This is a genomic window from Isoptericola sp. BMS4 (genome assembly GCF_011634835.1).
Classification (GTDB): Bacteria; Actinomycetota; Actinomycetes; order Actinomycetales; family Cellulomonadaceae; genus Isoptericola.
Genome location: NZ_SIRP01000001.1, coordinates 3,667,365 through 3,723,036, shown reverse-complemented (window position 1 = coordinate 3,723,036; position 55,672 = coordinate 3,667,365). Strand labels below are relative to the sequence as shown.

Sequence of the window (55,672 nt, the reverse complement as noted above, 5' to 3'; positions counted from 1 at the left end):
CATCAGGGCGCCGTGGAGCCGGGTGAACTCGCCCCTGGCGCCTTCCACGGCGCGGCGCGCGCTGCCCAGACTGATCGGGAGCCGCACCCGTGCGGACCGCCTCATGAGCAGCTCGTGAGCAGCGCTGAGCAAGGAGCATCCGATGGCGCAGACGACGACCACGGGGACCCCCCGCAGGGCCACGACCACCGGGCGCTCCTACGCCGCCTCGGCGGCGGCGCAGCGCCGGCTGCACGCCCTCGTCCCCGGCGGGGCCCACACGTACGCCCGGGGCTCCGACCAGTACCCGGAGGGCATGGCGCCCGTGCTGGTGCGAGGGGAGGGGGCACGGGTCCTCGACGCCGACGGCCACTGGTACGTCGAGTACGGCATGGGGATGCGCGCGGTGACGCTCGGGCACGCCTACCCGCCCGTCGTGGAGGCCGTGACGCGCGCGGTGCGGGACGGCGTGAGCTTCACCCGCCCCACGCTGCGCGAGCTGGAGGCCGCCGAGCGCCTGTGCGCGCAGGTGCCGGGCGCCGAGATGGTGAAGTTCGCCAAGAACGGCTCGGACGTCACGACGGCGGCGGTCAAGCTGGCGAGGGCGGCCACGGGCCGCGACCTCGTCGCCGTCTGCGCCACGCAGCCGTTCTTCTCCACGGACGACTGGTTCGTGGGCACGACGGCGATGTCCGCCGGGATCCCGGAGTCGGCCCAGGCGCTCACGGTCGGGTTCCGGTACGGCGACCTCGACTCGGTCCGCGCCGTCCTGGACGCCCACCCGGGGCAGGTCGCGGCGCTCGTCCTCGAGCCGGCGACCGCGACCGCCGAGCCGCCGAACGGCTTCCTCGAGGGGCTGCGTCGGCTCGCCGACCGCGACGGCTGCGTGCTGATCTTCGACGAGATGATCACGGGGATGCGGTGGGCGACCGCCGGCGCCCAGTCCGTGTACGGGGTGGTGCCTGACCTGTCCACGTGGGGCAAGGCCCTGGGCAACGGCTTCGCCGTGTCCGCGCTGGTGGGGCGCGCCGACCTCATGGAGGCCGGCGGGCTGAACACCGACGGGCCGCGGGCGTTCCTGCTGTCCACCACGCACGGCGCCGAGGCGACCGGCCTGGCCGCCTACCTGGCCGTCGCCGACGCCTACCGGACCACGGACGTGGTCGGGCGGATGGAGGCCCAGGGCGAGAAGCTGCGCCGCGGGGTCGCCGAGGCGGCCGCGGACGAGGGCCTCGCCGACCTGGTGACCGTCATGGGGCGCCCGTCGTGCCTCGTGTTCGGCACCCGCGGCCCCGACGGGAAGCCGTCCCAGGAGTACCGCACCCTGTTCCTGCAGGAGCTCCTGGCCCGCGGCGTCCTCGGGCAGTCGTTCGTCATCTCGGCCGCGCACACCGACGCCGACGTCGAGCAGACCGTCGAGGCGGTGCGCGGTGCCCTGGCGGTGTACCGGCGTGCCGTCGCCGCCGGCACCACCGTCGGGCTGCTGCGCGGCCGGCCCGTGGCCCCCGCGATGCGGGAGCGGGCCGCGCCCCGACGGCTGCCCGACCAGCCGCCCCTCCCGGCGACCCGGCAGGAGGAGCAGCGATGAAGGTCGTGCTGTTCTGCGGCGGGCTGGGGATGCGGATGCGCTCCGGCCCGGACTCGCTGCCCAAGCCGATGATGCCGATCGGGTCGCGGCCCGTCCTGTGGCACATCATGAAGTACTACGCGCACTTCGGGCACACGGAGTTCGTGCTGGCGCTGGGCTACGGCGCCACGGCGGTCAAGGACTACTTCCTCGACTACCGCGAGACCCACTCCAACGACTTCGTCCTGTCCGAGGGCGGCGCCCGGGTGGAGCTGCTGTCCAGCGACATCAGCGACTGGCGCATCACCTTCGTCGACACGGGTGCGGACACCGCGATCGGCGAGCGGCTGCGGCGGGTCCGCCCGTACCTCGACGGCGACGACGTGTTCCTCGCCAACTACGGCGACGTGCTGACCGACGCGCCGCTGGACCGCATCGTCGACGACTTCGTGGCGACGTCCGCCGTCACCGGCGACGTCGGCACGCTGCTCGCCGTCGACCCGCAGGACTCGTTCCACGTGGTGAAGATCGACCCCGCGGGGCACCTCACCGGCATCGAGCCCGTCGCCGACATGGAGATGCGCATCAACGGCGGCTACTTCGTGCTGCGCCAGGGCATCTTCGACTACCTGGACGCCGGCGACGACCTGGTGATGGACGGCTGCGTGCGGGCCGCCCACGACGGGCGGTTCCGGGCCGTGCGCTACGACGGCTTCTGGGCGCCCATGGACACCCTCAAGGAACGCTCCGCGCTGGAGGAGCTGTACCGCACCGGCCGCTGCCCCTGGGCGGTGTGGCGCGACGACGGCCGCCCGGCCGCGGCGGGGCGGCGGGTGCCCGTGGTCGACCTGCCCGACGTCGCGGACCGGGGGGCGGCCGTCACCCGCCTGCCCGCGCCGAGGGCGGTGCGAGCATGAGCGCCACCCTCGCGCTGGACGTGCCGGACCACGACCTGGAGCTGCTGTGCCTCGGCGCGCACCCGGACGACATCGAGATCGGCTGCGGCGGCACCCTGCTCGAGCTCGCCGGGCGGCGCGCCCTGCGCGCCACGTTCGCGACGCTCACCGGCACCCCCGAGCGGCGGGCCGAGGCCCGTGCGGCCGCCGAGGCGTTCGTCCCCGGCGCGCGCGTGCACGCCGAGGACCTGCCCGACGGCCGGCTGCCCGCCCGCTGGGGCGACGCCAAGGCCGCGCTGGAGCGGCTCGCCGCGCACGTCCGGCCTGATCTCGTGCTCTGCCCCCGCCGCGACGACGCCCACCAGGACCACCGCACCGTCGCCGAGCTCGTCACGACGGTGTGGCGGGACGCGCTCGTGTGGGAGTACGAGATCCCCAAGTGGGACGGCGACATGGCGGGCGCCACCCACTACGTGCCCGTGTCCCCGGAGAACGCCCGGCGCAAGGTCGAGCTGCTCACCAAGAGCTACCCCTCCCAGGTGGGCAGGGACTGGTGGGACGACGAGACGTTCACGTCGCTGATGCGGCTGCGCGGCGTCGAGTGCCGCGCCCGCTATGCCGAGGCGTTCGTGGTGCGCAAGGCGGTGCTGGCGCCGTGAGGGTCGGGCTGCTGGGCGGGTTCGGCACCGGCAACACGGGCAACGACGCCACGGCGCGGGCGTTCGCCACGCACCTCGCCGGGCGCCACGACGTCGTCCTGCTGACGTACGCCGGGACCCCCGACCAGGTACCGGGTCTGGAGGGACTGCCGGTGGTGACGCTCGGCCCGGACGACGACGTGCCACTCTCGGGCGGGCGCGTGCGGAGGGCGCTGCGCCGGGGGACGAGCGCGTGGCGCAGGCTGCACAAGGCCCGCCGGACGGCTCGTGGGCTCGACGTGCTGGTGGTCGCCGGCGGCGGCGCCTTCGAGGCCGAGGCGACCGCCGGGGTCGGCCCGGTGGGCGCCCTGAGCCTGCTCACCCTCGCGCGGGCCGCCAGCACCGGCGGCCGGCGATTCCTGGCCGTCGCCGTCGGCGGCACCCCGATGCCGCCCGGCTGGGGAAGGCGCACGTTCGTGCGCGCCATGCGGCGGGCCGAGTACCGCTCGTTCCGGGACCTGGCGAGCCGCTCCGCCCTGGTGCGCATGCTCGGGGCGTGGCCCGACGACCCCGTGAGCACCGACGTCGTCCTTGCCGCCGCCCCCGCCGACACGCCCGCCCCCCCGGCCCCCGTGGCGGGTCGCCCTCCGCTCGTCGCGCTGGGCGTGATGCGGTTCGCCTGGCTGGGGCCCGGCGCCCACACGGAGCTGTCCCGCACCCCGTACGTGCAGGCGCTCGCGGACGTCGTCGTGCGGCGGGTGGGCGCGGGCGACCGCGTGGCGCTGCTCGGCGGCGACGTCGCCGACCTGGCGGTCCTCGACGCCGTGGCGGAGGAGGCCGGGCACCGGCTCGGCACGGCGGAGGCCGCGCGGTCGCTCGAACGGTGGGGCACGCCGGGCTTCGACGAGGCGGTGCGTCGGCTCGCCGCGTGCGACGTCGTCGTCGCGTCCCGTTTCCACAACGTCGTGGCGGCGTTCGTGGCCGGGACGCCCGTGGTGGCCGTGGCCGACCGCGTCAAGGTCCGCACCCTGATGATGGACGCCGGGCTCGCCGGCCTCGTGCTGGACGCGGGCGACGTCACCGCGGGCGAGGTCGACAAGCTGCTCGACGACGTGGCCGACCGGTCGCGGGAGGTCCGCGCCGCCGTGACCGCCACCGCCCGCCGCCTGGGCGAGGTGGCGCGCGCCCAGCTCACCGAGCTGGACCGCCTGCTGGACGCGACGGAGCGGTAGCGGCGGCTCCGTGTGGTGGCACGTCGGCGAAGCTGATGCGCATCAGCCGACTGTCGGCCCAGTCGGCGAGCCGGGTCGGCCGGATGGTGCCGGGGTCGTGGGGCTGGTTGAGGTCCGCGACGATCTCGGCCAGCACGGCCTGGCGTTCAGCGGGGTCGGTGACGGGCGTGGCCCGTGCGGCCAGGTCCGCGCGGATCCCGTTCTTGAGGTGGAAGGTGAAGCGGGGGTCGGTGAGAAGGTTCGCGTGCCAGTCGGTCGGGCCACCGCCGGCGCCGCTGCACAGGTAGGTGGCGCCCGCGGCTCGGTAGAAGAAGATCTCGATGCGGTGTGGCCTGCCGGTGCGGCGACCCAGCGTCGTGACGTCGATGATCCGTTCGCTCGTTCCCGCGGCGGGGGTGATCTCGATGGCTCGCCGGACGCGGTCGGGCAGGTGGGACAAGGACGTGTCGCGCACGGGGTCGTTCCTTCCGGTCGCGTCCGGGGCGCTCATGCGGCCTCGGACCGGAGGGCGGGGCCGAGGTGGAGTCCACCGTCGATGACGTACTCCGCCCCCGTGATGAAGGACGCGTCCGACGACGTGAGGAACATCAGGAGCTGGGTGACGTCGGCCGGCTCTCCGAGCCGGGGGACGGCGAACGGCTCGGGCGAGTAGAAGTCGGCGATCGGCGCTGTGGCGCCGGCGGCCGGTTCGTGGATGAAGGGTGTCGCGATGACGCCGGGGTGGATGGTGTTCACCCGGACGTGGTCCCGGCCGAGCTCGAGCGCCGCCGTTCGGGTGAGGCCTCGCAGGGCCCACTTGCTGGCGACGTACGGCGCGTAGTGCGCCGTGCCGCCGAGGGCCATGGTCGAACCGATGTTCACGACGGCTCCACCTCCCGCGCGACGCAGAGCGGGGGCGGCGGCCTTGATGCCGAGGAAGGCGCCTGTGAGGTTGACGTCGAGGATGCGCGACCACGTGGCCGGGTCCGTGCTGTCGATCGTCGCGGGCGGGTTCTGGATCCCCGCGTTGTTGACGAGCACGTCCAGGGTGCCGAACGTGCTCTCGGCGGCCAGCACGGCGGCGGACCACGAGCTCTCGTCGGTGACGTCGAGGCGGGTGAAGCAGGCACGGGTCCCGAGCTCGTCGACAAGAGCGGCGCCGCGTCCCGTGTCGATGCCGCCGATCACCACGTTCGCCCCCTCCGCGTGAAAGGCGCGAACGTGGCTCGATCCCTGGCCGCCGGTCCCACCGGTCACGAGCACGGTCTGGTCGTCGAAGCGAGGCATGGGGCGTTCCTCCGGTACGTGGGCGACTGACCGAGGTCGGTGATCGACGGCGGCCAGTGGTGAGTCGTTCGACTCGCCATCTCCGCCGACACTAGGTGGGGTGTAGAGGTGAGTCAAGCCACTCACCTCGTATCATCGGCGCATGAGCAGGGCTGTCCCCACGTACCACCAGCGCGTCGCCGAGGAGAAGCGCGCGCTGATCGTGACAGCCGCGACCGCGCTGTTCCTCGAGCTGGGCTACGACCGGACGTCGCTGGCGCGGATCGCGGAGCGTTCGGGTGTCTCGCGGGCCACCCTGTTCAAGCAGTTCCCGAGCAAGGCCGCCCTGTTCGACGCCATCGTCACCGAGTCCTGGTCGGCCGCCGACGAGGAGGACCCTCCGCCGACAGGCGACGTCGTCGACGGGCTCACCGCTGTCGGCCGCCGCTACGCCGCCCTGCTGAGCCGCCCGCAGATGACCGACCTCTTCCGGATCGTCATCGCCGAGCTGCCGCGCTTCCCCGAGCTCGCCGATGCGCAGTTCGCGCACGGGAAGATGCCCTACTTCGAGTCCGTGCGCGGCTACCTCCTGGCCGAGCACGAGGCGGGGACGGTGCGGGTCGACGACGCGGACCTCGCAGCCACGCAGTTCCTGGGCATGATCTCCAACCACCTCTTCTGGCCGGCCCTCCTGCTGCCTGGCTGGCAGGTGAGCCCCGAACGCGCCGTCCAGGTGGTCGACGAGGCCGTCCGCACCTTCGCCGCCCGGTATGCCGTCACCGGACCGGGGTCGGTCACCGACGACTGAGTCCCGCCGCCACCACACGATCCGACGCGTCGGTCGAGGCCGTCGGGGCGGTCAGGCGCCCAGCCGCCGCCGCAGCCACGACACGGGGGCGCCGGGCGCGAACCGGAGCGCCCATGCCAGCTCCCCGACGGCGGCGCCGACGGCGACCGCTCCCACCGGGCCGGCGAGCCGCCGCCGGGCCGCGCGGGCCGCGCTCCACGCCGCGAACCGCCCGTTGGCGGCCAGGCTCACGGTGTGGTCGGCCACGAGGTCGGTGCGCCCGCGCTCGCGGGCATTCCAGCGGTGCAGGCGCACGACGTGGTCGATGCTGCGGGCCAGCTCGCGGTGCCGGCGGGTGTTGTTGCCCGGGTGGTGGCGGTAGTCGACGAGCGTCTCGGGCACGAACGCGAACGGGCCCTCCAGGGCGGCCTTGAGCACGAGGTCGAGGTCCTGGGCCCGGCGGAACGCGGGGTGGAACCCGCCGACGCGCAGGAAGGTGGCGCGGCGGATCATCACGTTGGGCAGGATGATCCCGGTGCCGCGGCGCAGCACGTCGTGTGCGTCGCGCACGGGTCGCTGGTCGGCGGGCACGAGCTCGTGGCCGAGCTCGTCCACGGTGCGCATGCCGCAGTAGGCGACGACGGCGTCGGGCCGCGCGGCGAGCGCCGCCACCTGCCGGGCGACGCGCTCGGGGTGCCACCGGTCGTCGTCGTCGAGGAAGACCAGCAACTCGCCGGACGTGTGCCGCACGCCCTCGTTGCGCGCCACGGACACGCCGGCGTTCGACTGCCGGTGCACGACGACGCCGTCGAAGGCGTCCGTGATCGCGCGCAGGGCCGCCGGGTCGGCGGACCCGTCGTCCACCAGCACGCACTCGATCCGCGGGTACGTCTGGTCGCGCACGGACGCCAGCGCCTCGGCCAGGTGCGGGCCGCCGCGGTCGGTCGCGACGACGACCGACACCAGCGGGGCCGGCGACGCGGGGGCGGGCGGAGGCGCGGACATGCTCCGATCGTCCCGCCGCCGGGCCCGCACGACGAGGGTCCGGGCGCGATCTCACCCCGCTCCCGGGCGATATCACCCGGGTGCGGGTGACCGCCCCGAGACCGGCCCGGCCTACGCTCGAAACCGGCTCGTCGCCGACGAAGGAGGACGCCATGGGCGTGCCCGACAGCCCGCTGCTCACCGTGGGGGTGCCCGTCTACCAGGGCGCACGGTTCCTGGAGCGGACGCTCGCGGCGCTGCGCGACCAGGAGCTGGACGACGTCGAGGTGCTCGTCGCGGACAACGCCTCCACCGACGCCACCGTCGCGATCGCGGAGCGCTTCGTCGCCGCCGACGCCCGGTTCCGGCTGCTGCGCAGCGACCGCAACCGCGGCGTCCCGTGGAACTGGAACCGCGTGCTCGCGGCCGCGCGGGCGCCGTACTTCATGTGGAACGGGGCCGACGACGTCGTGCGGCCGGGGCACCTGGCCGCCTGCCGGGTGGCCCTGGCGGAGCGGCCCGAGGCGACGATCGCGTTCTCGGGCGTCGACCTCGTGGACGCAGAGGACCGGCCCGTGGGCCGCATGGACGACACCGCCCTGGACCTCGACGGGGTGTCCCCGGCGGAGCGGGTGCGGACGTTCCTCGCCCGGCACGCCTACCAGGTCATCGGGTTCGGCGGCGTGCACCGCACGGCCACGCTGCGCCGGATGGGCGGCCTGCCCGGCTACTACGGCGGCGACATCGCCCTGGGTGTGAAGATGGCGATGCGCGCCCCCTGGGTGCAGGTGCCCGAGCGGTTGTTCGTCTCCCGCCGCCACGACGCCCAGACGAACAAGGTCCAGGGCGGCGACGTCCTCGACCAGGTGCGCACCTACGACCCGGGCTTCCGCCGCCCGGTCGCGTTCCCGCAGTGGTCCCTGCTGCGGCACATGCTCGCCGAGTGCCTGACGGCGCCCGTCGACGCCGCGGAGCGGGCGCGGGCCGCGGACGCCGTCGTGCGCGAGTGGGCCCTGCCCAACTGGCGCTTCTACCCGTACGACGTCAAGCGCAACGTGGTGCGGCTCGCCCGCGGCCGCTACGTGGGGGCGTACGCGCCGTCCACGGCGGGTGAGGTGTAGCCGATCGTCTGCCTCACCGGTCCTGCCGCTGCCAGGCTCCGGCGGTGGCGCTCCACGCGGCGCTGGCGGTAGTAGGTGGTCTCGGTCGCGCACACCTTGTCCGCGACGTGGTCGACCACCGGGTAGAGCAGGACGACCGATGGTGACACGTCGGGCACGACGACGTCGGGCCGACGGACACTCGTCTCAGGATCGCTGGTCATCATCGATCCGGTGACGAGGTCGATATGAGACTGCTCGGCACGCTTGGTGCCCGCGTACACCTCGACCGAGACCCGGAGGGTGCGCACGTTCGGCTGGAGCTCGGAGCCCACCTCGACGAAGTTCCTGACCAGGGCCTGGGTCGGCCTGCCTGTCTGCTTGTGGATGCGGCGCGCGAGGTCGCTGACGGCGCGGCGTGGAGGATCGGTCTCGTGGGTTCGGGGCGCCGTGGTGTGTCCGGCCCGCACCGCGTCACGCAGGACGTTGGCGATGTGGCTCAGGTCGTGCCCGTCGCGCACGAGATCGGCGATCGTGCGTTCGACCGTCGTGGCGGGCAGCCCTTCGACGAGCGTCACGTGAGCAGGGTCGAGTGCGGTGACGTGGATCCGCAGGCCGGCCCGGCGGGTCTGCCGGCGGGCCGGGACGTCATCTCGTAGACGTCGTCGGGGAGGTCGCCGATGTCGTGAAGGCGTGCGGCCGTGGTGTGCGACGCCACGCCCGCTGTGTGTGGGTCGGAGAGGCGTTCCTCGGCCGTCCGGCCGGGGTCCCGAGCGAGCCACTGCGCCCGGAGGCCGGCGTACTCGGCCGTCGCTCCCGTGGGTGTGGCATAGACGCCGTGCTCGACCCGATCGAGCTCCCTGTTGTGGACCATTCTGCTGAGCTGCATCTTGCTCACTCCGGCGGCGGTGGCCTGGGCAGTGGTGAGCAGCCCCCACTGATCGCCCGCGAGCTGTGCGAGGTCCGAAAGTCACCCGATCGGCACAGCGCGGCTCACGATGCGTGTGACTCCCCGCCGGCCGGTCACGGAGCGACGGAGGCGTGGGCGCAGGCGTCGAGCCACCGCGTCGTCCCGTCACCGGCGTGCTGCGGGAAGACGCCGCGCAGCACGCCCTCGACCGCCAGACCGCCGGCCCGGGCGACGAAGCAGGCGGCGTCGTGCCCGACGACGTGGTGCGCCTCGACCCGCTGCACGCCCTGGGCGTGCAGCCACGGCACGACCGCGGCCCCGGTGGCGAGCACCCACCGCAGGTTCCGCGCGTCCGGGAGCATGGCCACGCCGAGCTCGACGCTGTTCCACCGGTCGCGCAGCCGCCAGAAGGTGAGATCGCCCAGGAGGTCGGGGGCGCCCGGGGCGCAGACGGCGAGCGAGCAGGGGCCGCGCGCCGCGGCGTAGCGGCGCTGCTGCTCCGCGAGCCAGGCGTCGAACTCCGCCCGCGTGGTCGCCGACCGGCAGCGGGCGTCCCAGCGGTCCAGGCCGGGCGAGGACTCGAGCCGCAGGCGGGAATCGGCGTCCTCCGGTCGGTAGCGGCGGAGGACCACGTCGGGCGCCACGACACCCTCGGCGGGGATCCGGGGCAGACGTGCGTCGTCGTGCACGCCGAGGCGGTCCCGGAGCCGTTCGGCCACGAGGCGCCGCAGGCGGGCGGTGACGGCGCTCACCGGGCGCCGGACCTGCTCGCGGACGCGAGCCCGCGCACACCCCGCGAGAGCCGGCCCGCCTCGCGCCGCCCGTGGACGAGCGCGCGCACCGGACCGCCGGCCAGCCCCAGGGTGAACGACGAGGTACGGACCCGGTCGGGATAGTGCGCCGTCTGGTCGGGGTAGCGGCACGGGTCCATGCAGGTGTCCAGGAGCCGGACGCCGGGCTCGTGGCCGACCTGCTCGGCGGCGAGGAGCCGGCCGACGGTACCGGGCGACGACCGGGCGTAGTCGCCGTGGTACGCGTCGTACCAACCGAAGACGGTGCCCCCGGAGCGCAGGACCACGCCCGCGTACGCCACCCCGCGCGGCCCCGAGATCTCGTGCTGCCACGCCCGACCGTCCGCGGCGAACCCGCGCAGCACGTCGGCGAACCACCGCGCTCCGCCCGCCCGTCGGCGGAACGCCGGCCCGTCGGGACCGCCCTTCCAGGTCGTCGCCTCGAAGTCCAGGTAGGCCTCGGGGTCGCAGGGCACCGGGCGAGGCGTGGCGTCCGGGGCGCCGAGGTCGCGTGCGAGCCTCCGGACCTTGCGGCGGTGCTCCGCCGCGCGCGAGCCCGTCGCCCCGGCCTCCCAGGACCACCCCGGGCGGGCGGCGAGGTCCACCGCCGCCCGCTCGTCGCCGCCCCACACGTGCGCGCCCAGCCCCCGTGCCCGGGCGCGTGCGCGCAGGCCGTCGAGGACGGGCCCACCGGCGCCCACCAGGTGCAGCACCACCGCGAGGCCCAGGGTGCGCCGCGCGGCCGCGAGCGCGTCCACGAGCAGCCCCGCGGCCACGCCGGGCGCGTCCCCGTCGACGAGAGGCGTGCCCAGGGACGTGTACTCGAACAGGGCAGGGCCCGCGTTCGACGCGTGCGGCAGCGGCCACCACCGGTCGGCGGGCACGTGCTCGAACGGCAGCACCGCCTGCCAGCGGCCGGCGTCGCGCACCACGAGCAGCCGGATGCCGCGCCCGACGCCGAACCAGCGCTGCGTGGGCACGAGGAACTCGGGCTCGTAGAAGACGTTGGGCTCGGCGGCCCGTCCGGCGAGGTCGCGCCAGGCGGCCAGGTCACCGGGCCCGATCCCGGCGACGTCCACGATCCTTCGAACCACGGGTCCTCCTGAGCGTCAGGGCACGAACGAGGCGAGCTCGTGGTCGAGCTCGGTGCGGACCACGGCCCAGTCGCGAGCGGCGGCATGGTCGCGGGCGGCGAGCTGGCGGCGGCGCAGCAGCGCGGTGTCGTCGGCCAGGGCGGCGAGCACGCCGGTGAGGGTGTCGACGTCGCCGGCCGGGACGAGCGTGCCCGCCCGGCCGGCGGTCTCGGGGATGCCGCCGACGGCGGAGGCGACGAGGGCGGCGCCGGAGGCCATGCCTTCCAGCACGGTGAGCGGGCAGGGGTCGGGCCAGCGGGAGGGCACGACGGCGACGTCTGCGGCGGCGAGGAGGGCGGGGACGACGTCGCGCGGCACGAACCGGCGGAAGCGGATCCGGTCCGCGGCGGGGACGGCGCGGCGGCGCAGGTCGCGCTCGTAGGGGGTCAGGGGGGCGCGGGGCGCGAAGCCGGCGCCGCCCACGACCTCCAGCCGCACGTCCCGGCGGGCGAGCCGCACCACGGCGTCCACCAGCACGTCCGCCCCCTTGTCGGGCACGGCGCGGCCGACGAACACCACGGACAGCACGCCGTCGTCGGGGCGCTCGGGGGCGGCGAACGCGGCGGTGTCGACGCCGTTGCGCACCACGACGACGCGGTCGGCGAGGCCGGCGGGCAGCCGGGGGGCGAGCACGCCGGCGAGGTGGTCGCTGACGGCGACGATCGCGGCCGCGGGGCCGAGCGTGCGGGCGGCCTCGCGCCTCGTGTAGGTGCGCAGCAGCTGGTTGTGCGCGTACAGCACGGGGGCGTGCCGGGCGGTGTCGACGAGGGCGACCGCCTGCGGCAGGTTGTGGGCGAGCAGCACCCCCGGCTCCCACGCGCGCTGCCCGGCGAGGGCGGGCCGCAGGGTGCGCCGGGCGCGGGGGCGCACGCCCGCCGCCCGTCCGAGGACGCCGTCGACCAGCCGGTCCGACCGGCGGGCGGTGAGCGGGTACTCGACCGTGTCGGCGCTCGCGTACCGCTCGGGGTACGTGCCCGCCGCGACGAGGACCGCGGGCCGCGGGGCGTCGTCGGGCGTCGTCGCGGACAGCCCGTGCACGACCGTCGCGACGGCGCTGCCCGTCCGGGGCGAGAAGTGGTCGCCGGGGGTGATCAGGTGCACGAGGCGGGCGGTCCCCGCCGTCGCGCGGGGAGCGGGCACCGTCTCAGATGACATCGGCGAACGCCCGTTCCATGCGGGAGAACACGAGGGTGCCTCCGAGGAAGACGAGCACGCTCACGCCGACGGCCCCGGCGATCTGCCACAGGGGCGGGGCGGCGAACCCGAGCAGCGACCACCGGTAGCCCTCGAGCAGCCACGTGAGCGGGTTGACGAGGAACAGCCACCGCAGGTCGTCGGGGACGGACGTCAGGGAGTACGCGACCGGGGTGCCGTACAGGGCGAGCTGCAGCACCCACGGCAGCGCGTAGTTGACGTCGCGGTACCGCACGGTGACGGCGGCGCCCGCCAGGCCGAGGCCGCTGGCGACGAGGATCGTGAGCAGCACCCACAGCGGCGTCGCGAGCACGCCCCAGCCGGGCGAGACGCCGAACACGACGAGCAGCACCACGAGCAGCCCCAGGCCGACGAGGAAGTCCAGCAGGACGGCCAGCACCACCGACAGCGGCACGAGCATCCGGGGGAAGAACACCTTGGAGACGAGGGCCTGGTTCGCCACGAGCGACGGCGCGGCCCGTGACACGACCCCGTTGAACAGGTTCCACGCGAGCATGCCGACGAGGCTGAAGACGATGTACGGCACCCCGTCGCTGGACAGGCCCGCCACCGCGCCGAACACGAGCGCGAACACGCCCGCCGACGCGAGCGGCTGCAGCACCACCCAGGCGACGCCGACCGCCGTCTGCCGGTAGCGCAGCACGACGTCGCGCGCCCCGAACCGGTACAGCACCTCGCGCGCCTCCCACAGCTCGCGCCACGCGGGCAGGTGGAGCCGGCCGGGCGGGGTGATGACCGTGCGGTGCTCGGCCGTGGGTGCCGGTGTGGCCGGTGTGGCCTGTGTCGTCATGCGCGTTCACCACGCCTCGTAGTCGAAGTCGGCGAGCACGGCGCCGTGGGACATGGCCTCGTCGGACGTCAGCTCGGGGTACGGGGTCACGGGCAGCACCTCGAACGCCGCCGCGCCCTCCCACGCGTCGAGGATCCCGGCGGCGCACAGGTACAGGTCGACGGTGTACCGGCCGGGGCGCAACCACAGCCCCTTGATCCGCAGCGAACCCTTGTGCTCCTCGGCGGGGTCGAACCAGGTGCCGACGAGCCGGGAGTCGCACTGCACGACGACGTTGCCGTTCACGTCGTTGACGTGGCACGACACGAAGTACTTGCCCACCAGGGCGGGATTGGCGCCGACGGCGAACTCGACGACCTTGTCCTCGACGGGCTCGGGCGTCGTCGAGCCCAGCTCCGCGTGCGTGAAGCGCAACGCCCCGGTGCCGGGCCGCCGCGCCGCGTCCTGCTGCGCGGCCTGGAAGTCGTCGAAGCTGTCGCGGTAGGCGGCCATCGCCTCGTCGACGGTGCCGTGGTGCACCAGCCGGCCGCGGTCCAGGTACATGGCCGACGTGCACAGGCTGGTCACCGTGTGCGCCTGGTGGCTGACGTACAGCACCGTGCGGCCGTCGCGGGCGACGTCGCGCATCTTGCGCAGCGACTTCGACTGGAACTCGGCGTCCCCGACGGCCAGCACCTCGTCGATGGCGAGGATCTCCGTCTCCAGGTGCGCGGCGACGGAGAAGGCCAGGCGCACGTACATGCCGGACGAGTACCGCTTGACGGGCGTCTCCAGGAACTTCGCGATGCCGGAGAACTCCACGATCTCGTCGAACCGGCGCTGGATCTCCCGCCTGCGCATGCCCAGCAGGGCTCCGTTGAGGAAGATGTTCTCCCGCCCGGTCAGCTCCGGGTGGAAGCCGGTGCCGACCTCGAGGAGGCTGCCGACCCGGCCGCCGAGCTCGATCCGGCCGGTGGTCGGCGCGGTGATCCGGGTGAGGATCTTCAGCAGGGTGCTCTTGCCCGCGCCGTTGCGCCCGACGATGCCGACGGCCTCGCCCCAGGGGACGTCGAGGTCGATGTCGCGCAGGGCGCCGAACTGCTCGTACCGGGTGCGGTGCAGGGGGTGGCGCAGGCGGTGCAGGGCCGCCTCCGTGGCGCGGTTGGTCTGCAGTCCGCCGCGGGCGATCCGGTACGTCTTCGACAGGCCGCGCACGCTGATCGCCGGGGTCCGCTGGTCGGGCATGTCGTCCTCGCACTCCCTCGGGGTGCCGCCAACGTAACGCCGCCACGGGCCCTGGGAACCGCGCGATCTGGCGGTTTCACCCGGCAGCGGCCGAATTCACCCAACCCGCTGCAGACCGTTCCAGCCACGCGGGTGCGCGCCCGTAGCGGCGTGCGGCGTGCGCGCCGAGGGCGGCCGTGAGCACGAGCGCCCGGCGTGCCCCGTCGAGGCCACCGTCCTGCCGGGCCGCGCGCACGGGCAGGGGCAGCAGCCGGTACCGCAGCAGTCGTGCCACCTGCAGCGCGTGGCGCCCGCGGCGGGGGTGCCGGCCGCCGGTGCGGGCGAACAGCAGCGCGTTGCGCGCGTAGTAGTACAGGCCGAGGTACGAGTACGCCCCGACGAACGACGCCGACACGGCGTGGTGCACCACGGCCCGCGGGTCGACCTCGAGCCGCACCCCCGCCCGCCGGGCGCGCACGCTCCAGTCCGAGTCCTCGAAGTCCAGGAAGTAGCGCTCGTCGAAGCCGCCGACGGCGTCCCACACGGCGCCCGAGGCGGTGACGCAGCACCCCGACAGCAGGTCCACGGGGTACGGGTCGTCGTCGCGGGCCGCCCGGCGGGCCGTGGCGCGGGCCCGCAGCGCCGCGGTCTCGCGCGCGGACAGGTGGCGGGGGAGGCCGTCGTGCGGGTCCAGGCGTGCCCCGCCGAACCACACCCGCCCGGGCGCGTCGAGGTACCGCACCTCGGGGCTCACCGCGACTCGCCCGCCCCTGGCCCGGGCCGCGAGCCGTCCCAGCGCGCCCGGCACCACGACGGTGTCGTTGTTCAGCACGGTGACGACGGCGGCGCCGTCGTCGAGCGCCCGGCGGACGCCGGCGTTCATCCCGCCCGCGAACCCGAGGTTGGTGCCCGTCTGCAGGGTGGCGACGGCGGGCCAGCGCCGGGCCGCGGCGGCGAGCACGCCGTCGTGCGACCCGTTGTCGACGACGAGTACCCGCGGCGCGTCCGCCGCCGGGGCGCCGGGCGCGTCCGGGGCGTCGAGGATCGAGGCGACGCACCGCAGGGTGTCGTCGCGGCCCCGGTAGCTCAGCACGACGACCACGTGCCGCCCCGCGGCCGCCCTGTGCGCGCCGGCCTCACTCACCGACCAGCCCCCCGCTCGGGACGCGCCGCAGCCGCGGCCACAGCCCGTGGGAGAACGGGTGCAGGTCCCGCTGCCAGCGCCACGTCACCGGCGACGGCCACCACCGCAGCCAGTAGTAGGCGGGGAACCGCGTGTCCCGGGCGTGCCCCCACGAGCGGGTCTTGCGCCGGATCTCCGCCGGGGTGCGGGCCCAGGAGTCGTGCACGATCGCCTCGCCGGGGCGGGCCAGCACCCGGCGGTACTCGTCCTCGCCGGGCGGGCGGCGCACCTGCAGGGACGTGCGGTCGCCCGCCACCACCACCCGCAGGAACGGGCCGTCGGTCCGGCGGGCCTCGACCAGGCGCGCCCCCGCGCGCACCGCCACCGGGCCCGGGTACTCGTGGAACGGGCCGCCGTCGTCGGCGCACACCTCCAGCACGTGCCGGGCCGTGCGCCGGTACAGCACCCGCATCGGCCACTCGACCGCCTCCAGGCCGAGCGCGCGGGCCTCGTCGACCGCGGCGAGCAGCGGGGCCGGGTCGGGCAGCAGCTCGTCGTTGTCGAGCTGCAGCACCCAGTCGACCCGGCCGACCAGGGCGTCGAGGGCCGCCTGGCGCTGCGCCGTGTCGGCGCGCAGCGGCCGCTGCGGGTCCTGCCAGGTGCCGGGCACCTCCTCGACGATGCCGCGGGTGTCGAGGGCGTGGACCGTCGCCAGGCACTCGGCGACCGGCACCGGCGCGCCCGTCCACCCGAGGCCGTCGGCCGGCACCGGGACGACCAGCACGTCCAGCAGGTCGTAGTAGCGCGGCAGGGTGCGGGCCAGCCAGGTCGGGTCACCCGGGAGCAGGTAGGCGCCCAGCCGGCACCCCGCCCGGCGCAGGTCCGTCATCGCGCCTCCCGGGGCCTCGTCGCGGACGCCGTGCGGTGACGGCGGGACACGACGAGTATGTCGCCGTCACCGCGACGGCGGGCCGCCCTGAGCGGGTGGAATCCACAGGAGGGCGTCCCGCGGGCCCGGCCTGCCCGGCCCCGTTCAGGGATGCCAGTCGCGCCGGAAGTCCGGGTGGTCGGCGTAGGGCAGAGCGAGCGCGAGCAGCATGCGCTCGCCCACGAAGTCGATGCCGCTCTCGGCCCGGGCCCGGACGTCCCTGTCCAGGTCGACGGTCATGTCGAGGCCGGTGGCCTCGTACGCCAGCTCGACCAGGGCACGCTTCGCCTCGCACTCCGCGAGGAGCCGCTCCGGGGACCAGCGGCCCCCCGGGGCGTGGGGCGCCCCGCGGCGCGCCGCCGCCTCGTCGTCGGCGATCCGTGCCAGCACGAACTCGGTCAGGGTCATGAGCACCTCCAGGGGGCGGGTGCGCCCAGTCTGCTGCATCGGGCCCCTGCTCCTCACCCGGGTGAACCTCCACCCGGCCGGGGTGAAGAACGACCCCGGCCGGCCCCGGGTCGGCGCGCCGCGACTAGCGTCGAGGACCGGGCGACCTTCGTCGCCGCTCCAGTGACCGGGCAGGAGCCACCATGACCCTCGCCGCGCGTGCCGTCACCTTCTACCTGCCGCAGTTCCACCCGATCCCGGAGAACGACGCCTGGTGGGGACCGGGGTTCACCGAGTGGACCAACACGGCCCGCGCACGCCGCCTGTTCCCCGGGCACCGCCAGCCCGACCTGCCCGCCGACCTCGGGTTCTACGACCTGCGCCTGCCCGAGGCCCGCGCCGCGCAGGCCGAGCTCGCCGCGCGGTACGGGATCGAGGCGTTCTGCTACTGGCACTACTGGTTCGGCGACGGCCGCCGGATCCTCGACCGCCCCTTCACGGAGGTCCTCGCGTCGGGGGAGCCGGGCCTGTCGTTCTGCCTCGCCTGGGCGAACCAGACGTGGAGCGGCATCTGGCACGGCGACGCCGACCGCGTCCTGATGCAGCAGCGGTACCCCGGGCCGGACGACGACCGGGCGCACTTCGCCGCCGTGCTGCCCGCGTTCCGCGACCCCCGCTACCTGCGGGTCGACGGCCGCCCCGTGTTCTACGTCTTCCGACCCGAGGAGCTGCCGGACGCGGCGGCCTTCGTCGACCGCTGGCAGGCCCTGGCGCGGGACGCCGGCCTGCCAGGGCTGTACCTGGTGGCCGAGGTGAGCGACCTGCTGGGCGGGGGGCCGCGCTACGAGCGCGTCAAGGAGGACGGGTTCGACGCCGGCGTCTACATGCGCCTGCCCGCGCGGCGCACGTCGTGGACCGTGGCGCGCATGCGTGCCGGGCGCAAGCTCGGCGCACCCGAGGTCTACCCGTACGCCGACGAGTGGGAGCCCGGGCCGGACGAGCCGTGGGTGCAGCCGTGCGTCTACCCGAACTGGGACAACACGCCGCGGTCCGGGCGCCGCGGCCTGGTGCTCAGCGGTTCGTCGCCCGAGCGTTTCGGGCGGCACGTGCGCGCCGCCGTCGCGACGCTCGCGGGCCGCCCCGCCGACGAGCGGCTCCTGTGGGTCAAGTCGTGGAACGAGTGGGCCGAGGGCAACCACCTCGAGCCCGACCTGCGGTTCGGCCACGGCTGGCTGCGGGCGCTGGGGGAGGGCCTCCGTGGCTGACGACGGTGCGGGCGACGGCCCGCTGCGGATCGCGATGATCTCCTACTACCTGCCGTCCACCAGCAAGATGGGCATCGGCTACCAGGTGCACGAGCTCGCCACCGAGCTCACCCGCCGCGGGTACCACGTGGACGTGCTCAGCGAGTGCCCGCCCGTGCCCGGCGCCGTGTACGGGCACCGGCACGTCGTGCTGCGCGGCCCCCTGCGCACCTTCCGCTTCGCGCTCGCGCTGCGCCGCCTCGACCTGTCCGGCTACGACGTGCTGCACGCCCACGGCGACGACTACTGGCTGTGGCGCCGGCGCACGCCCGTGCACGTGCGCACCCTGCACGGCTCGTGCTTCTCCGAGGCCCGCACCATCCGCGGGGCCAAGGAACGGCTGCGGATGGTCCTGCTCGGCTGCTCCGAGGTGCTCGCGAGCCTGGTCGCCGACACCACGGTCGTCGTCTCGCCCGCCACCCGCCGCTGGTACCCGTGGGTGCGCCGCGTCGTGCCGAACGGCGTGGACACCTCCCGGTTCCGGCTCGACGGCGCCGCCCGTGCCGACCACCCGGTCGTGCTGTTCGTCGGGGGCTGGCGCGGGCGCAAGCGCGGCGCCGAGCTCGCGGCGGCGTTCGTCCGCGACGTGCGGCCCGCCCACCCGGGCGCCGAGCTCTGGATGGTCACCCGCGACGCGCCCGCCGACCCCGGCCCCGGCGTCCGGGTGCTCGGGGCGCTGTCCGACGCGGCGCTCACCGATGCCTACCGGAGGGCGTGGGCGTTCTGCCTGCCGTCCGACTACGAGGGGTTCGGCATCCCGTACGTCGAGGCGATGGCGAGCGGGCTGCCCGTCGTCGCGACGCCCAACCCCGGTGCCCGGTACGTGTCCCAGGACGGCCGCAGCGCGGTGCTCGCGCCGCTGACGCGCGTGGGCGAGGAGCTGCGCGACCTGCTGGCCGACGGCGACCGCCGGGACCGCCTCGCCGCCGCCGGTCTCGCGCGGGCCCGCGACTTCGCCCTGGACCGCGTGGTCGACGCCTACCTCGACCTGTACCGGCCGCGCCGACGAGGCGCTGGGCGGCCGGGGCGCGTCAACCGCCCGGCCGCGGCACCGAGCGGGACGGGCGCGCGATGACCCGGGTCGACGCATCCGCCCGGACCGTGCCGCGCGCCCGCACGGCGCGCCTCTCGGCGCTCGACGACGCGACCGTCGCCGCGTGGCGCGCCCTGTCCCGCCGTGCCCTGGACCCCAACCCGTACCTCGACGTGGACTTCCTGCGGAGCACCCACCGGCACCTGGCGCCCGATGTCGACCCGGTCGTCGTCACCGCGTGGGACGACGGCGTCATGGTCGGGCTCCTGCCCTACGTCGAGTCGGCCCGGTGGCACGGGCTGCCGGTCCGGGCCCGCAGCACGGCACCGCCCCTGGGGGCCACCGTCACCGACCTGCACACTCCGCTGCTCGCGCCCGAGGCCGCCGTCCCCGCGGCCAGGGCGCTGCTGGCGGAGGCGACCCGCCCCACGCACGGGCGCCCGGCGGTGGTCGAGCTCGCCGTGCTGGGCACCGACGGTGCGGTCTGGCCCGCCGTGCGGCGGGCGCTGGACGGGCTCGGGGCCACGTGGCGGGTGTGGGAGCACGGCGAGCGGGGCGCCGTCGGGACCGGCGCCGCGGACCGTACCGATCTGCGCCGCGACGACGTCGGGGGTCCCGTCGACGTGCCGCTGGACGAGGTGCTGGCACACCTGTCCCGGTCGCGCCGCCGCAGCGTGGGCCGCTCAGCCGCGGCCCTGGTCGAGGCGCTCGGGCCGCTCGCGTGGCGTGACCGCAGCGACGACCCGGCCGCCGTCGACGACTTCGTGCGCCTGGAGACGTCCGGGTGGAAGGGGCGGCGTGAACAGGGTGGCGAGGGGGTCGCGGTCCTGGACGGGGGGACCGCGTGGCTGCACGAGGTCACCGGCCGTCTGCGCGGCACCGGTGCCCTCGTGGTCGGGGAGCTGAGCGCGGGCGGGACGCCTGTCTTCCTCGGGCTCACGTACGCGGTGGGTGGCCACTGGTTCGGCGCCCGCGACGTGTACGCCGATCGCCTCCGCCGTTTCGGGCCCGGGGTGCTGGGCCGGCTCGTGGAGGCCTGGTGGGTGCGGAGGCAGGGCGTCCGTCTCTTCGACTCGTGCGTCAACCCGGCGGTCTACCCGACGGCGGCCCACCTGTACCCCGAACGGCGCGGCATCGCCAGGGTCGTCGCCGGGCGCGGGCCGCTCGGCCGGACGGCCGTGGCCGGTGCCGCCGCCGTGCACGAGCACCGTCGCGCGTCCGAGAGTGCGCGGCAGGACGCCCCGCGGGACGCCGGCGGTGCGCCCGCGGGGCGGCCGTCGTGACCACCCCGGGGGCGCAGGGGCCTCCCGCCGGCCGCCGCGGGCTCCTCGTGCTGGCGCTGGCCGCGGTGGCGGTCGTGGCGGTCGGTGCCCTGCTCCTCGGGCGCGTCGTCGTGGGCGACGACGGCGGTGCGCCCCCGCAGGCCGACACCACGATCCCGACGTCGACGGGTTCCGGCTCGCCCGCCCCCGCGGACGCCGCCGGCCCGCCGGTCGTCGTGGGGGTGGGCCCCGACGGGCGGACCCTGGTCGACCAGCACGGCGATCCCGTCCTCCTGCACGCCGAGACGGCGTGGGCCATGATGCAGAGCCTCACCCCGGACGAGATCTCCGACCACCTCGCCCGCCGCGGCGGCCAGGGCTTCAACGGCCTGCTCGTCACCCCGTTCCCGTGGATCGGTGCGGAGGGCGAGTCCCGCACCACGCCCGACGGGCTCGAACCGTTCCAGGGCGACGTCACCCGCCTCGACCCCGACTACTGGCGCCGCGTCGACACCGTGCTCGCCACCTCCAGGGAGCACGGCATCACCGTGTTCCTCGCGCCCGGCGGCGCCGCGCCCGAGTTCGAGGCGGGCGGGCTCGACTACGACGCCGGCCTCGCGCACGACCTCGGAGAGGCGCTCGGCACCCGGTACGCCCGCACACCCGGCATCGTGTGGCTCATGGGCGTCGACTACCGGCGCGAGTACTGGGACGCCTACGACCCGCAGATGCTCGGCTTCGTCGAGGGCCTGCGCGACGGCGGCGCCACGCACCCCGTGACCGTGCAGTACTACAACGACGACTCGACGTCCTGGGACGACGCGCGGTGGCGTGGCGTCTACGACGTCGAGGCCGCCTACACCTACCGGCCCGCGTACGGGCCGGTGCGCACCGCCTACGACCGCGGCACCAGCCCTGTGTTCCTCGTCGAGTCCAACTTCGAGGAGGAGAACAACGAGGGCGGCCCCGAGACCACGGACGAGTCGCTGCGCCGCCAGCTGCTGTGGACGTACACCTCCGGCGGCGTCGGGGCGGCCTACGGCCACCGCGCGATCTGGCCGTTCGAGGACGACTGGGCCCAGCACGTCGACACGCGCGCGGTGGCCCAGCTCGGGCGCCTGCACGCGCTCGTCGCGTCCCTGGAGTGGTGGCGGCTGGTGCCGGACGACGGCCTGCTCACCTCAGGCGCGGGGCCGCGCCCCACCACCGGCACGCAGGAGGGCGGGTTCCCCGACGTGCTGGAGTCCGACCACGCCACCGCCGCGGTCAGCGCCGAGGGCGACCTCGCGCTCGTCTTCCTGCCCACGGTGCGCACCGTCGGGCTCGACGTCGGCCGCCTCGCCGACGGGGCCCGCGCCCGCTGGGTGGACCCGGCGTCGGGGGAGTCGACCGACGCGGCGCTCGCGGCGCGGATGCGCCCGCCCGGCCCGAACGCGCAGGGCGACGGGGACTGGCTGCTGGTCGTCGAGGCGCCGTGAGCGAGGCCCGTCACGCGAGGGCCGCGGTCGTGCGGTCGAGCTCGGCCTCGACGTGCCGGGCGATCTCCAGCGAGGCGGTCGCGGCCGGCGACGGCGCGTTGATCACGTGGACCTGCCGCGGCGCGGTCCGCACCAGGAAGTCGTCCACGAGGGACCCGTCGCGGCGCACCGCCTGAGCGCGGACCCCGGCGGGCGCGGGGGACAGGTCGTCCGCCGTCGTGCCGGGCAGCAGCGCCGCCACCGACGCGGCGAACAGCGTGCGTGACCAGGACCGGGCGACCTCGGCCGCGGCGGGGGCCAGGTGGCGGCCGACCAGCCGCCACAGGCCGGGCCATGACGCGGAGTCCACGACGTCGCGCAGCACCACGTCGCGGCGCCGGTACCCCTCGCGGGCCAGGGCGAGGACGGCGTTGGGCCCGGCGTGCACCCCGCCGTCGAGCCCGCGCGTCAGGTGCACCCCCAGGAACGGGAAGCGCGGGTCGGGCACCGGGTAGACGAGCCCGCGCACCCGGGCCGCCGCGGCCGGCGCGAGGTCGAAGAACTCGCCCCGGAACGGCACGATGCGGGCGCCGGGGTCGACGCCGCAGGCCAGGGCGAGCCGGTCCGCCTGCAGGCCGGCGCAGACCACGAGGGCGTCCGCGGCCTCCGTCCCGCCGTCGACGTCCGCCACGACATCCCGGCTCCCGGAGCGCGCCCGGCGCAGCGCGCACCCGAGCCGCACGGTGCCTCCCGCCTCGCGCACCTGCCGGGCCAGCACCTCGCTGACGGCCCGGTAGTCCACCACCCCGGTGGTCTCGACGCGCAGCGCGCCCACGCACGCGATCTCCGGCTCGTGCTCCCGCGCCTCCGCGACGGTCAGCTCCCGCACGGGCACCCCGTTGGCCCGTCCCCGGCGCGCCAGCTCCCGCAGCCGGTCGTGCTCGGCCGCTCCGGTCGCGACGACGAGCTTGCCGGTGATCTCCACCGGGACGTCGTGCTCGGCGGCGAAGCGTGCCATCGACGCGGCGCCGGCCGTGCCCAGCCGCGCCTTGAGGCTGCCCGGCGCGTAGTACAGGCCGGAGTGGATCACGCCGGAGTTGTGGCCCGTCTGGTGGTGCGCGACCTCCGGCTCCTTGTCGACGACGAGGACCTTGTCGCCGCGCCGCGCAAGGCGCGCGGCCGTCGCGAGCCCCACGATCCCGGCCCCGACCACGATGACGCGCACGGTCCCCTCCCGTCTCCGGCTCGTCGCCGAGGCCGGCTCCGCGGCCGGCGTCCCTCCGGGCGACGGCGGTCTCCTCAGGATGCCAGCGGGCGGCGGTTCATGGGAGGTCGGCGCGGGGTGAAGCGGTGGGCAGCGGCGGCCGGACCGCCCAGCAGGCCAGCGCCGGGGCGAGCAGGCCGAGCAGCAGGCCGGCGACGACGTCGCTCGGCCGGTGCGCGTACGTGACGACCGACGCGGCCGCCGTCGCGGCGACGACCCCCGCCGCCGCGACCACGGCGGCCCGCGGGACGCCCGCGGCGGGCCACAGCAGGAGGACGGCCGCGGCGAGGGCGGTGACGACGGCGACGTGGCCGCTGGGCAGCGTGTTGTGCGCGTAGCCATGGTCGCCGAGCCACGGCCGGGCGAGCAGCTCGTCGCGCAGCACCGTCGCGGCCGGGAGGGCCGCCGCGACGCCGAGCAGCCCCGCCACCACGCGTCGGCGGCGGCGGGCGCGCCAGGCGTGCAGGGCGCACCCGGTCACGACCGCGGCCAGCAGCACGGGGGCGGCCGCGCGCCACCGTTCCGCCGGCCCGTTCGCGAGGTCGTGCAGCGGGCTCACCCAGGAGAACGCCCGGACGTCGGCCGCCTGGCCCGGCCCGGTCCGGACCGCGAGGAGGTAGACGGCGGCGAGCGCGCACGCCAGCCCGGCCACGAGGGACCCCCACGCGGCGGGGCGGTAGCCGCGGACGGCGTCCCACCAGTGCCCGACCGGCTCCACCCGGCACCTCCCGTCGTCGGCGACCCCGGGCCGTGCGGCCCGTCACCGATCGTCGCGCCGCCGGGCGGGCGGGGTCGAGGGGTGCGGCGTCCCCGGCGGGGGTGAAACGTCGGTCGTCCCGTTCCCGGGGCGAGCCCGCCGCGAACCGGGCATAGTGGACCTGGAGGCCGTGGGGCGGCGGTCCGGAACGACGAGGTCAGGGAGCGCACGATGAGCCACGACGACAGCGGTCGGCAGCCCGACCCGTACCAGCAGCAGCCCGGTGGCCAGCAGCCAGGTGGGCAGCAACCCGGCGGGCAGCACGGGCAGGAGCCGCCGCGGCAGCCCCTGCCGGAGCAGCCGCCCACCCCGTACGCGTCCCCGCAGCAGCCGCCGCAGCAGGCGCAGCCGTACCCCCAGCCGCAGCAGCAGCCGTACCCGCCGCCGTACCCGCAGCAGCCCTACCAGCAGCCGTACTCGTCGCCCTCGGCGGGGACGGACGGGTTCTCGGTCGCGGCGCTCGTCACCGGGATCCTCGGCATGGGCATCGTCCCGATCGTCCTCGGGATCATCGGCCTCACCCGGGTGCGGCGCACCGGCCAGAGCGGCAAGGGCATGTCGATCGCGGGCATCGTCCTCGGCGCGATCGGGATCGTGGTGTGGACGGTGCTCCTGGTGCTGGGGATCGCCTTCTTCTCGGAGATGGACCGGCAGGGCGTCTGGGACGACCTCGACGACGGCACCTACGGGTCCTCGGTGGTGCTCGACGCCGCGTCCGGGCCCGTGACCACCGGCTGAGCGCCGGCGGCCGTGCCCGGCGAGACGTCCGGGGCGGTTCGGGTTCGGGTTCCGTGAAGGCTCGGTGGTGGGCCGCCGTGCCGGTGGGACGGGTCCGTAGCATCGCGACGACGCCCGTCCCGACCGCGTGCCGGCAGGCACGGCGGCCGCCCCGACCGCTTGGAGCACCATGACGCAGCCCTACGGCCCGCAGACGATCCCGCCCGTGCAGGCGCCCGTGCAGCGCCCGGCCCCGCAGCATCCGGCCCCGCAGCCCCCGGCACCGCGCGGCACCGAGCCGGTCGCCGTCGCGGCCCTTGTCGCGGGCGTCCTGGGCTTCGTCGTCCCGCTGGTCGGCCTGCTGGCGATCGTCCTGGGCGGCGTCGGGGTGGACCGCACCCGCCGACGCGGCACGGGCGGGCGCGGGATGGCGCGGACCGGCATCGTGCTCGGGTCGATCCAGGTCGTCCTCACGGCGCTGCTCGTCGTCGCCGGGCTGCTGTTCTGGAACGCCTACGGCGACGACATCGAGCGTGGCCTGGAGCAGGCGGGCGACCTCACCCAGCAGGAGCTGTCCCTGCCCGACCTCGTCCTCGGCGGGCTGACCGGCGACTACTCGTTCGAGGACCTGCGCGACCTCGCCGGAGCCGCCGGCCAGATGGACGAGCTCCGCGAGCTCGCCGACGCGTGCCAGGCCGGCGACCCGGCGTCGTGCGACGAGCTGCTGGAGAACGTCCCGCAGGACCTGGTGCCGGAGGAGCTGCGCGGCAGCATGCCCTGACGCCGGACGGCGCCACGGCGGCGGCGTCAGCGGCTCGGCGTAGTCTGGTGCGGCACGCCCGGCCCCCGGCCCGCCATGCTGCGTCCCGGGGAGAGCTGGGCCCGTCGTCGTGCCAGCGCCCGAAGAGCTGCGCCGCCAGCCCAGCACCGAAGGATCGTCCATGAATCTCACCGGTATCGTCCCCGCCCTCCTCGCCGACCCGGGCGCGTCGGCCGCGCTCGAGCACGTGGCCGTGCGCGGGGCGGCCGACGTCGTCGGGCCGGTGGGGGTGCGGGCCCCGCTGCTCGCGGCCGCCGCCGAGCGGCGCCCGCTCGTCGTCGTCACCGCGACCGGCCGGGAGGCGGACGAGCTCGCGGCCGCGGTGCGCGCCTACCTGCCCGACGAGCGCGCGGACGACGTCGCCGTGCTGCCGTCGTGGGAGACGCTGCCGCACGAGCGGCTGTCGCCCCGGGCCGACACGGTGGCCCGCCGGCTGGCCGTGTTCCGCCGGCTGGCCCACCCGGCCGACGAGCCCGGCCCGACCGGCCCGATCCGCGTGCTGGTCATGCCGGCGCGGGCCCTGCTGCAGCCCGTCGTCGAGGGGCTGGGCGAGCTCGAGCCGGTCGAGCTGCGCACCGGCGGCACCGCGGACCTCACCGACGTCGCCGACCGGCTGGTCGCCGCCGCGTACACCCGCGTCGACATGGTGGAGCGACGCGGGGAGTTCGCCGTCCGCGGCGGCATCCTCGACGTCTTCCCGCCCACCGAGGACCACCCGCTGCGCCTCGAGTTCTGGGGCGACGAGGTCACCGAGATCCGCTGGTTCGCCGTCGCCGACCAGCGGTCGCTGGAGATCGCCGAGCACGGGCTGTGGGCGCCGCCGTGCCGCGAGATCCTGCTGACCGACGCCGTGCGCGAGCGCGCCGCCGCCCTCGTCGAGCGGCTCCCGGGCGCCGTCGAGATGCTCGACCGGCTCGCGGCCGGGGTGGCCGTGGAGGGCATGGAGTCCCTCGCGCCGGCGCTCGTGGACCGCATGGTGCCCGTGCTGGAGCTCGTGCCCGACGACGCCCTGCTCGTCCTCGACGAGCCCGAGCGGGTCCGCCGTCGCGCGCACGACCTCGTCGCGACCACCGACGAGTTCCTCGCCGCGGCGTGGACCGGGGCCGTCGCCGGGGGAGCGGCGCCCATCGACCTGTCCGCGGCGTCGTTCGAGACGTTCGTCGAGGTGCGCGACGTCGCGGCGCGGCGCGGCCTGGGCTGGTGGACCCTGTCGTCCTTCTCGCTCGACGCCGGCACCGACGGCGCGGAGGCGCCCGACGTCGGCACCGACGGCGAGGTCACGTTCACCGTCGGGGCGCGCGACGTCGAGTCCTACCGGGGCGACGTCGAGCGCGCGCTCGACGACGTCAAGACGCTGCAGCGCGCCGACTGGCGGCTCGTCCTCACCACGGAGGGCCACGGCCCGGCGCGGCGCATGGTCGAGCAGCTCTCCGCCGCCGACACCGCCGCCCGTCTCGTGGCCGAGCTGCCCGACGAGCCGGAGGGCGGCGTCGTGCTCGTCGCCCCGGCGATGGTCGGCAAGGGCTTCGTCGCGCCCGAGCTGCGGCTCGCCGTCTTCTCCGAGGCCGACCTCACCGGCCGCCAGGGCACCACCACCCGCGACATGCGCAAGATGCCGAGCCGCCGGCGCAACGTCGTCGACCCGCTGCAGCTCAAGGCGGGCGACTACGTGGTCCACGAGCAGCACGGCGTGGGGCGCTTCGTCGAGATGGTGCAGCGCACCCTGGGCGCCGGGGCGAACGCCGCGACCCGCGAGTACCTCGTCGTCGAGTACGCGTCGTCCAAGCGGGGGCAGCCCGGCGACCGGCTGTTCGTCCCGATGGACCAGCTCGACCAGGTCACCAAGTACACCGGCGGCGAGTCGCCGTCGCTGTCCAAGATGGGCGGCGCCGACTGGAAGAACACGAAGGCGCGGGCGCGCAAGCACGTCAAGGAGATCGCCTCCGAGCTGATCCGCCTCTACTCCGCCCGGATGGCCACCCAGGGTCACGCCTTCGGCCCGGACACGCCGTGGCAGCGCGAGCTGGAGGACGCGTTCGCGTACGTGGAGACGCCGGACCAGCTCGTGTCCATCGACGAGGTCAAGGCCGACATGGAGAAGCCGACGCCGATGGACCGGCTCGTGTGCGGCGACGTCGGCTACGGCAAGACGGAGATCGCCCTGCGGGCCGCGTTCAAGGCGGTGCAGGACGGCAAGCAGGTCGCCGTGCTGGTGCCGACCACGCTCCTCGTGCAGCAGCACTTCGACACGTTCTCCGAGCGGTACGCCGGCTTCCCGGTGACGGTGCGGGCACTGTCCCGCTTCCAGTCCGAGAAAGAGTCGAACGACACGATCGAGGGGCTGCGCACCGGCAGCGTCGACATCGTCATCGGTACCCACCGCCTCATCACCGGCGCGGTGCGCTTCAAGGACCTGGGCCTGGTGATCGTCGACGAGGAGCAGCGCTTCGGCGTCGAGCACAAGGAGACGCTCAAGCAGCTGCGCACCAACGTCGACGTGCTCGCGATGTCCGCCACGCCGATCCCGCGCACCCTGGAGATGGCGGTCACCGGCATCCGCGAGATGTCCACGCTCGCCACGCCGCCGGAGGAGCGCCACCCCGTGCTCACCTACGTGGGCGCGTACGAGGAGAAGCAGATCGCGGCCGCCCTGCGGCGCGAGCTGCTGCGCGAGGGCCAGGTCTTCTACGTCCACAACAAGGTCGAGACCATCCAGAAGACGGCGACCCGGCTCGCGGAGCTGGTCCCGGAGGCCCGCATCGGCGTCGCCCACGGCAAGATGAGCGAGCAGCAGCTCGACCAGGTGATCCGCGCCTTCTGGGAGAAGGAGCTCGACGTCCTCGTCTGCACCACGATCATCGAGACCGGCATCGACATCTCCAACGCGAACACGCTGATCCTGGAGCGCGCCGACACGTTCGGGCTCTCCCAGCTCCACCAGCTGCGCGGCCGCGTGGGCCGCGGGAGGGAGCGCGCGTACGCCTACTTCCTGTACCCGCCGGAGCGGCCCCTGACCGACACCGCGCACGACCGGTTGTCGACCATGGCGGCGAACACCGACCTGGGCGCCGGCATGCAGATCGCGATGAAGGACCTCGAGATCCGCGGCGCCGGGAACCTGCTCGGCGGGGAGCAGTCGGGCCACATCGCGGGCGTCGGCTTCGACCTGTACGTGCGCATGGTCGGCGAGGCCGTGGCGGCGTTCAAGGGGGACAAGGAGGCCGAGCAGCCCGAGGTCACCATCGAGCTGCCCGTGGACGCGCACCTGCCGGAGTCGTACATCGCGACCGAGCGGCTTCGTCTCGAGGCGTACAAGAAGATCGCGGCCGCGCAGGACTCGCCCGCGCTCGCCGAGGTCCGGGCCGAGCTGGTGGACCGGTACGGCGCGCTGCCGGACGTGTCCGCCGCCCTCTTCGACGTGGCGGAGTTCCGCAACCACGCCCGCCGGGCCGGGCTCACCGACGTCACCGCGCAGGGCAAGTTCGTCCGGTTCGCGCCCGTGGACCTGCCCGAGTCGGCGCAGCTGCGCCTCAAGCGGCTGTACCCGGGCACGATCCTCAAGCCCGCCATCCGGGCCTTCCTGGTGCCCTTCCCGACGACGGCCCGCATCGGTGGCCGGCCCCTGCGCGGTGCCGAGGTGCTCACCTGGGCCCGCCAGCTCGTCGATGCCGTGATCCTCGGGGAGGTGTCCGCCGCCGCGTCCGTGGGGACGACCGCCGCCCGCTGACAGGCCTGCGGAGAGGTCGTCCGCTCGGTGGCGCGGTGGTCACCGTGAGGCCGAGCTGCGCCGCGGAGAACTGTGTCGAGGGCGTGCGCACCGCGGCGGAGCTCACCGGCCGGGCGGGTCTGTGCGGGCGGCAGCTGAACCGCCGCGGCAGGGTCATCCGAACCGACTCGGGCGGCGTCAGCCGACGGTGAGGACGACCTTGCCGTACGACCGCTCCGTTCCGGCCGTGAAAACGTCGGGGAGCTCGTGCCACGGCCTGACGGCCGTGACCACAGGATCGAGCCGCCCCGAACGGATCTCGGTCGCGAGCCACGTCATGTCGGGGCCGAGAGCGATCTCGGCCCCGAGGAAGAACGTCGTCAGGGAGCGGTCGTGCCGCCCGGCGTCGCCGAACAGGTCCCCGTACCCGAAGAATTCCTCCTCCCCGGCCGCGTGCCCCAGTGCGACGAGCGTGCCGCCCGGCGCCAGCCGAGCGAAGGCCTGGACCAGGTGGGAGCCGCCTAGCAGGTCGAGCACGCCGGACACGTCCTCGCTGAGCTCGGACGGCGAGGCGACCACCTCGTGCGCGCCGAGACCGGCCAGCCGTTCCCGCGCGGCGGGGTTCCTCGTGGTGGCGACGACATCGGCCCCGGCACGGGCAGCGAGCTGCACGGCGAACAGCCCGACGGCGCTCGTCCCGCCGAGCACCAGGATCCGGCGGCCGAGGACAGGACCGAGGCGGCGGAGGCCGCGCAGCGCACTGGTGGCGGCGACGGGCACGACGCTCATGGCGTTCGGGTCGGCCCCGGCGGGAGCGATACCCACGGACTCGGCGGTCACCAGCCGTCGCTGTGCCCAAGCGCTGTCGGGTCCCAGCGATGTCACCACCTCGCCGAGGCGCGGACCGGTGCCGTCGGCTGCCTCGGCCACGACGATGCCTGCGGCGTCCCAGCCCGGGATCGTGCCGTCGGGCAGTAGCGGTAGTGCCTCGAGGTCGCCATGGTTCGGCGCGAAGGCCTGCACCTGGATGACCGCGTCGTGGGGCCCGGGTACGAGGTCGGGCACCTCGCGCAGGCTGAGGTGGTCGGGTGACGTGTGGTCAACGGTCCATGCGAGCATTTCGCCACTGTATGCCAAGTGCCACTGAGTGCCAGTTTGCTAGGGTGCCGGAATGAAGACGCACCCCGTGACCGGCACGCTCCGTAGCCGGCGCATCGCGCGCAGCAGGCAACGCCTCGTGGAGATCGCCCTGCCTGCGTTCGCCGAGCACGGGTACGACGCAGTGACGGTCGACCGGCTGTGCGACCAGGCCGAGGTGTCCAAGCGGAGCTTCTTCCGCTACTTCGACGGCAAGGAGGACCTCGCGCTGACCCCGCTGAACGACGTCTGGCGCACCCTGATCACCGATCTCGATGCGGTGCTCGCCCGCAGCGGGCCGCTGTTGGCGGTTCTGGGTGACGCGCTCGTCGACGCCGTCGAGCAGATGCCGCCGGGTTGGGAGCGCCTCGCGGTGCTGAGTGCGCGCCTGGGCGGCACCCACCCGGAGATCGACGCGGCGGGCGTGGTGGTGTGCGAACGCTTGACGCAGCAGGTCGTCGACACGATCGCGGCGCGGCTCTCCGGTACGTCCGGAGCGGACCTCTCGGCGCGCTTCGTGTGTGCTGCCATGATCGCCGGCCATCGGGCCGCCGTGGACACCTGGCAGTCGGCGCCCGGCGCCGAGACCACGGCGACCCGCGCCGAGCTGTGCGCGCTGATACGGACATCGCTCGCCGGCGCTCCGGCAGCGCTCGAGATCAGGCTTCCGTGAGGGTGTCCTGCCCCGGCCGTCTCAGCGCCACCGCCCGGAGGCGGCGTCTGCTGGCGCGCGTACCGGTGACGATCGATGTCTCAGCCACGGCGGCGCAGCACGTGCCTGATCGACCAGTCGTCGCAGCGACTCGGTCGCGATGTCCAGCTTCGGTGCTGAGCCGCGCCGGTGGTTCAGCCGAAAGACGCGGCCGTGGCGTGCTCGACGTCCACGAGGAACGCGATGCGCTCCTCGCCGCGCGGGTAGTCCGCACCTGTGTAGGCGCGGGAGATGCGGTCGACGACGGCCCACCCGGCACCGCCGACCAGCACCGACTCCACCCGGCCCGAGAGAGAGGCCATCTCCCACGGCCGCTCGGTGTGCGCCACCGACACGGCGACCCGCGGGTCCCGGTCGATGTTGCGCGCCTTGCGCGACCGCGGGCCGGTGAGGAACGCGAGCCGGTCGCCCTCCCACGCCACCCACAGCGGCACGGTGTGCGGCGACCCGTCGGGGTTGAGCGTCGCGAGGTGGGCCAGGTGCGGCCCCGCGACGAGGTCCCGCGCGAGCTCGGGGACGGTGGTCGGGCCGGGTGTCGGTGTCGTCGTCATGCGGGGCCGACCGTTCCCGGCGGCAGAACTCATCGTGACGGTGGCGTTGGTCACATCTCGCCGGTTCGTCGGGGCGCTGTCAGGCGCACCGTGGACGGCGTCCCGCGGGCCACGTCGCGGCGAGCCGCGCGTTGACATCGTCGTAGGGGTCGCGTAGCCATGCCACTGTGCGCCGGGCCACGCCGACGACGGTGGACGGACCGGCAGCGTGCATGACACGACCACGAACCCGGGCAACTTCCGGGAGAAGGGAAGCGACATGACCGCAACCATCGAGACGACGACGGACGCCTACCCGACGCGGCTCGCGCAGCCGGGCGAGGTGATCGCCCGCGAGCACCCGACGGTGTGGGGCACGGCCGACGACGGCCCGTTCGACGCCGCGGCGCTGGAGGCCCACGCCGAGCGCGGCTTCACGATCCTCGAGGACTTCATCACGCCCGAGGAGGTGACCGGCTACACCGCCGAGCTGGACCGGCTCGCGTCCGACGAGTCGCTGCGCGGCGACCCGCGCGTCGTCACGGAGAAGGCGTCGGGCGAGGTGCGCTCGGTCTTCGAGGTGACGAGGCTCAGCTCCGCGATCGACGCGCTGAGCCGGGACCCGCGGCTGCTGGACCGGGCCCGCCAGCTCCTCGGCTCGGACGTCTACCTGCACCAGACGCGGGTGAACTACATGCCGGGCTACAAGGGCACGGGGTTCTACTGGCACTCCGACTTCGAGACGTGGCACGCGGAGGATGGAATGCCCGCCCCGCGCGCGGTGAGCTGCTCGATCGCCCTCACGCCGAACTACCCCTACAACGGGGGCCTCATGGTGATGCCGGGCTCGCACCGCAGCTACGTGCCGTGCGTCGGCGAGACGCCGGAGAACTACCACGAGGCGTCGCTGAAGGAGCAGAAGATCGGCGTGCCCACGCAGGACGCCATCACGGACCTGGCCCACCGCTACGGCGTGGACCAGTTCACCGGCCCCGCCGGGTCGGCCCTGTGGTTCGACTGCAACATCATGCACGGGTCCGGCAACAACATCACGCCGTTCCCGCGCTCGAACATCTTCCTGGTGTTCAACAGCGTGGAGAACGCGCTGACCGAGCCGTTCGCGGCGCCCGCGCCGCGGCCGGAGCACATCGGCAGCCGCGACTTCACCCCGCTGCGCTGAGCCGTGCGACGGCGTCCGGGCCGGGCCGCTCCCCGCGTCCCGGCCGGGGCGCCGTCGGCGGCCGGGGTGGCGACGGCGCCGGTGCGGGATGCCGGCGCCCACCTCGGTGGCCCCCGCGCCGTCGGTCGTCGACGGCGCCGGGACCGCTACCGTGTCCGGCCATGACCACGACCGACGTCGAGATCACCGCCGACCTCGTCCGGGACCTGCTGGCCGGCCAGCACCCGGACCTCGCCGACCTCCCGGTGTCGCTGGGCGCGCGCGGCTGGGACAACCAGCTCTGGCGGCTCGGCGACGACCTGGCCGTCCGCCTGCCGTGGGCCACGGAGCGGTCGGGCGACCTGCTGCGCAAGGAGCACGCCTGGCTCCCCGGGCTCGCCCCGGGCCTGCCGCTCCCGGTGCCGGTGCCGCAGCGCCTCGGCGAGCCGACACCCGCGTTCCCTCGCCCCTGGATCGTCACCACCTGGGTGCCGGGCACCGCCGCCGACCGCGCCCCCGCCACCCGCCCGCAGGCCGCCGACGCCCTCGCGGGCTTCCTGTCAGCGCTGCACCGGCCCGTCCCGGACGACGCGCCCCGGACAGGGCGGGGCGGCCCGTTGGCCGACCTCCGCGTCGACGACGGGATCGCCGAGGTCGCCGAGGCCGGGCTGGTCCCCGACGCCGACGCGGTGCGCGCGGTGTGGGACGACGCCGTGGCGGCGCCCGCCTGGACCGGCCCGCCCGTCTGGCTGCACGCCGACCTGCACGCGGCCAACGTGCTCACCGTCGACGGCACCTTCTGCGGTGTCGTGGACTTCGGGGACCTGAGCGTGGGCGACCCGGCCTGCGACCTCGCGTCCGCGTGGACGCTCCTGCCCGACGGCGCACTCGACCGCTTCCACGCCGCCTACCGCGGGCCGGACGGCGAGCCCGCCGACGACGCCACGCGCCGCCGCGCCCGCGGCTGGGCCGTGCGCACCGCGCTGGGCGGCCTCCTCGTCGGCCACGCGGGCGACGAGGGTCGCCCGGGCGGCAAGTCCACCTGGGGACCCCCGGCGCGGGCCGCGCTGGCGCGGCTGGTCGGGACGGCTTGAGCCCCCGTCTCCGCACCCGTGGACGACGGCGTCAGGTGGGGTCGCTCCGGTGCCGCGGCGGGGCCCCTGGTTCCGGGGCGCGGTCGTGCGCGGCGTCGAGCGCACCCGCGATGCGCTGCTCCAGCGCCTCCGTGGCGGCGTCGGGCAGCGCGAGGATCCCCTCGAGCTCCTTCGTGGCCCGCCGGTACGCGGACTGCCGCTCGGCGTGCGTGGCACCCTCGTCGTCGGCCAGGGCCAGGAGCTTCTTCGCCCGGTCGAGGGCCCGCCGCTCCTCGGGGGTGAAATCGGAGGCGCGGCGGCGCCGCGCCTCCCGCTCGGCGACGTCGAACGCGACCTGGTACTCGCGGACCGCCTCGCGATAGCGGTCGAGCCGCCGGCGGTCGCGCAGCTCCCGCGGGTCGTCGGGGCGCAGCGACCCGGCGTCGCGGCGCGCGCGGTGGTACGCGATGGTGACCTGCTCGCGCATGTCGGTCATGACGGGGTACTCGAGCACCTTGAAGGGGTCGAGCTCGTAGTCGAGCCAGCGGCGCTCGGTGTCGTCGTGCTCGGCCGTGACCCGCTCGATCTCGCTGGTGAGCGCCTCGTCGGCCTCGGCCGCGGCGGCCTTCTCCGCGTGCTTGAGGCGGTAGAGCTCGATCTTGTCGCGACGACGCCGCTCGTCCCACTTCTGCGCGCCCTTGACCCAGCCGCCGACGATCCCGCTCAGCGGGAACACCAGCCACCAGAAGGAACCGACGAAGTCCCAGAACCCGTCCACCGACCCCACGCTAGCGGGAGTGGTGACCGCTGAGCGGTCACGGGCACCGGTACCGGGCCGCCGGTTTAGGGTGGGGGCGTCAACCCAGCACCGTCGCGGGCGTCAGCGGCCCCGGGCACCTCCGCCCGGGCCTGGTCGCGCGGTCGCCCGCGGTCCCGTCTGAAGGAGCACCCGTGGCAAGCATCGAAGCCGTTGGAGCACGCGAGATCCTCGACTCGCGCGGCAACCCCACCGTCGAGGTGGAGATCGCGCTGGACGACGGCACCTTCGCCCGTGCGGCCGTCCCCTCGGGCGCCTCGACCGGTGCCTTCGAGGCGGTGGAGCGTCGCGACGACGCCTCCGACCGCTACCTGGGCAAGGGCGTCGAGGGCGCCGTGAACGCCGTCATCGACGACATCGCCCCGGAGCTCATCGGCTACGACGCCGAGGAGCAGCGCATCATCGACCAGACGCTCATCGAGCTGGACGGCACCCCGAACAAGGCGAAGCTCGGCGCGAACGCGATCCTGGGCGTCTCGCTCGCCGTCGCGAAGGCGGCGGCGAAGAGCGCGGGCCTGGACCTGTTCCGCTACGTCGGCGGCCCGAACGCCCACGTGCTGCCGGTGCCGATGATGAACATCCTCAACGGCGGGTCCCACGCGGACTCGAACGTGGACATCCAGGAGTTCATGATCGCGCCGATCGGCGCGGACTCCTTCAAGGAGGCCCTGCGCACGGGCGCCGAGGTCTACCACGCGCTGAAGAAGGTGCTGAAGTCCGAGGGCCTGGCCACCGGTCTCGGTGACGAGGGCGGCTTCGCCCCGAACCTGCCGAGCAACCGCGCCGCGCTCGACCTCATCATCACCGCGATCGAGAAGGCCGGCTACACGCCGGGCACCGACGTCGCGCTCGCCCTGGACGTCGCGTCCACGGAGTTCTTCGACGACGACAAGTACTCCTTCGAGGGCAAGTCCCTCCAGGCCGCGGAGATGATCGAGTACTACGAGCAGCTCGTCGCGGACTACCCGCTGGTCTCCATCGAGGACCCGCTGGCCGAGGACGACTGGGAGGGCTGGAGCGCCCTCGTGCAGCGCATCGGCGACAAGGTGCAGATCGTCGGCGACGACCTGTTCGTCACCAACCCGGAGCGCCTGGCCAAGGGCATCGAGCGCAGGTCGGCGAACTCGCTGCTGGTCAAGCTCAACCAGATCGGTACGCTCACCGAGACCCTCGACGCCGTGACCCTCGCGCAGCGCAACGGCTTCACGACGATGACCTCCCACCGCTCCGGCGAGACCGAGGACACCACGATCGCGGACCTGTCCGTGGCCACGAACGCCGGCCAGATCAAGACCGGCGCCCCCGCCCGCGGCGAGCGCATCAACAAGTACAACCAGCTCCTGCGCATCGAGGAGGCCCTCGACGACGCCGGCCGCTACGCCGGCCGCAGCGCGTTCCCGCGCTTCCAGGGCTGACACCGTCCCACGGTCGACGGCGGCCGGTCGCTCCCTCCTGGGGGGCGGCCGGCCGTCGTCGTCCCCGGGGCACGACATCACCGCGGCAGTCCGGACTGCCGACCGGAACGCGACCTGCCGACGCGATCGGCTCCCGTGTCCGGGCGCGCCGACGGCGGTCCACGGCCGGGGCGGCGCGGGTCGGCAGAATCGTCACGTGCCCTCCCGCCGTCCCACCCCGCCCTCGTCCCGCCGTCCGGCGTCGCGACCGTCCGGTGCGCGCGGGACGACGTCGCGCGGGTCGGCGGCGCGCCCCACGACGACGGCGAACGGGTCGGTGGGCGCCCCGCCCGCGCGGCCGGCGTCGACGTCGGGGGGCCGGCCGTCGCCGAAGAAGCCGGCGAAGGCGGGCGCGAAGTCGTCGTCGAAGGCGGGGGCGTCGCGCGGCTCCTCCGGCAAGGGCGCGGCGGACCGCCGGGGGTCGCGCCGCCCGAGCGGTCCGGCCCGCGAGGACCGCCGCCGCAGCCGCTACGGGCTGGTGCTGCCGGAGGTGCTGACCGTCCGGCTGCTGGTGCTGTCGGTCGTCGTGCTGCTGGCCGTGGTGCTGCTGCTGCCGACCCTGCGGGGGGCGGTGCAGCAGGCGGGCGAGCTCGACGACCTGCGTGCCGAGCTGGCGGCCCACGAGGCCGAGCAGGAGCGGCTGACCGAGGAGCTCGCCCGGTGGGACGACCGCTCGTACGTGGAGGAGCAGGCCCGCTCGCGCCTCAGCTTCGTCATGCCGTCCGACCAGGTGTGGCGCGTCATCGACCCGGATGCGGTGGGCGCGGCCGACGTCGACCCCGTCACGGGTCAGGCCGTCGACGCCGGGCCGGTGGGCACCGCCGGCGACCCCGACGTGCCGTGGTACCAGTCGGTGTGGGAGTCGGTGCAGGTCGCGGACGGCCCGGCCGGGTCAGGCCGGTGACCTGGGTGGGTGGGCCAGCCCCTCCTCGATGCGGCGCGCGGCGCGCAGGACCACGGGGGCCAGCGCGTCGAGGCGCTCGGGCGGCATGGACGGGCGCGCGGCGGAGACGCTGATCGCGGCGGCGACGGCGCCGGTCGCGTCGCGCACGGGCGCGGCGACGCACAGGATGCCCGCCTCGTTCTCCTCCAGGTCGTAGGCCACGCCCCGGCGGGCGGCCTCGCTCATCACGGCGACGAACCCGTCCGGGGTGAGGACGTCCGGTGCGGGCGGGTCGGCGGCCCGGCGCTCGGCCGTGAACCGCTCCCGCCACCGGCCGGGGGAGTCGAGCAGCAGGGCCTTGCCGATGCCCGTGCGGGTGAGCGGCATCCGGTGCCCGACCACGGACCGCATCGCCGCGCCGTCGGGGCCGGGGAGCTTGTCGAGGTAGAGCACCTGGCCGCGGTCCTCGACGGCGAGGTGGACGGTGGCGTGCACCCGCGCGGCCAGGTCGCGCAGCACGGGCGCCGCGGCCACGGTGACGGGGTTCTCCTGCAGGGCCTGGTACCCGAGCTCGATGAGCACGGGGCCGAGCGAGTACCGGCCCTCGCCGGACCGGCGCAGGTACCCGGCACCGACCAGGAGCTGCAGCAGGCGGTGCGTGGTGCTGCGGCCGACACCCGTGGCCGCCACGACGTCGCGCAGCCGGTCGTGCCCGCGCGCGACGGCCCCGACGACGGCGAGGCCGCGCGCCAGGGTCTGGGTGCCCGCGGGCGGGCTGTCCGGCGGGCCGTCCATCCCCTGACGTTATCCCGATAATCGGGAAGTGTGGCGGTCGGTCGTGGCCGGCGGCCTAGCGTCCCGTCCATGGCCGACGACGTGCACCCCCGCGGCGCCGCGCTCGTCGCCCTGGACTGGGGCACGACGACGTTCCGCGGCTGGCTCCTGGACCGCGACGGGCGCGTGCTCGACGAGGTCCGCTCGCCCGACGGCTCCCTGCGCACCTCCGCGGGCGCGCGCACGGCGGGCGAGCGCGCCGCCGCGTTCGCCGGGACGTTCGCCCGCCGGTGCGGGCACTGGTTCGGCACGCACCCCGGCCTGCCGGTGGTGTGCGCCGGCATGGCGGGCAGCGACCACGGCTGGGCCGACGCCGGCTACCTGGACGTACCGGCCGACCTCGGGGACCTGGCGGACGGGCTGGTCGCCCTGCCGGTCGACGCGTCGGCCGACGGCGCCGCGGACGTCGCGGGAGGCGTCGTCCACCTGGTGCCGGGGCTGCGGGTCACGGGGCCCGACCCGGACGTGCTGCGCGGCGAGGAGGTGCAGCTGCTGGGCGCGGTCGCCGGGGGCGCCGACCCGCCGCGGGCCGTGGTGCTCCCCGGCACGCACACCAAGTGGGTGCGGCTGGACGGCGCCCGGGTCACGGGCTTCTCCACCGCCATGACGGGCGAGGTCTACGGCCTGCTGCTGCGCGACAGCGTGCTGTCGCGGCTCGCCGACGGCTCTCCGGGCGACGCGCCGTCGCCCGCGTTCGACCGCGCGCTCGACGTCGAGGCCGAGCGCGGCGACGACGCCGGGCTCCTCACGCTGCTCTTCGGCGCGCGCACCCGGGTCCAGGCCGGCCGGCTGGCGCCGTCGGACGTGGCCGATCACCTCTCGGGGCTGCTCGTGGGCTCCGAGGTGCGGCACGCGCTGCGCACGGCTCCGGCGGACGAGGTCGCCGTCGGCGGGGAGGGGCCCGTCGTCGCCCGGTATCGCCGCGCCCTGGAACGGCACGGTGCGGCGGTGCGGGCGCTCGACGGCGACGTCGCGGTCCGTGGCCTGTGGCACGTCGCCCTCGGCGCGGGCCTCGTTCCCGCTCCGCCCGCCGCCCGCACCCCCGCTGCACCCCACCCGGAGGACCAGCCATGACCACGCCCGCGACCGGGCTCGTCGCCATCCTGCGCGGCGTCACGCCGACCGAGGCGGCCGCCGTCGCGACCGTCGTCCTCGACGCCGGGTTCGACGCCGTCGAGGTGCCCCTCAACTCGCCCGACCCGTGCGAGTCCGTGCGCCGGATCCGCGCCGCCACCGGCCCGGACGCCCGCGTCGGCGCGGGCACCGTGCTCACGGCCGACGACGTGCGGCGGGCCGCGGACGCCGGCGCCTCGCTCGTCGTCTCCCCGAACACCCGCCCCGACGTGATCGCCGAGACCGTCCGCCGGGGCCTGGAGAGCTACCCGGGCGCCGCGACGCCCACCGAGGCGTTCGCCGCCCTGGACGCCGGCGCCACCGCCGTGAAGATCTTCCCCGCCACGACCGTGGGGACGTCCGGGATGCGCGCGTGGGCGAGCGTGCTACCGGCAGGGACGCGGCTCGTGCCCGTCGGCGGGGTCGACGAGACCACCCTGGGCGCGTGGGCCCGTGCCGGCGCCGACGGCGCCGGCGTCGGCACGGCCCTGTACCGGCCCGGCGACGCCCCGGCCGGCGTCGCCGACCGGGCCGCCGCGCTCGTGCGCGCATGGACCGAGCACACCCGCTGAGCCACCACGACGAGCAGAGAAGGACACCGTGAAGATCACCTCGCTGACGACGTTCGCCGTCCCGCCCCGCTGGCTCTTCCTCAAGATCGAGACGGACACGGGACTGGTGGGCTGGGGCGAGCCCATCCTGGAGGGCCGCGCCGCGAGCGTGGCCGCCGTCGTCGACGAGCTGGCCGACTACCTGGTCGGCAAGGACCCGCGCCGGATCGAGGACCACTGGACGGTGCTGTACCGGTCCGGGTTCTACCGCGGCGGTGGGATCCACATGAGCGCCCTGGCGGGGATCGACCAGGCGCTCTGGGACATCGCCGGCAAGGCGCACGGCGCTCCCGTGCACGAGCTCCTGGGCGGGCGGGTGCGCGACCGGATCAAGGTCTACTCGTGGATCGGCGGCGACCGCCCCGCCGAGACGGCGGCGGCGGCCGTCGAGGCCGTCGGGCGGGGTTTCACGGCGGTGAAGATGAACGGCCCCGAGGAGCTGCAGTACCTCGACACCCGGGACAAGGTGGAGCGCGTGGTGGCGAACGTCGCCGCGGTGCGCGAGGCCGTCGGGCCCGACGTCGGCATCGGCGTCGACTTCCACGGCCGCGTGCACCGGCCGATGGCGCGGGTGCTGCTGGACGCGCTGGCGCCCTACCACCTGATGTTCGTGGAGGAGCCGGTGCTCTCCGAGCACGTCGGCGGGATCGCGGACGTGCTGCGGGCGTCGGCGACGCCGGTCGCGCTGGGGGAGCGGCTCTACTCGCGCTGGGACTTCCGGGACGTGCTGGCCTCCGGCGTCGTCGACGTGATCCAGCCCGACCTGTCGCACGCGGGCGGCATCACGGAGGTGCGCAAGATCGCGGCCATGGCCGAGGCGTACGACGTCGCCGTCGCGCCGCACTGCCCGCTCGGCCCGGTCGCGCTCGCCGCCTGCCTGCAGCTCGACGCCGTCGCGTACAACGCGGTGATCCAGGAGCAGAGCCTGGGCATCCACTACAACACGTCCAACGACCTGCTCGACTACCTCGTCGACCCGTCGGTGTTCGCGTACTCCGGCGGGTCGGTCGAGATCCCGCGCGGCCCCGGCCTGGGCATCGAGGTGGACGAGGACTACGTGCGCGAGCGGGCCGCCGTCGGGCACCGGTGGCGCAACCCGGTGTGGCGGCACGCCGACGGCTCGTTCGCGGAGTGGTGACGGCCGCGACACCGCGCGGCGCCGCCGGGTGGCCGGCGCCGGGGGACAATGGGGGCTGCCCAGCCCGCGCCCACCCGAGGAAGCCGTCGTGACCGACCCGACCCCCGCCCGCGCCGCCGACGACGGCACCGACCCGACCGCCGTCACCGACCGCGACCTGGAGGTGCTCGCCGAGCAGCTCGGCCGGCCCCCGCGCGGCGTCGTCGGCATCGCCGCGCGCTGCGTCTGCGGCCGGCCGCTGGTGGCGCGCACCGCGCCGCGGCTGCCCGACGGGACGCCGTTCCCGACGACGTACTACCTCACGCACCCGGGGGCGGTCGCGGCGGCATCGCGCCTGGAGGCGCAGGGCGTGATGCGCGAGATGACGGAGCGGCTCGGCGAGGACCCCGAGCTCGCCGCGGCCTACCGGCGCGCGCACGAGCACTACCTCGCGCAGCGCGCCGAGCTGGGCCACGTCGAGGAGATCGACGGCATCTCCGCCGGCGGCATGCCCACGCGCGTCAAGTGCGTCCACGTGCTCATGGGGCACGCCCTGGCCGCCGGCCCGGGCGTCAACCCGCTCGGCGACGAGGCCCTGGCGCTGGTCCGCGACCAGTGGCGCCCCGACCGCTGCACCTGCTGACCATGCCCTTCCGAGGTGCCGAACATGTGGTTGGTCCGGGATTCGTTCGTCGAATCCCGGACCAACCACATGTTCGGCACCCGGGAAGCGCATGGTCGGTGGCGGGTGAGAGGGTGACCGCGTGACCGAACGCCCCATCCCTTCCGACACCACCCGGGTCGCCGCCATCGACTGCGGCACCAACTCCATCCGGCTCCTCGTCGCGGACGTCGGCCCCGACGGCACCATGACCGAGGTCGACCGGCAGCTGCGCATCGTGCGCCTCGGGCAGGGCGTGGACCGCACCGGCGAGCTCGCCCCGGAGGCGCTCGCCCGCACCCTGGAGGCGTCGCGGGAGTACGCGAAGGTGATCGCCGAGGCGGGCGCGACCCGCGTGCGGTTCGTCGCCACGTCGGCCACCCGCGACGCGCGCAACCGGCAGGAGTTCGCCGACGGCGTCCGCGCCGCCGTCGCCGTCGACCCGGAGGTCGTCTCCGGCGACGAGGAGGCCGCGCTGTCGTTCCGCGGGGCGACGGCGGGCGTCGCCGACCGGCACCCGGGCCCGTACCTCGTGGTCGACCTGGGCGGCGGGTCCACGGAGCTCGTCCTCGGCACGGACGCGCCCGAGACGGCGCTGTCCCTCGACGTCGGATCCGTGCGGATGACGGAGCGGCACCTGCACTCCGACCCGCCCGCCGCCGCCGAGGAGCAGGCCGCGCGCGACGACGTCCGGGCCGCCCTCGACCACGCGGCGCGGACCGTACCGTTCGGCCGGACCGCGACCCTCGTCGGGCTCGCCGGGTCCGTGACGTCCGTGACCGCGCACGCCCTCGCGCTGCCCGAGTACCGCCGCGAGCGGGTGCACGGCGCCGTCCTCGACGTCGACGCCGTGCTGTCCGCCTGCGACGACCTGCTGCACCGCACCCGCGAGCAGCGCCTCGAGCTCGGGTTCATGCACCCCGGCCGCGCGGACGTCATCGGCGCCGGCGCCCTCGTCTGGTCGCAGGTCGTGGCGCGGGTGCGCGACGACGTCGCCGCCGTGGGCGGGTCGCTGACGCAGGTCGTGACGAGCGAGAGCGACATCCTCGACGGCATCGCGCTCTCCCTCGCCTGACACCGGCCCGACGTCGTGTGCGCTGAGCTGCGGCGACGCCCGGGACCAGGGGTGTGGCGGACCGCACCGTGGACGGCCGGTCTGCGGGCCCGGAACGCGGTCGTAGACTGAGGGCATGCCTCAGAACGTTCTGTCGTCGGACACCCATGCCCAGGACGCGCCCGCGCCGACGCCCAAGCCCCGCAAGGTGCCTCGTGTCGTGGTCCTCGGCGGCGGGTCCGTCGGCCTGTACGTCGCGCGCCGCCTGCGCAAGAAGCTCGGGAAGCGCGAGGCGGCGATCGTCGTCGTCGACCCGCGCCCGTACATGACGTACGCGCCCTTCCTGCCCGAGGCCGGCGCCGGCTCGATCGACGCGCGTGACGTCGTCGCCCCGCACCGCCGCGCCCTCAAGGGCATCGACGTGCTCCAGGGCAAGGTCGTGGGCGTCGCGCACGGCGACAAGAAGATCACGATCCACCCCGAGGAGGGGCCGGACTACGAGGTCTCCTACGACCAGCTCGTCGTCGGCCTCGGCTCCGTGTCGCGCACGCTGCCCATCCCGGGCCTCGCGGAGAACGCGATCGGCTTCAAGAACGTGGAGGAGGCCATCGCTGTCCGCAACCACGTGCTCAACCGCATGGACGTCGCGTCCTCCACCTGGGACGCCGACCTGCGCAAGCGGATGCTGACCTTCACGTTCGTGGGCGGCGGGTTCGCGGGCATCGAGGCCCTCGCCGAGATCGAGGACATGGCGCGCTACGCGACGCGCAACTACCCGACGATCGACCCCGAGGACCTGCGCTTCGTGATGATCGAGGGCGCCGGCCGCATCCTGCCGGAGGTCTCCGAGCCCATGGGCCTGTGGGCGCTCGAGGAGATGAAGAAGCGCGGCATCGAGTTCCACCTCAACACGTTCCTGTCCTCCTGCGAGGGCGGCCACGTCGTCACCTCGACGGGCGTCGAGTTCGACACCGAGACGATCGTGTGGACCGCGGGTGTCAAGGCGAACCCGGTCATCAAGGACCACTCCGACCTGCCGGTCGACAAGATGGGCCGCCTGACCGTGCTGCCGACCCTGCAGGTCGCGACCATGGGCGAGGACGGCACGGGCGAGGTCGTGCCGGACGCGTGGGGCGCGGGCGACTGCGCCGCCGTGCCGGACGTGCTCAACCCGGGCCAGTTCTGCCCGCCCAACGCGCAGCACGCGATCCGCGAGGCGACGCAGCTCGCGGACAACATGGTCGCCCAGCTCAAGGGCCAGCCCGTCGAGGAGTACAAGCACAAGAGCGTCGGCGTCGTCGCGTCGCTCGGCCTGTACAAGGGCGTGGCGGAGCTGTTCGGCTTCCTCAAGCTGCGCGGTCCGCTCGCGTGGCTCGCCCACCGCGGCTACCACGTCATGGCGATGCCGACCGGCAACCGCAAGCTCCGCATCATGGTCGGCTGGATCGGGCAGGCCGTCATGGGCCGCGAGATCGTCTCCCTCGGCTCTCTGCACGACCCGCGCGACGAGTTCCGCCAGGCGTCCGTGCCGCCGAAGGGCTCCTCGACGAAGGTCGAGCAGAAGGCGGAGTCGTCCGCGGCCAGGGCCGCCAAGGGCTGACGCGCCCACGCCGTCGACGGGCGGCCCCGGCCGGCGTTCCCGCTCCCGCTCGGTACCGTGAGGTGCCGGACGAGGGCGGGCCGCCGACCGGGGCCGCCCGTTCGCGTCCCGCCCCCGTAGCCCAACTGGCAGAGGCAGCCGGCTTAAACCCGGCACAGTCCCGGTTCGAACCCGGGCGGGGGCACCCGGCGCCAGGAGCGTCCGCCGTGGCGTGCTCGTCCCGCGCGCTGGCGTGGCCCCCGGGGGTGCGGGACGGTGGCTCGATGGACGCGAACGTCACCAAGGAGTACAGCGAGGCTGCCGACGCCCTGGCCCGGGTCCTCGACGACCCCAGCACCGAGGGCGTCGACATCGAGAAGTACCGCGCCGCCCGTGAGCGGCTCGACGCCGCCGAGCGGACCTGGAGCCGGATGATGGGTGTCTAGCGGCGACGTCCGGGGAGGTTGTCTGCGTGGGGACACGCCGGCTCGTCTCGGATCGCATCATTCGTTCGCCGCGCCTACTGCGCCGGATACTGTCTGCGGGTGTGTTGACCCGGGACTTGTCTCCGCTCGCAACATGGGCACCCACTCCGCACGACGGGAACTGCCGATGATGCCCTACGTGATCGCGCTGCTCTGTGCGCTTGTCGGCGCCGCCGCGGCCTCGTGGGCCCGAGCGCGGCGAAGGTGGTGGGTCGACCTGGTGGCTCTGGCAGTGATAGCAGCCGCGATCGCCGTCGTGCTCCTGTCGGGCGCTCTTGACGATTTCGGCGCGAGGGTCACGTTCCTTGCCATCGTCATGGCGGGCGCGTTCGTGCGGTGGCCGTGGGGGCCTCGCTCGTCCAGTTCGGTGTCGAGTCGTGACGTGACCCCGGCGCAGTGAGCCCCGCGGGTCGGCGCCCGTGCCCTTCAGGTGGCGCGGGCGCCGGCGCGGCGCAGCGCCTCGACGACGTGGCGGACGGCGAGCCGCTCCGCGCGGTCGGGGCGCATGACGGCGGAGACGTGCCGGGCGGACGCGACGTCGACGAGCTCGCGCAGCACCAGGCCGCCGCCGGTGGGCGTCGTGAACCGGGGGAGGACGGCGATCCTGTCGCCGGCGGCGACGAGCGCCTCGATGAGCCGGTTGTCGCGCAGCCGCTGGGCGAGCCGCAGCTCGGCGCCGGTGGCCTGCTCGACGGCGAGGCGGACGGTGTCGAAGGGGTAGCCGACGGGGACGCCGATCCAGGTGTGGTCCACGAGGTCGGCCGCGCGGACCACGTCCTGGTGGGCGAGCGGGTGGTCGGACGCCATCGCGATGTCGAGGGGCTCGCGGGCGAGCGGGACGACGGTGAGCCCGTCGGAGCCCGCCGGGCGGACGCTGGTGAGGCTGTGCGCGACGACCACGTCGTGGTCGGCGGCGAGGGGGCCGTACTCGGCCTCGGCGATGTCGACGTCGTCCACCCGCAGGGTCAGGGCGGTGCCGGCGAGCTCGCGCAGCACGCCCGGGAGGAGGAACGTGGCCGCGCTGGGCAGGGAGGCGATACTCACCTCGCCGGCGGGCTCGCCCCGGTAGGCGTCCCAACGGGCCTGTGCCTGCGCGACGGCGGCCGCGACCGTCGCCCCGCCCTCGGCGAGCAGCCGTCCGGCTTCGGTGAGACGCAGGCCGCGCCCGGCGGGCTCGACGAGCGCCATGCCGGCCTCGCGCTGCGCCGTCTTGAGCTGCTGGGAGACGGCGGACGGGGTGCGGTGGGTGGCGGCGGCGACGGCGGTGACGCTGCCGCGGTCGGCGAGCTCGCGCAGGAGCTCGAGATGCCTCACGTCCATGAAGGCACCCTACAAGGATCGTGAACAACATTTCGCTTGTGCTTCACGGCAGCGCGGCCGAGGGTGGAGCCATGCCCGCACGACACCGCCTTCTCGCCGTCGCCGTCGCCGTGATGTGGGGACTGAACTTCCTCGCCATCGACGCCTCGCTCGGCCACTTCCCGCCGATGTTCCTCGTCGCGCTGCGCTTCGCGCTCATCGCCGTCCCGACGGTCCTGTTCGTCCCCTGGCCGCAGGTGCCGGTGCGCTGGCTCGTCGGCTACGGCCTCGGGTTCGGCACCCTGCAGTTCGCCTTCCTGTACTGGGGGATGGCGTCCGGCATGCCCGCGGGCCTGGCCTCCCTGGTGCTGCAGATGTCGGGCCCCTTCACGGTGATCCTCGGCGCGACGTTCCTGCGCGAGCGGGTGAGCGGGCGCCAGGTGCTCGGCATCCTCGTCGCCGTCGGGGGCCTGACCCTGGTGGCGTGGCAGCGGGCCGAGAACGCCACCGTCCTGCCGTTCCTGCTCACCCTCGCGGGCGCCTTCGGCTGGGCGATCGGCAACGTCTGCAACCGGCAGGCGAAGCCCACCAGCCCCCTGCGGCTCACGCTGTGGATGTCTGTGGTCCCCCCGCTGCCCATGCTGGCCGTCTCGCTGCTCGTCGAGGGCCCCGCCGCGATCGGCGAATCGCTCACGTCGTTCGACGACCCCGCCGCGGTGCCCGCCCTCCTGGGCCTCGCCTACACGGTGCTGATCGGCACCATCCTCGGCTCGGGCGTGTGGACCTGGCTCATGGCCCGCCACCCCGCCGGCGTCGTCGGGCCGTTCTCCATGCTCGTGCCGGTGGTCGGGATGACGGCGGCCTGGCTGGTCCTCGGCGAGACCGTCACGCCCGGCGAGGGCGCCGGCGCCGTCCTCGTCGTCGGCGGCGTGCTGCTGGGCAGCACGCGGCGGCGTGCGCCACGGCCCGGCCGCGCCGTGCCGCCTTCTGCCGGTAGCGGAACGGCAGTGCCCGGCACCGCACCCGCGGAGGCCTCCCGGGTAGCGTGACGTGACATGGAGCACGTGCGCGAGCCGCTGCTGCGGCACCTGGTCGGAGCGATCCTGCGGCGTGCCCGCCTGCGGCAGGGCCGGACGCTGCAGGAGGTCGCCGCCGCGGCCCGCATGTCCACCGCCTACCTGTCCGAGGTGGAGCGCGGCCGCAAGGAGGCGTCGTCCGAGGTGCTGGCGGCCGTCTGCGGCGCGCTCGACATCCGGCTCGTCGACCTCGTCGGGCAGGCGCACGCCACGCTCGCCGCGGTGAGCGAGGAGCGCGGCGTGCGCACCCTGACCTCCGTCGCCGACCGCCCGGGCGCCACGCACCGCGTGCGTGCCGGCGGTCCCGGCGCGACGGACCGCGGCGCCGTCGTCCTGGCGGCGTGAGAGGGCCGCCGCGGCTGGTGCGGCGTGGTGCGCTCGCGTGCCTCAGACCTGGGCGGAGCCGCCGTCCACGGCGAGCTCCGAGCCGTTGACGTAGCTGGACGCGTCGGAGGCCAGGAAGACGGCTGCCGCGGCGATCTCCTCCGGTTCGGCCAGTCGGCCGAGCGGGACCGTGGCCTCAGCGGCAGCGAGCTCGTCGGGTGGGACCAGCTCCTGCAGACCCTGCGTACGGGTACCGCCGGGCGAGAGTACGTTGATCCGGTACTGACGCGCCCCGGCGTCGTGGGCGAACCCGCGGACCAGGTTGCGGATCGCGGCCTTGGTCGCCCCGTACACGGGCAGGTAGGGCTCGGGGCGCGAGCCCGCCGTCGACCCGGTGACGATGATCGACGCCCCCGCCGACAACAGCGGCAACGCCTTCTGCACGGTGAACAGCGAGCCCTTGACGTTGGTCGTGAACATGGCGTCGAACTGCTCCTCGGTGATCTCGCCCAGCGGGGCAAGGATCCCGATCCCCGCGTTGGCCACCAGGATGTCGATCCGGCCCGCCTGCTCGGCGACGGTCGTGTAGAGCCGGTCGAGGTCGTCGAGTCGACCGACGTCGCAGCGAATCCCGGTGACCTCAGGCCCGAGCTCGGCCTCGACCTCGTCGAGCTGCGCCTGGCGACGACCGACGACGAACACCCGCGCCCCCTCGGCGCGGTAGGCCCGCGCGATCGCGAGCCCGATACCCGCGTTCGCCCCGGTCACGACCGCGACCTTGTCCTCCAGCGCCTTCATGACAACTCCCGTCCCAGATTGTTGACCGTACGGTCCATAACTTGCCCTATATGGACCGCGCGGTCAATAACCAGGGTGGCACTGTGTCGCGCACCACTGTGGGAGGGGCTCAGGACGCAGGCAGCAGGCCGGCGAGCAGGGCCTCGGCCATGGCCGACAGCGCGGCCGGATCCTGGCCGACTCGACCGAGCACGATCAGTCCGAGCTGACCGGCCAGCACCGCGCGGGCGGTGACGTCCGGGTCGAGACGGGGCGCCACGTCGCCCTCACGCTGCGCTCGTCGTACCGCGTCGGCCAGCACGGCAGTGGTCGAGGCGTAGCTGTGCCGCGCCTCCGCGGCCACCTCGGCGACGCTCACCGACAGCTCCATCGCCGTGTTGGCGAGCAGGCAACCCCGGCGGGCCTGCTCGCCACTGGGGTCGCGCACGGGCCCTGTCATGAAGCCCCGGATGACATCGACGCCGCGCTCGGCGTGCTCGAGCCGCCTGCGCAGCATCTGATCGTTGGCCTCGTCGTACATGCGCAGCACGCGCAGGAACAAGCTCTTCTTGTCTCCGAATGCTCCGTACAGGCTCCCTTTGCCGAGCCCGCTGGCCACCAGGAGATCTTCGAGCGACGTGCCTGCGTACCCCTTGTCCCAGAACGCCGCCTGCACGGCCGACAGCACGCGCTCTTCATCGAACTGACGTGGACGTGGCACGGGGTGATCCTACCGATAGTGGACCAGTCGGTCCAGCATCGCCGCCGGCGCCGGTCGGGCCCCACGGCGCGCGTCGGACGCAGCCGTGGGGCGATCCGCCACCACAGCGACAGATGCCGCCATGGCCGCGACCGACCTCTGCTGGATCGTGCAGATCGCCTGACCTGCACGTCTGGAACGGGCCCTCGGCGCCTACGCGGCCGCCGCTGCCGGCGCCTTGCGCGACGTGACGACGGCGTCCGCGACGCCGTACTCGACCGCCTCGGCGGCGGAGAGCACGAGGTCGCGGTCGGTGTCGGCGCGCAGCCGCTCCGTCGTCTGCCCGGTGTGCCTCGCGAGGAGCGACTCCGTCTCGGCGCGCAGGCGCAGCACCTCGCGGGCCTGGATCGCCAGGTCGGAGACGGTGCCCTGCCCCTGGGACGACGGCTGGTGCAGCATCACCCGCGCGTGCTCCAGCACCGACCGCTTGCCGGGCGTGCCCGCGGCGAGCAGCACCGCGGCCGCGGACGCCGCCTGGCCCATGCAGGTGGTGGCGACGTCGCACCGCACGAACTGCATCGTGTCGTAGATGGCGGCCATCGCGGTCGCGGAGCCGCCGGGAGAGTTGAGGTACAGGCCGATCTCCTGCTCGGGCGCCTCGGACTCCAGGTGCAGGAGCTGCGCCATGACGACGTTCGCGACGCCGTCGTCGATCTCGGTGCCGAGGAAGATGATGCGCTCTCGCAGGAGGCGGCTGAAGACGTCGGAGTACCGTTCGCCCAGCGGCGTCCTCTCGACGACGTTCGGGATGGTGTAGCCCTGCATCCGCTCGTTCATCACAGCCCCGCCTTCCGACCGCTCGCGGCGGGCCGTACGTCCTCGACGGACTCGACGATCCGGTCGACCATGCCGTACTCGAGCGCCTCGGCGGCGGTGAACCAGCGGTCCCGGTCGCTGTCGGCGGCGACCTGCTCGACGGTGCGGCCGGTGTGCTGGGCGGTGAGTTCGTGCATCACGCGCTTGGTGTGCTCGAGGTTCTCCGCCTGGATGGCGATGTCGACGGCGGTGCCGCCGATGCCGCCGGACGGCTGGTGCATCATCACGCGGGTGTGCGGCAGGGCGTACCGCTTGCCCTTCGTGCCGGCGGTGAGCAGGAACTGGCCCATGCTCGCGGCGAACCCGACGCCGACCGTCACGACGTCGTTCGGCAGCAGCCGCATCGTGTCGTAGACGCCGAGCCCGGCCGAGACGGAGCCGCCGGGGGAGTTGATGTACAGGGCGACGTCGGCCCGTGGGTCCTCCGCGGACAGCAGCAGGAGCTGGGCGGTGACGCGGTTGGCGACGGCGTCGTCGATCTCGCTGCCGACGACGACGATGCGCTGGTGGAGCAGCCGTGCGGCGAGCTGGTCGTCGAAGGTTCCGGTGGGTGTCGGTGTGCTCATGCGTCCACCGTGCGCCCGCGGACGCCGCCGAGGTGGCGAGATCTGCCGGGAGCGCATCTGCCCACGGCAGATCCCGGGCGGGCTCGACGTAGCGCCTGCTGACGCTTCCCGCTCGGGAAGCGTCAGCAGGCGCTACGTCGAGCGCTTGTAGGCGTCGAGGTCGAAGTTGAGCCGCTCGACGAGGTCTGCCAGGAGCGCCCGGTCGTCGAGGGACCAGGAGTCGAGGACCGTGGCGTACATGGCGCCACGACGGTGGCGCTGCGCGGCCCACGCGTCGAGCCCGTCCTCGGTGGCCTCGACGACGACGGCGCGCCCGTCGTGCGGATCGCGGGACCGGCGTACGTGGCCGGCGCGCTCGAGCGCGACGACCTGGCGGGTGACCGTGGACGCGTCGAGGCCCAGCCGTTCGGCCAGCGTGCGGACGTGCTGGGGCCCGCCCTCGTGCAGCGCGTGCAGGAGCAGGTACCCGGACCGGTCGAGGACGGGAGTGCCCTCGCTCGTGGCGGCCCCGGTGCGTTCGGCGCGTCGCAGCAGCTGGGCCAGGCCGAGCTCGACGCGGGCGAGGACGCTCGTGCCGTCGCCGCCGCGGTCGTCGGCGGGCGCCTGGTCGGGAGAACTGTTTCCCAGGGCAGCGGTCATAGGTGTATGATACAGGAAGTTATCTGCGTGATGCAGGTATCTGCCTCCGACGACCGCGGGCCGACGGCTCGCCGGCGCACGACGCGCACCGGGGGCGGAACCCGTCCCGAGACGTCCGAGGCCCGCGGTTCGCCGCGGGGGATCGAGGAGCCAGTGCCCGCCAGACGCAACGAACCGAACAAGACCGCCATCTACGCCACCGCGCTGACCGCGTTCTTCGCCATCGCCGGCATCGCCGTCGTCGACCCGATCCTGCCGGTCATCGGCGAGGAGATCGGCGCCACGACGTGGCAGATCGAGCTCCTGTTCACCGCCTACATCGCGGTGATGGCCGTCGGCATGATCCCCGCCGTGCTCGCCACCGGACGGTTCGGCTACAAGAAGATCCTCGGCGCGGGCGTCTCCCTCGTCGCGGTGGCCGCCATCCTCGCCGCGCTCAGCACGAACATCGGCCAGCTCGCCGCCCTGCGCGGCCTCTGGGGGCTCGGCAACGCGATGTTCTTCGCCACCGCCATGGTGCTGCTCGTCTCCCTCGCGAACGACCGCGAGTGGGTGGTGGGCATCTTCGAGACCTGCGTGGGCCTCGGCTTCGCCGTCGGCCCGCTCATCGGCGGCCTGCTCGGCAGCATCAGCTGGCGCGTGCCGTTCTTCGCCTGCGGCCTGTTCATGATCGTGGCGCTGGCGGTCTCGATCACGCGGCTCAAGGACCCGGCCACGAAGCCCACCACGCTGAAGGTCGGCCAGGTGTTCGGCCTCTTCCGCAAGCCCGCCTTCCTCGCGCTCGCCGTCGTGACCGCCACGTACAACTTCGTCTTCTTCGTGATCCTCGGCTACACGCCGATCTTCCTGGGGCTCGACGTCGTCCCCCTGGGCCTGGTCTTCACGGCCTGGGGCCTCGGGCTGGCGTTCGGGATCCTCGTGGTGGGCCACAAGCTGGCGCACACCATCGGCGCGGTGCAGACCCTCGGCGTCGCGGTCGGGGGCGTGCTCCTGATGACGCTGCTGCTCGCCCTCGGCCTGCCGACGGCGGCGTCGATCGTCGTCCTCGTGGTCGCGGGCGTCTTCATGGGCATCGCCAACGCCATCCTCACCGACCTCTCCCTGGCGCTCGGCGACCCCGACCGCCGGGTGACCACCGGCGCGTTCAACCTCGTGCGCTGGGGCTTCGCCGCACCGGCGCCGGTGATCGCGGGGCTGCTCCACCCGGTGGGGGCGTCGGCGCCGTACTGGGTCGGCGTCGCCGTGCTGGCTGTCGGCGTGGTGGTCTTCCTCGTCACGGCGCACCGCATGGCCGGGCCGCTCGGGGAGCGCGTGCTGTGGTCGCGCTGGAACCGCCGCGCCGCCGCCGTCGAGGGCACGCCCGAGGAGGCCATGGCCGAGCTCTGAGGCTCGGGGACGACCGGGCAGGACGGGCGCGCACGGGCGCCGGGCGGCATCGGCCGCCCGGCGCCCGTCCGCCGTCCGGCGGGCCGATGTCCTCCTTCCGGATGATGTGCCCGGGAACCGGCGCCGCGTATCGTCCGTTCAGCCCGTGCGTCACGACAGCGGAGTCGTGCACCGTCCTGCCGACCGTCGTTGTGGAGTGTGCGTGTTCCGACTTGCCCGCCTGTCCCTGGCGAACCGCGCCGTCGTCGCCCTGGCGACGCTCGCGATCTTCGTCTTCGGGGCCATGAGCCTGGGCTCCCTCAAGCAGGAGCTCATCCCGTCCCTCGAGCTGCCGGCCGGCGCCGTCGTCGCCACGTACCCCGGCGCGTCCCCGGAGGTGGTGGAGTCCCGGGTCACCGAGCCGCTCGAGGCCGCCGCCCAGTCCGTCGAGGGCATCGAGCAGATCGGTTCCACCGCGTCGACCGGCAGCTCGATCACCACCGTCCAGTTCGAGTACGGCACGGACATGGACGCGGCCACGCAGCGCCTGCAGACCGCGGTGACACGGACGCAGTCGCAGCTGCCCGAGGACGTCGAGCCGCAGGTGGTCACGGGCTCGCTCGACGACCTGCCGGTCATCCAGCTCGCCGCATCCGGGACGGACGACTCGCTGCCCGCCGACGACCTCGCCGACACCGTCGACAGCGTCGTCGTCCCGGCGCTCGAGGACCTGGACGGCGTCCGCTCGGTCGCCGTCTCCGGCGGCGAGACCGACCAGGTGCTCGTCGACGTCGACACCGACGAGCTCGCCGCCGCGGGCCTGACCACGCAGGACGTCACCGCCGTCCTGCAGGACAACGGCGTGGTGCTCCCCGCGGGCACCATCACCGACGACGACGTCACCTACTCGGTCCAGGCGGGCTCCGGTATCGACAGCGTCAAGGAGCTGCGCGCGCTGCCGCTCGTGCCCGACCCGTCCGCCCAGGCGGCGCCCGGCGCGACCGCGACCGGCGACCCGACCGGCGGGACCACCGGCGAGATCGGCGACGGGACGGCGGCCCCGCCGCAGCTTCCCGAGCCGGTCGCGCTGTCCGACGTCGCGACCGTGAAGGTCGTCCCGGTCGAGGCGACGTCCTACTCCCGCCTCGACGGCGAGCCTGCCCTCGGCGTCGCCATCACCAAGACCCCCGACGGCAACACCGTCGACGTCTCGCACCAGGTCCAGGCGGCGATCGACGAGCTCGGCCCGGAGCTCGACGCCGCCGGCGTGACCACCGCCGTCGTGTTCGACCAGGCACCGTTCATCGAGGAGTCGATCGAGGGCCTGGCCACCGAGGGCGGGCTCGGCCTCGTCTTCGCGGTGCTCGTCATCCTGGTGTTCCTGCTCTCGCTGCGGTCCACCCTCGTGTCCGCGGTCTCCATCCCGCTGTCGCTGGCCGTGACGTTCCTCGTCATGAACCTCACCGGCTACACGCTCAACATCCTCACCCTCGGCGCCCTGACGATCTCCATCGGCCGCGTCGTCGACGACGCCATCGTCGTCATCGAGAACATCAAGAGACACCTGTCGTACGGCGAGGACAAGAAGGACGCCATCCTCACGGCCGTGCGCGAGGTCGGGGGCGCGATCGCCGCCTCCACCATCTGCACCGTGGCCGTCTTCGCCCCGATCGCCTTCGTGGGCGGCATGGTCGGCGAGCTGTTCCGGCCCTTCGCGATGACCGTCGCGATCGCGATGCTCGCCTCCCTCCTCGTCGCGCTGACGATCGTGCCCGTGCTGGCGTACTGGTTCGTCAAGACGCCGGCCGTGCCGGCGTCGCCCGACGAGGCGGAGCGCGTCCGCGAGGCCGCCGAGCGCAAGGAGCGCCGCGGCCTGTGGCAGCGCGCGTACGTGCCCAGCCTGGGCGCGGCGCTGCGCCACCCCTGGGTCACGCTGGTCGTGGCCGTCGCGGTGCTGGGCGGCACCCTCGCGCTGGTGCCCCGCCTGGAGACCAACTTCATCGGCGACAGCGGCCAGGACACCGTCACCGTCACGCAGACGTTCGAGACCGGCGCGTCGCTGGAGGCGCAGGACGACGCGGCCCGCGAGGTCGAGGACGCGCTCGCCGGCGTCGACGCTGTCGAGTCCGTGCAGACGACGGTCGGCTCCGGGGACGCGGCGCAGGCCGCCTTCATGGGCGGTGGGTCCACGGCGCAGGCGACGTTCTCGATCACCCTCGACGCCGACGCCGACGGCGTCGCCGCGCAGGACGAGATCCGCGACGCCGTCGAGCCCCTGACGGGCGGCGTCACGACCGAGGTGAGCGTCTCCGGCGGCGACTCCGGGTTCGGCGGCTCCACGATCGACCTGGCCGTCACCGCCACGGACGACGACACGCTCGACGAGGCCGCGCAGCAGGTCACCGACGCCATGTCCGGCCTGGACGGCGTCGCCGAGGTGAGCAACGACCTCACCGCCGCGCAGCAGGTCGTCCAGGTCCAGGTGGACCGCGAGGCCGCCGCCGAGGCGGGGCTCACCGAGACACAGGTCTCCGGGATCGTCGCTGCCGCCATGGAGCCCGAGGAGACGGCCGGCCAGGTCGACCTCGGCGACGGGCCGACCGACGTCGTCGTGAAGACCGGTGACGCCCCGGCCACACAGTCCGAGATCGAGGACCTCCAGGTCCCGACGGCCGCCGGGACGGTGCCGCTCACCGACGTCGCCACCGTGGAGAAGGTGGACGTCCCCACCGCGATCTCCCGCACCGACGGCGAACGCTCCGCCACGGTGTCGGTGACGCCCGAGACCCAGGACGTCGGCACGCTGTCGACCACGATCACCCAGGAGGTCGACGCCCTCGACCTGCCCGCCGGCGCGAGCGTCGAGATCGGCGGCGTCGCCGCCGACCAGGCGGACGCGTTCGCCGACCTGGGCCTCGCCCTGGTCGCCGCGATCGCGATCGTCTACCTGGTGATGGTGGCGACCTTCGGGTCGCTGGTGCAGCCGCTCATCCTGCTGGTGTCCGTGCCGTTCTCGGCCACGGGCGCGCTCCTGGCGCTGCTCGCGGCCGACGTCCCGCTGGGCGTCCCCGCCCTCATCGGCGTGCTGATGCTCGTGGGCATCGTGGTGTCCAACGCCATCGTGCTCATCGACCTCATCAACCAGTACCGCGCCCGCGGGCGGTCGATGGACGACGCCGTGCGCGAGGGCTCCCGCAAGCGCCTGCGGCCCATCGTCATGACGGCGCTGGCGACGATCTTCGCGCTGACGCCGATGGCGATCGGGCTCACCGGCGGCGGGTCGTTCATCAGCCAGCCGCTCGCGCTCGTCGTCATCGGCGGCCTGATCTCCTCGACGCTGCTCACGCTGTTCGTCGTGCCGGTGCTGTACTCGCTCATCGAGCGGCGCAAGGAGCGGCGCCGGGCCAAGAAGCAGGCCCGGGCCGAGCGCCGTGCCGCGAGGAAGGCCGCCAAGGACCCCGCCGCCGAGGAGACCCCGCAGCCCGCCTGATGTCCTGGTGGGGACGACCGTGTGCCCACCACACGTGGGGAGGGGCGGGGGTGCTTGTCGCGAGGCTGGCTGGGCCTGGCAGGAGGCCGCGAGGAACGAGCGGCCGAGCGGAC

At 74.7% G+C, this 55,672-nt stretch carries 54 protein-coding genes, 1 tRNA gene and 1 pseudogene; 31 read left to right on the top strand and 25 right to left on the bottom strand.

Going from position 1 to position 55,672, the window contains the following annotated elements:
- Positions 1-142 precede the first annotated feature (142 nt).
- The 4 genes from EYB28_RS16790 to EYB28_RS16775 are packed head-to-tail and all read left to right on the top strand — an operon-like array spanning position 143 to position 4,312.
- A complete protein-coding gene (locus tag EYB28_RS16790) occupies positions 143-1,567 on the top strand; it encodes a glutamate-1-semialdehyde 2,1-aminomutase (RefSeq protein ID WP_166850222.1) in 1,425 nt (474 codons plus the stop codon).
- Positions 1,564-2,463, top strand: coding sequence for a sugar phosphate nucleotidyltransferase (locus EYB28_RS16785; RefSeq protein WP_205710949.1), 900 nt, complete (start codon positions 1,564-1,566; stop codon positions 2,461-2,463). The genes EYB28_RS16790 and EYB28_RS16785 overlap by 4 nt, the downstream gene beginning before the upstream one ends.
- Positions 2,460-3,101 carry a PIG-L deacetylase family protein gene (locus EYB28_RS16780; protein ID WP_166850219.1) on the top strand — a complete coding sequence of 214 codons (642 nt, stop codon included), beginning with the start codon at positions 2,460-2,462 and terminating at the stop codon, positions 3,099-3,101. The genes EYB28_RS16785 and EYB28_RS16780 overlap by 4 nt, the downstream gene beginning before the upstream one ends.
- On the top strand, positions 3,098-4,312 hold the full coding sequence (locus EYB28_RS16775; protein WP_166850216.1) for a polysaccharide pyruvyl transferase family protein: 1,215 nt from the start codon (positions 3,098-3,100) through the stop codon (positions 4,310-4,312). The genes EYB28_RS16780 and EYB28_RS16775 overlap by 4 nt, the downstream gene beginning before the upstream one ends.
- On the opposite strand, the gene EYB28_RS16770 is transcribed toward EYB28_RS16775, so the two are convergent.
- Positions 4,272-4,802 carry a nitroreductase/quinone reductase family protein gene (locus EYB28_RS16770; protein WP_166850213.1) on the bottom strand — a complete coding sequence of 177 codons (531 nt, stop codon included), beginning with the start codon at positions 4,800-4,802 and terminating at the stop codon, positions 4,272-4,274. The genes EYB28_RS16775 and EYB28_RS16770 overlap by 41 nt on opposite strands.
- Positions 4,799-5,578, bottom strand: coding sequence for an SDR family oxidoreductase (locus EYB28_RS16765; protein ID WP_166850210.1), 780 nt, complete (start codon positions 5,576-5,578; stop codon positions 4,799-4,801). Before EYB28_RS16765 ends, EYB28_RS16770 begins: the two co-directional genes overlap by 4 nt.
- A gap of 142 nt (positions 5,579-5,720) precedes the next feature.
- Here EYB28_RS16765 and EYB28_RS16760 point away from each other — a divergent pair, with 142 nt between their 5' ends.
- Complete coding sequence (locus EYB28_RS16760) at positions 5,721-6,365, top strand: TetR/AcrR family transcriptional regulator (RefSeq protein WP_166850206.1); 645 nt, start codon at positions 5,721-5,723, stop codon at positions 6,363-6,365.
- Positions 6,366-6,416: 51 nt separating this feature from the next.
- On the opposite strand, the gene EYB28_RS16755 is transcribed toward EYB28_RS16760, so the two are convergent.
- A complete protein-coding gene (locus tag EYB28_RS16755) occupies positions 6,417-7,349 on the bottom strand; it encodes a glycosyltransferase family A protein (RefSeq protein ID WP_166850203.1) in 933 nt (310 codons plus the stop codon).
- 152 nt (positions 7,350-7,501) lie between these two features.
- Here EYB28_RS16755 and EYB28_RS16750 point away from each other — a divergent pair, with 152 nt between their 5' ends.
- A complete protein-coding gene (locus EYB28_RS16750; protein WP_166850200.1) occupies positions 7,502-8,449 on the top strand; it encodes a glycosyltransferase family 2 protein in 948 nt (315 codons plus the stop codon).
- On the opposite strand, the gene EYB28_RS16745 is transcribed toward EYB28_RS16750, so the two are convergent.
- The 10 genes and pseudogenes from EYB28_RS16745 to EYB28_RS16700 all read right to left on the bottom strand — a co-directional run bounded on the left by EYB28_RS16745 (position 8,407) and on the right by EYB28_RS16700 (position 16,968).
- Entirely contained in the window at positions 8,407-9,006 is a 600-nt protein-coding gene (locus EYB28_RS16745) for a hypothetical protein (protein ID WP_166850197.1), read from the bottom strand. The genes EYB28_RS16750 and EYB28_RS16745 overlap by 43 nt on opposite strands.
- A pseudogene (locus EYB28_RS20635) lies at positions 9,003-9,380 on the bottom strand (type IV toxin-antitoxin system AbiEi family antitoxin domain-containing protein); the annotation flags it as partial. The pseudogene EYB28_RS20635 and the gene EYB28_RS16745, both read right to left, overlap by 4 nt.
- Before the next feature lie 71 nt (positions 9,381-9,451).
- Complete coding sequence (locus EYB28_RS16735) at positions 9,452-10,090, bottom strand: GNAT family N-acetyltransferase (RefSeq protein ID WP_166850194.1); 639 nt, start codon at positions 10,088-10,090, stop codon at positions 9,452-9,454.
- On the bottom strand, positions 10,087-11,223 hold the full coding sequence (locus EYB28_RS16730; RefSeq protein ID WP_166850191.1) for a GNAT family N-acetyltransferase: 1,137 nt from the start codon (positions 11,221-11,223) through the stop codon (positions 10,087-10,089). Before EYB28_RS16730 ends, EYB28_RS16735 begins: the two co-directional genes overlap by 4 nt.
- Before the next feature lie 15 nt (positions 11,224-11,238).
- On the bottom strand, positions 11,239-12,417 hold the full coding sequence (locus EYB28_RS16725) for a glycosyltransferase family 4 protein (protein WP_166850188.1): 1,179 nt from the start codon (positions 12,415-12,417) through the stop codon (positions 11,239-11,241).
- Positions 12,407-13,267, bottom strand: coding sequence for an ABC transporter permease (locus EYB28_RS16720; protein ID WP_166850186.1), 861 nt, complete (start codon positions 13,265-13,267; stop codon positions 12,407-12,409). Before EYB28_RS16720 ends, EYB28_RS16725 begins: the two co-directional genes overlap by 11 nt.
- Before the next feature lie 6 nt (positions 13,268-13,273).
- On the bottom strand, positions 13,274-14,491 hold the full coding sequence (locus EYB28_RS16715; protein WP_166850184.1) for an ABC transporter ATP-binding protein: 1,218 nt from the start codon (positions 14,489-14,491) through the stop codon (positions 13,274-13,276).
- 76 nt (positions 14,492-14,567) lie between these two features.
- Positions 14,568-15,614, bottom strand: a complete 1,047-nt coding sequence (locus tag EYB28_RS16710; protein WP_166850182.1) for a glycosyltransferase — start codon at positions 15,612-15,614, stop codon at positions 14,568-14,570.
- On the bottom strand, positions 15,607-16,482 hold the full coding sequence (locus tag EYB28_RS16705; protein ID WP_166850180.1) for a hypothetical protein: 876 nt from the start codon (positions 16,480-16,482) through the stop codon (positions 15,607-15,609). Before EYB28_RS16705 ends, EYB28_RS16710 begins: the two co-directional genes overlap by 8 nt.
- 144 nt (positions 16,483-16,626) lie before the next feature.
- Positions 16,627-16,968, bottom strand: a complete 342-nt coding sequence (locus EYB28_RS16700) for a DUF6221 family protein (protein ID WP_166850176.1) — start codon at positions 16,966-16,968, stop codon at positions 16,627-16,629.
- A gap of 143 nt (positions 16,969-17,111) precedes the next feature.
- Between EYB28_RS16700 and EYB28_RS16695 the strand changes: the two genes are divergently transcribed.
- From EYB28_RS16695 to EYB28_RS16680, 4 genes are read left to right on the top strand one after another with little or no spacing between them, the layout of a single operon-like run.
- Positions 17,112-18,173, top strand: coding sequence for a glycoside hydrolase family 99-like domain-containing protein (locus EYB28_RS16695; RefSeq protein ID WP_166850139.1), 1,062 nt, complete (start codon positions 17,112-17,114; stop codon positions 18,171-18,173).
- Complete coding sequence (locus tag EYB28_RS16690) at positions 18,166-19,287, top strand: glycosyltransferase family 4 protein (RefSeq protein WP_166850136.1); 1,122 nt, start codon at positions 18,166-18,168, stop codon at positions 19,285-19,287. Before EYB28_RS16695 ends, EYB28_RS16690 begins: the two co-directional genes overlap by 8 nt.
- Positions 19,284-20,528, top strand: a complete 1,245-nt coding sequence (locus EYB28_RS16685) for a GNAT family N-acetyltransferase (RefSeq protein WP_166850135.1) — start codon at positions 19,284-19,286, stop codon at positions 20,526-20,528. The genes EYB28_RS16690 and EYB28_RS16685 overlap by 4 nt, the downstream gene beginning before the upstream one ends.
- Positions 20,525-21,985 (top strand): DUF4038 domain-containing protein, encoded by a 1,461-nt coding sequence (locus EYB28_RS16680; RefSeq protein ID WP_166850132.1) that lies wholly within the window; start codon positions 20,525-20,527, stop codon positions 21,983-21,985. The genes EYB28_RS16685 and EYB28_RS16680 overlap by 4 nt, the downstream gene beginning before the upstream one ends.
- Before the next feature lie 10 nt (positions 21,986-21,995).
- Here EYB28_RS16680 and lhgO read toward each other — a convergent pair whose 3' ends face one another.
- Together lhgO and EYB28_RS16670 are read right to left on the bottom strand one after the other, a co-directional pair.
- Complete coding sequence (gene lhgO, locus EYB28_RS16675) at positions 21,996-23,189, bottom strand: L-2-hydroxyglutarate oxidase (RefSeq protein WP_166850129.1); 1,194 nt, start codon at positions 23,187-23,189, stop codon at positions 21,996-21,998.
- Between the two features lie 97 nt (positions 23,190-23,286).
- Positions 23,287-23,946 (bottom strand): phosphatase PAP2 family protein, encoded by a 660-nt coding sequence (locus EYB28_RS16670; protein ID WP_205710948.1) that lies wholly within the window; start codon positions 23,944-23,946, stop codon positions 23,287-23,289.
- A 210-nt stretch (positions 23,947-24,156) separates the two neighbouring features.
- Between EYB28_RS16670 and EYB28_RS16665 the strand changes: the two genes are divergently transcribed.
- The 3 genes from EYB28_RS16665 to mfd all read left to right on the top strand — a co-directional run bounded on the left by EYB28_RS16665 (position 24,157) and on the right by mfd (position 29,249).
- Positions 24,157-24,723: a DUF4190 domain-containing protein gene (locus EYB28_RS16665; RefSeq protein WP_166850126.1), complete on the top strand. Its 567-nt coding sequence runs from the start codon at positions 24,157-24,159 to the stop codon at positions 24,721-24,723.
- Positions 24,724-24,892: 169 nt separating this feature from the next.
- Entirely contained in the window at positions 24,893-25,483 is a 591-nt protein-coding gene (locus EYB28_RS16660; protein ID WP_166850123.1) for a DUF4190 domain-containing protein, read from the top strand.
- Positions 25,484-25,643: 160 nt separating this feature from the next.
- Positions 25,644-29,249: a transcription-repair coupling factor gene (gene mfd, locus EYB28_RS16655; RefSeq protein WP_166850120.1), complete on the top strand. Its 3,606-nt coding sequence runs from the start codon at positions 25,644-25,646 to the stop codon at positions 29,247-29,249.
- A 177-nt stretch (positions 29,250-29,426) separates the two neighbouring features.
- Here the strand turns inward: mfd and EYB28_RS16650 are convergent, their stop codons facing one another.
- Positions 29,427-30,347 (bottom strand): zinc-binding dehydrogenase, encoded by a 921-nt coding sequence (locus EYB28_RS16650; protein ID WP_166850117.1) that lies wholly within the window; start codon positions 30,345-30,347, stop codon positions 29,427-29,429.
- Between the two features lie 52 nt (positions 30,348-30,399).
- Here EYB28_RS16650 and EYB28_RS16645 point away from each other — a divergent pair, with 52 nt between their 5' ends.
- Entirely contained in the window at positions 30,400-31,038 is a 639-nt protein-coding gene (locus EYB28_RS16645; RefSeq protein ID WP_166850115.1) for a TetR/AcrR family transcriptional regulator, read from the top strand.
- A gap of 173 nt (positions 31,039-31,211) precedes the next feature.
- Here EYB28_RS16645 and EYB28_RS16640 read toward each other — a convergent pair whose 3' ends face one another.
- Positions 31,212-31,628, bottom strand: coding sequence for a PPOX class F420-dependent oxidoreductase (locus EYB28_RS16640; protein WP_166850112.1), 417 nt, complete (start codon positions 31,626-31,628; stop codon positions 31,212-31,214).
- A 259-nt stretch (positions 31,629-31,887) separates the two neighbouring features.
- Between EYB28_RS16640 and thpD the strand changes: the two genes are divergently transcribed.
- On the top strand, positions 31,888-32,787 hold the full coding sequence (gene thpD, locus EYB28_RS16635; RefSeq protein WP_166850109.1) for an ectoine hydroxylase: 900 nt from the start codon (positions 31,888-31,890) through the stop codon (positions 32,785-32,787).
- 161 nt (positions 32,788-32,948) lie between these two features.
- Positions 32,949-33,860 carry an aminoglycoside phosphotransferase family protein gene (locus EYB28_RS16630; protein ID WP_166850106.1) on the top strand — a complete coding sequence of 304 codons (912 nt, stop codon included), beginning with the start codon at positions 32,949-32,951 and terminating at the stop codon, positions 33,858-33,860.
- 31 nt (positions 33,861-33,891) lie between these two features.
- Here the strand turns inward: EYB28_RS16630 and EYB28_RS16625 are convergent, their stop codons facing one another.
- The gene (locus EYB28_RS16625) at positions 33,892-34,617 is read right to left on the bottom strand and encodes a hypothetical protein (RefSeq protein WP_166850105.1); all 726 of its coding nucleotides are present in this window, start codon (positions 34,615-34,617) and stop codon (positions 33,892-33,894) included.
- Positions 34,618-34,790: 173 nt separating this feature from the next.
- Here EYB28_RS16625 and eno point away from each other — a divergent pair, with 173 nt between their 5' ends.
- Positions 34,791-36,071, top strand: coding sequence for a phosphopyruvate hydratase (gene eno, locus EYB28_RS16620; protein ID WP_166850103.1), 1,281 nt, complete (start codon positions 34,791-34,793; stop codon positions 36,069-36,071).
- Positions 36,072-36,267: 196 nt separating this feature from the next.
- A complete protein-coding gene (locus EYB28_RS20395; RefSeq protein WP_240930607.1) occupies positions 36,268-37,014 on the top strand; it encodes a septum formation initiator family protein in 747 nt (248 codons plus the stop codon).
- Here the strand turns inward: EYB28_RS20395 and EYB28_RS16605 are convergent.
- Entirely contained in the window at positions 37,003-37,788 is a 786-nt protein-coding gene (locus EYB28_RS16605) for an IclR family transcriptional regulator (RefSeq protein WP_166850101.1), read from the bottom strand. The genes EYB28_RS20395 and EYB28_RS16605 overlap by 12 nt on opposite strands.
- Positions 37,789-37,857: 69 nt before the next feature.
- On the opposite strand from EYB28_RS16605, the gene EYB28_RS16600 reads away from it, so the two are divergent.
- The 9 genes from EYB28_RS16600 (at position 37,858) to EYB28_RS16560 (ending at position 44,847) form a co-directional block, all read left to right on the top strand.
- Entirely contained in the window at positions 37,858-38,901 is a 1,044-nt protein-coding gene (locus EYB28_RS16600; RefSeq protein ID WP_166850099.1) for a 2-dehydro-3-deoxygalactonokinase, read from the top strand.
- Entirely contained in the window at positions 38,898-39,512 is a 615-nt protein-coding gene (locus tag EYB28_RS16595) for a 2-dehydro-3-deoxy-6-phosphogalactonate aldolase (protein WP_166850096.1), read from the top strand. The genes EYB28_RS16600 and EYB28_RS16595 overlap by 4 nt, the downstream gene beginning before the upstream one ends.
- Positions 39,513-39,540: 28 nt before the next feature.
- Entirely contained in the window at positions 39,541-40,689 is a 1,149-nt protein-coding gene (gene dgoD, locus EYB28_RS16590; RefSeq protein ID WP_166850094.1) for a galactonate dehydratase, read from the top strand.
- Between the two features lie 88 nt (positions 40,690-40,777).
- Positions 40,778-41,311, top strand: a complete 534-nt coding sequence (locus EYB28_RS16585; protein ID WP_166850092.1) for a DUF501 domain-containing protein — start codon at positions 40,778-40,780, stop codon at positions 41,309-41,311.
- 121 nt (positions 41,312-41,432) lie between these two features.
- Positions 41,433-42,404 (top strand): Ppx/GppA family phosphatase, encoded by a 972-nt coding sequence (locus tag EYB28_RS16580; protein WP_240930606.1) that lies wholly within the window; start codon positions 41,433-41,435, stop codon positions 42,402-42,404.
- A 115-nt stretch (positions 42,405-42,519) separates the two neighbouring features.
- Complete coding sequence (locus EYB28_RS16575; protein WP_166850090.1) at positions 42,520-43,983, top strand: NAD(P)/FAD-dependent oxidoreductase; 1,464 nt, start codon at positions 42,520-42,522, stop codon at positions 43,981-43,983.
- 110 nt (positions 43,984-44,093) lie between these two features.
- Positions 44,094-44,167: transfer RNA gene (locus tag EYB28_RS16570), tRNA-Leu, on the top strand.
- Positions 44,168-44,246: 79 nt separating this feature from the next.
- A complete protein-coding gene (locus EYB28_RS16565) occupies positions 44,247-44,408 on the top strand; it encodes a hypothetical protein (protein ID WP_166850087.1) in 162 nt (53 codons plus the stop codon).
- Positions 44,409-44,586: 178 nt separating this feature from the next.
- Complete coding sequence (locus EYB28_RS16560) at positions 44,587-44,847, top strand: hypothetical protein (protein WP_166850085.1); 261 nt, start codon at positions 44,587-44,589, stop codon at positions 44,845-44,847.
- Between the two features lie 26 nt (positions 44,848-44,873).
- On the opposite strand, the gene EYB28_RS16555 is transcribed toward EYB28_RS16560, so the two are convergent.
- Positions 44,874-45,767 (bottom strand): LysR family transcriptional regulator, encoded by an 894-nt coding sequence (locus tag EYB28_RS16555; RefSeq protein ID WP_166850082.1) that lies wholly within the window; start codon positions 45,765-45,767, stop codon positions 44,874-44,876.
- Between the two features lie 71 nt (positions 45,768-45,838).
- On the opposite strand from EYB28_RS16555, the gene EYB28_RS16550 reads away from it, so the two are divergent.
- On the top strand, positions 45,839-46,795 hold the full coding sequence (locus EYB28_RS16550; protein ID WP_166850080.1) for an EamA family transporter: 957 nt from the start codon (positions 45,839-45,841) through the stop codon (positions 46,793-46,795).
- A gap of 6 nt (positions 46,796-46,801) precedes the next feature.
- Complete coding sequence (locus tag EYB28_RS16545; protein ID WP_166850078.1) at positions 46,802-47,167, top strand: helix-turn-helix domain-containing protein; 366 nt, start codon at positions 46,802-46,804, stop codon at positions 47,165-47,167.
- Positions 47,168-47,209: 42 nt separating this feature from the next.
- Here EYB28_RS16545 and EYB28_RS16540 read toward each other — a convergent pair whose 3' ends face one another.
- The 5 genes from EYB28_RS16540 to EYB28_RS16520 all read right to left on the bottom strand — a co-directional run bounded on the left by EYB28_RS16540 (position 47,210) and on the right by EYB28_RS16520 (position 50,704).
- A complete protein-coding gene (locus EYB28_RS16540; RefSeq protein WP_166850077.1) occupies positions 47,210-47,944 on the bottom strand; it encodes an SDR family NAD(P)-dependent oxidoreductase in 735 nt (244 codons plus the stop codon).
- A 109-nt stretch (positions 47,945-48,053) separates the two neighbouring features.
- Positions 48,054-48,644 carry a TetR/AcrR family transcriptional regulator gene (locus EYB28_RS16535; protein ID WP_205710947.1) on the bottom strand — a complete coding sequence of 197 codons (591 nt, stop codon included), beginning with the start codon at positions 48,642-48,644 and terminating at the stop codon, positions 48,054-48,056.
- 192 nt (positions 48,645-48,836) lie between these two features.
- Positions 48,837-49,448: a ClpP family protease gene (locus EYB28_RS16530; protein ID WP_166852636.1), complete on the bottom strand. Its 612-nt coding sequence runs from the start codon at positions 49,446-49,448 to the stop codon at positions 48,837-48,839.
- An 11-nt stretch (positions 49,449-49,459) separates the two neighbouring features.
- Positions 49,460-50,065, bottom strand: coding sequence for a ClpP family protease (locus EYB28_RS16525; RefSeq protein ID WP_166850075.1), 606 nt, complete (start codon positions 50,063-50,065; stop codon positions 49,460-49,462).
- Between the two features lie 132 nt (positions 50,066-50,197).
- Positions 50,198-50,704: a MarR family winged helix-turn-helix transcriptional regulator gene (locus EYB28_RS16520; protein ID WP_166850073.1), complete on the bottom strand. Its 507-nt coding sequence runs from the start codon at positions 50,702-50,704 to the stop codon at positions 50,198-50,200.
- A 153-nt stretch (positions 50,705-50,857) separates the two neighbouring features.
- On the opposite strand from EYB28_RS16520, the gene EYB28_RS16515 reads away from it, so the two are divergent.
- Together EYB28_RS16515 and EYB28_RS16510 are read left to right on the top strand one after the other, a co-directional pair.
- The gene (locus EYB28_RS16515) at positions 50,858-52,090 is read left to right on the top strand and encodes an MFS transporter (protein ID WP_205710946.1); all 1,233 of its coding nucleotides are present in this window, start codon (positions 50,858-50,860) and stop codon (positions 52,088-52,090) included.
- A gap of 202 nt (positions 52,091-52,292) precedes the next feature.
- The gene (locus EYB28_RS16510; protein ID WP_166850071.1) at positions 52,293-55,559 is read left to right on the top strand and encodes an efflux RND transporter permease subunit; all 3,267 of its coding nucleotides are present in this window, start codon (positions 52,293-52,295) and stop codon (positions 55,557-55,559) included.
- The last annotated feature ends 113 nt before the right edge of the window (positions 55,560-55,672 follow it).

Coding starts and splice junctions, on each gene's coding strand:
- EYB28_RS16790 (WP_166850222.1), top strand. CDS start 143: ATGGCGCAGACGACGACCACGGGGACCCCCCGCAGGGCCACGACCACC.
- EYB28_RS16785 (WP_205710949.1), top strand. CDS start 1,564: ATGAAGGTCGTGCTGTTCTGCGGCGGGCTGGGGATGCGGATGCGCTCC.
- EYB28_RS16780 (WP_166850219.1), top strand. CDS start 2,460: ATGAGCGCCACCCTCGCGCTGGACGTGCCGGACCACGACCTGGAGCTG.
- EYB28_RS16770 (WP_166850213.1), bottom strand. CDS start 4,802: ATGAGCGCCCCGGACGCGACCGGAAGGAACGACCCCGTGCGCGACACG.
- EYB28_RS16765 (WP_166850210.1), bottom strand. CDS start 5,578: ATGCCTCGCTTCGACGACCAGACCGTGCTCGTGACCGGTGGGACCGGC.
- EYB28_RS16760 (WP_166850206.1), top strand. CDS start 5,721: ATGAGCAGGGCTGTCCCCACGTACCACCAGCGCGTCGCCGAGGAGAAG.
- EYB28_RS16755 (WP_166850203.1), bottom strand. CDS start 7,349: ATGTCCGCGCCTCCGCCCGCCCCCGCGTCGCCGGCCCCGCTGGTGTCG.
- EYB28_RS16750 (WP_166850200.1), top strand. CDS start 7,502: ATGGGCGTGCCCGACAGCCCGCTGCTCACCGTGGGGGTGCCCGTCTAC.
- EYB28_RS16725 (WP_166850188.1), bottom strand. CDS start 12,417: ATGTCATCTGAGACGGTGCCCGCTCCCCGCGCGACGGCGGGGACCGCC.
- EYB28_RS16720 (WP_166850186.1), bottom strand. CDS start 13,267: ATGACGACACAGGCCACACCGGCCACACCGGCACCCACGGCCGAGCAC.
- EYB28_RS16715 (WP_166850184.1), bottom strand. CDS start 14,491: ATGCCCGACCAGCGGACCCCGGCGATCAGCGTGCGCGGCCTGTCGAAG.
- EYB28_RS16705 (WP_166850180.1), bottom strand. CDS start 16,482: ATGACGGACCTGCGCCGGGCGGGGTGCCGGCTGGGCGCCTACCTGCTC.
- EYB28_RS16700 (WP_166850176.1), bottom strand. CDS start 16,968: ATGCAGCAGACTGGGCGCACCCGCCCCCTGGAGGTGCTCATGACCCTG.
- EYB28_RS16695 (WP_166850139.1), top strand. CDS start 17,112: ATGACCCTCGCCGCGCGTGCCGTCACCTTCTACCTGCCGCAGTTCCAC.
- EYB28_RS16685 (WP_166850135.1), top strand. CDS start 19,284: ATGACCCGGGTCGACGCATCCGCCCGGACCGTGCCGCGCGCCCGCACG.
- EYB28_RS16665 (WP_166850126.1), top strand. CDS start 24,157: ATGAGCCACGACGACAGCGGTCGGCAGCCCGACCCGTACCAGCAGCAG.
- EYB28_RS16660 (WP_166850123.1), top strand. CDS start 24,893: ATGACGCAGCCCTACGGCCCGCAGACGATCCCGCCCGTGCAGGCGCCC.
- mfd (WP_166850120.1), top strand. CDS start 25,644: ATGAATCTCACCGGTATCGTCCCCGCCCTCCTCGCCGACCCGGGCGCG.
- EYB28_RS16650 (WP_166850117.1), bottom strand. CDS start 30,347: ATGCTCGCATGGACCGTTGACCACACGTCACCCGACCACCTCAGCCTG.
- EYB28_RS16645 (WP_166850115.1), top strand. CDS start 30,400: ATGAAGACGCACCCCGTGACCGGCACGCTCCGTAGCCGGCGCATCGCG.
- EYB28_RS16640 (WP_166850112.1), bottom strand. CDS start 31,628: ATGACGACGACACCGACACCCGGCCCGACCACCGTCCCCGAGCTCGCG.
- thpD (WP_166850109.1), top strand. CDS start 31,888: ATGACCGCAACCATCGAGACGACGACGGACGCCTACCCGACGCGGCTC.
- EYB28_RS16630 (WP_166850106.1), top strand. CDS start 32,949: ATGACCACGACCGACGTCGAGATCACCGCCGACCTCGTCCGGGACCTG.
- EYB28_RS16605 (WP_166850101.1), bottom strand. CDS start 37,788: ATGGACGGCCCGCCGGACAGCCCGCCCGCGGGCACCCAGACCCTGGCG.
- EYB28_RS16600 (WP_166850099.1), top strand. CDS start 37,858: ATGGCCGACGACGTGCACCCCCGCGGCGCCGCGCTCGTCGCCCTGGAC.
- EYB28_RS16595 (WP_166850096.1), top strand. CDS start 38,898: ATGACCACGCCCGCGACCGGGCTCGTCGCCATCCTGCGCGGCGTCACG.
- EYB28_RS16575 (WP_166850090.1), top strand. CDS start 42,520: ATGCCTCAGAACGTTCTGTCGTCGGACACCCATGCCCAGGACGCGCCC.
- EYB28_RS16565 (WP_166850087.1), top strand. CDS start 44,247: ATGGACGCGAACGTCACCAAGGAGTACAGCGAGGCTGCCGACGCCCTG.
- EYB28_RS16555 (WP_166850082.1), bottom strand. CDS start 45,767: ATGGACGTGAGGCATCTCGAGCTCCTGCGCGAGCTCGCCGACCGCGGC.
- EYB28_RS16550 (WP_166850080.1), top strand. CDS start 45,839: ATGCCCGCACGACACCGCCTTCTCGCCGTCGCCGTCGCCGTGATGTGG.
- EYB28_RS16545 (WP_166850078.1), top strand. CDS start 46,802: ATGGAGCACGTGCGCGAGCCGCTGCTGCGGCACCTGGTCGGAGCGATC.
- EYB28_RS16540 (WP_166850077.1), bottom strand. CDS start 47,944: ATGAAGGCGCTGGAGGACAAGGTCGCGGTCGTGACCGGGGCGAACGCG.
- EYB28_RS16530 (WP_166852636.1), bottom strand. CDS start 49,448: ATGCAGGGCTACACCATCCCGAACGTCGTCGAGAGGACGCCGCTGGGC.
- EYB28_RS16525 (WP_166850075.1), bottom strand. CDS start 50,065: ATGAGCACACCGACACCCACCGGAACCTTCGACGACCAGCTCGCCGCA.
- EYB28_RS16520 (WP_166850073.1), bottom strand. CDS start 50,704: ATGACCGCTGCCCTGGGAAACAGTTCTCCCGACCAGGCGCCCGCCGAC.